Raw genomic sequence first — 57671 nt, 5'->3', positions numbered from 1 at the left:
GACACGCGCGGGCTGTCCTCGACGCTGCGCGCGAAGAAGTCGTGGTTCTTCCTGGACGACGCGGTGGTGTGCCTGGGCGCGGGCATCACGAGCACGGACGGCGCCGGTGTGGAGAGCGTCGTCGACAACCGCAACCTGGGATCATCCGGCACGGCCCGCCTCACCGTCGACGGGGTACCGCAGCCGACCGGCCACCCGTGGAACTCGACTTTCCAGCAGGCCCGTTGGGCGCACGTGGCCGGTCACGGCGGTTACGTCTTCCCCGGCGGCGCGGCGGTCACGGCGCTGCGTGAGGAGCGTACGGGGACGTGGAAGAGCATCAACGGCGGCGGTGCGACGGATCCCGTGACGCGCCGGTACGTGACCCTGCTCGCCGATCACGGCACGGACCCGACGAACGCCTCGTACGCGTACGCGCTGCTGCCCGGAGCGAGTGAACTGCGCACCCGGGAGCGAGCCTTGGACGCCGACTGGCTGGAGGTCACCGCCAACTCCGCGACCGCGCAAGGGGTTCGGGTGCCGTCGCTCGGCTTCACCGGCGTGACGTTCTGGGAGCCGGGCGCGGTCGGCAAGGTGACGGTGGACGCGCCGTTGATCGTGCAGATCAGGGAACGGCGGGACGGGACGGCGACGGTGTGCGTGGCCGACCCGAACCGGACGGTGAAGGCGGCCACGCTGACCTGGCGGCGACCGGTCAAGGGCGTCGTCACGAAGCCGGGCACGGTGACGGGCGTCGAGGTGGGCCGGGAACTGCGCCTGACGTTCGGCGATCTGAGCGCGACCGGCGGTGTCACGCAGAAGGCGACCGTGCGTCTCGCGTGACGGCCGCGCCGCACGAGGCGCGCACCCTCAACTCGGGCAGGACGTCCAGGTGTTGTCCCGGCCCCGTGGGCTCGGTGATCCGGGACAGGAGGAGTTCGGCGGCGCGCCGGCCCACGGTGCGCTTGGCCGGGGCCACGGCCGTCAGCGGCAGGTCGGCGAGGTCGGCGATCTCGTCGTCGTACGTGATGACGGCCAGGTCGTCGGGGACGCGCACGCCGCACGCCCGAAGGCGGGGCACCAGGACGATGGCGTCGGCGTCGCTGTGCAGGATCGCGGCGCTCACCCCGTGCTCCTCGACGACCTCGCGCAGATACGCGAAGGTCCGCTCGAACCGCTCGGCCTCGGTGGCGGCGGGCTCCTGCACCAGGCCGGGCGCCGGGGTCAGCCCGAGCGCGGACACGGCCGCCTCGTACCCGAGCCGCAACCGGCCGCTGGTGGGTGACTCCTGCGCCGCTAGGGCCACCCCGCGGTGGCCGAGGGCAGCGAGATGGCCGACGGCCGTGGCGGCGCCGTGGGCGTGGTCGGAGCGGACCCGGTCGAGCGCGGCGACCGGGTGGCCGTGCGGCGCCGACCGCTCCACGAGCACCGTCGGCACGGGCAGTTCGGTGATCCACCGCCCCTCCCCGGCGCGGGCTCTCCGCGCTCCCAGCTCGGCGTCAGGAGCAGCCCGTCCGCCCCCGCGTCGAGCAGCCGCCCGACCTGCGCCGCGTCCTCGCCCGGGAGATAGCGCGAGAGCCCGACGACGAGCCGCGCCCCGCACGCCTCCACGGCGTCCCGGGCCCCGCGCACGACCTCGGCGTAGTAGTACTCGGTGGTCGGCACGACCATCCCGACGACGGTTCCGGCACCGGGCGCCGCGGCCTGCTCGTCCGCGGCGCTCTCCCTCGGCCAGACCACGGAGCCGTGCAGTCGCCGGAGCCGGCCCTGAGCGGCGAGGGTCTCGACGTCGCGGCGCAGGGTGACCGGCGAGACGCCGAGTTCGCGTGCCAGGTCGGCGACGCGCGACGTGCCGCGCTCCCGCAGCAGTTCGAGCACCCGCGCATGACGCCGGTCGACGTGCAGCCGCATGATCCGGCCCTCCCCTGTTCCCGGGCCTGCGGCCCGTCCCTCGCCCCTGAGTCACTCATCGTATCGATCACTTCCGATCGAGACGATCCCTTCGCTCGGCACCGCTTTCCCGGGCGCGAGGAGGGCGCCGTCCGTGCGTTCACCCGTATTCACCCGGCCGTCACCGGGTGTTCGGCGTCGGGGTCGACCGTGTGCGCAGTTCGTTGTTCACGCGCCTCAGGAGGCTCCATGTCCCCGTACGTTCCCGGCACGCGCCGCGTCGTCCGCCGTTCCGTCGCCGCGGGGGTGCCGCTCGCCGTGCTGGCGGCGATCGCCGTGGCCGGGACCGCGACGGGCGCCGCCCCGGCCGGATCCGGCACGGCCGCGGTCACCGGGAGCGCGACCCTCGGCGACCTGCCGCTCGGCGAGTTCAGCAACGCCCTGCTGCCCGGCACGGTGGCCGACGACCGCGGGGTCGACCTCGGCGGCATCGGCTCCGACATCTACCCGGCGGGCCGCGCGGGCGAGTACTGGACGGTGACCGACCGCGGCCCGAACGGCCAGATCAAGGTCGACGGGACCAAGCGGCGCACCTTCCCCGTGCCCGGCTTCGACCCGGCGATCGTGAAGATCCGCGTCACCGGCGGCCAGGTGAAGGTCCTTCGGTCCCTCCCGCTGACGACGCGGTCCGGCAAGCCCGTCACCGGTCTGCCGAACCAGGAGGGCCGGGACGAGAAGCCGTACTCGTACGACGCGTCGACCCCTCTCGGCTACGACCCGAACGGTCTCGACACCGAGGGCATCGTGCGGGCGGCCGACGGATCGTTCTGGCTGGTCGACGAGTACGGTCCTTCGCTCGTGCACGTCTCCGCGCGGGGCACGGTGCTCGCGCGGCACGTGCCGAAGGGGCTGGCGCTGAAGGGTGCCGGCTACCCGGTCGTCGAGTCGCTCCCGTCGGTCCTGCTGCACCGCAAGGTCAACCGCGGCTTCGAGGGCCTCGCCCAGCTGCCGGGCGGTGACCTGGTGCTGGCCGTGCAGAGCCCGCTCTCCCTGCCGGACGGCGCGGCCGGAGAGGCGTCGCGGACCGCGCGGCTGCTGCGGTTCTCGCCGAAGAAGCAGGCGGTGACGGCCGAGTACGCGTACCGCTTCGATCCGGTGGGCGTCGTCGACCCGGGCGAGGACGACACCTCCGAGCTGAAGATCTCGTCGGTCGTCGCGATCGGCCGCGACCGCCTCCTCGTCGAGGAGCGCACCGACAAGGCGGCCCGCCTCCAGGAGGTGCGGCTCACGCGCGGCGCGAACATCCTCGGCGAACGGTGGGACGACGACACCACGTCCCCGTCGCTGGAACAGCTCGACGACCCGGCCGCCTCGGGTGTGCCGGTCCTCGCGAAGCGGCTCGTGGTGGACCTCGACGCGCTCGACGGGGTGCCGGACAAGATCGAGGGCGTCGCCGTCACCGGCCACGGCACGCTCGCGCTGATCAACGACAACGACTTCGGGATGACCGACGGAACGGGCGCGTTCGACGCGGACGGACGCCTCGTGGACAGCGGCATCAAGACGAAGGTGACGTACGTGAAGCTGCCGAAGGGCGCGCTCTAGCTGTATTGACCCGCAGGGTTGTTGACGCGGGTGATGGGTGGCTGGCCGCCGAGTGCGGTGTGGCTGCGGTGGTGGTTGTAGGTGTGCAGGAAGTCTGCCAGGGCCGCGGTGCGTTCGTCGTTTGAGGTGTAGAGCCGCAGGTAGGCCCATTCCTCGAGCAGGGTGCGGTTGAAGCGTTCGACCTTGCTGTTGGTCTGGGGCCGGTAGGCGCGGGTGAGCTTGCCACTCGCGCCGAGTTCGGCCAGGACGTTCTTCCAGGCCAGGCCCTTGCGGTAGGCCCAGGCGTTGTCCGTCAGCACGCGTTCGATGCGGGTGATGCCCATCTCGGCGAAGAACGCGGCCGCGCGGGTGAGGAAGGCCGCGCAGGTCGCGGCCTTCTCGTCCGGGTGGATCTCGCTGTAGGCGAGGCGGGAGTGGTCGTCGACGGCGGAGTGGATGTAGTCGTAACCCATGTTGTTGCGGGTGACGCGGCCGGCCTGGCGGCCCAGGGCCTTGTGGCCGCCGCCGTCGGGAATCCGGCCGAGTTTCTTCACGTCGATGTGGATCAGTTCGCCGGGCCGGTCGCGTTCGTAACGGCGGATCACGGTGCCGGTCGGCCGGTCGATCCAGGACAGCCGGTTCAGCCGGTGGCGGGTCAGAACGCGGTGCACGGTCGAGGCGGGCAGTCCCAGGATCGGGCCGATCCGGGCCGGCCCGAGCTTGCGGTCGGTCCGCAGCCGGCAGACGTCGGCCTCGATACTCGCCGGGGTCCGATGCGGTGTCGTCAAAGGCCTGCTGGAGCGGTCGGCCAGGCCCGCCCCGCCCTCGGCTCGCCACCGCCGGAGCCATTTATGGGCGGTCGCCCGCGAGATGCCCATCTCGGCGGCGACATGGGCGACGGGACGGCCGGACGCGACACGTTCGACCAGCAGGCGCCTGCCGTGCACGGTCAGCCGGGCATTACGGTGGGACACGAAGACCTCCGTGTGGTGCAGTCCTAGACAGCTCCACCACACCGGAGGTCTTCGCCATGATCAAGACCCGCCAGTGTCAACAACGCTCGTGATCAATACATCTAGCGCCCGCGCGGTGCTCGGGAGATCCTCCCCCGGCGCCCGAGGCCGGGCTCCGCGCCCATCGCCGGTCTCCCCGGGAATCAGGGGAGCAGGCTCTCCACGTCGCTCGGCAGCAGTCCGCTGGGGATCTCGCTGGGCAGGGAACTGGGCAGCGAGCTGGGCAGCTCGCTCGGGATCTTCGACGGGAGTTCGCTGGGGATCTCGCTCGGGATGCTCAGGGACGGGGAGGGCGTGCCCCGCCGGCTGCTCTTGCCGGGCGACGGCTTGTCGTCGTCGTCCGAGGAGCGGGTCATCACGAGGAGCACGGCGCCGACGATCACCACGAGGGCGACGAGCACCGCGATCAGCAGGTACGGGCGCTTGCCGGGGCCCCGCGGCCCGTCGGGCGGCGGCGCCCCGAAGGACCCGTCGGGCGGCGGGCCGTACCCGCCGCCCGGGGGCGGCAGGTCACTCGGCGGCGGAGGCGGCTGCGACGGGGGCGGGGAACGGCCATGCCCCCAGGGTCGCCGCCCCGGGGCCCCACGCGCGACCCCCGGACGGAAGTTGGCGCCGAACCGCCCACTCGGACGCCGAACCGCTCAGGGCGGAACGCCCCACCGGAACGCCGAACCACCCCACCGCCGCTCCGGAACGCCGCGCAGCCCTCCCGGAGCGCGGCGCCGACCCGGCGTGAGCGTCAGCCGCGGGCGCCCAGCAGGTGGTCCATCGCCAGCTGGTCGAGGCGCTCGAACGCCATCCCGCGCTCCGCGGCGGCGGTCACGTCGAACTCCTCGAACGCCCCCTTGTCCGCGAGGAGTTCGGCCAGCCCCTCGGCCGCCGTCGGCTGAGCGAGCTGGTCGAGCCGCGACGCGCGCAGCGCCTCCTGGACCTCGGGGTCGGCGCGGAACGCGGCCGCGCGGTCCTTGAGGATCAGGTAGTTGCGCATGCAGCCGGCGGCCGACTCCCACACGCCGTCGAAGTCCTCGGTCCGCGGCGGCTTGAAGTCGAAGACCTTCGGGCCGCTGTAGCCGGCCGACTCCAGCAGGTCCACGAGCCAGAACGCGGCGCGCGTGTCACCGACGCCGAAGCGCAGGTCCTGGTCGTACTTGATGCCGTTCTGGCCGTTCAGGTCGATGTGGTAGAGCTTGCCGGCCCACAGGGCCTGGGCGATGCCGTGCGGGAAGTTCAGGCCCGCCATCTGCTCGTGGCCCACCTCGGGGTTGACGCCGAACAGCTCGGGGCGCTCCAGGCGCTCGATGAACGCGAGCGCGTGGCCGACGGTGGGAAGGAGGATGTCGCCGCGCGGCTCGTTCGGCTTGGGCTCGATGGCGAAGCGCAGGTCGTAGCCCTGTTCGGTGATGTACTCGCCGAGCAGGTCGAAGGCCTCCTTCATGCGGTCGAGGGCGTCGCGCACGTCCTTCGCGCCGCCCGATTCGGCGCCCTCGCGGCCGCCCCAGGCGACGTAGGTCTGCGCGCCCAGCTCGACGGCGAGGTCGATGTTGCGGATGACCTTGCGGAGGGCGTAGCGACGGATGTCACGGTCGTTGGCGGTGAAGGCGCCGTCCTTGAAGACCGGGTGCGTGAACAGGTTCGTGGTGGCCGCGGGCACCTTCATGCCCGTGGCGTCGAGAGCCTGCCGGAAGCGCTTGATGTGGGACTCGCGCTCCGTGTCGGAGGAGCCGAACGGGATCAGGTCGTCGTCGTGGAACGAGACACCGTACGCACCGAGCTCGGACAGGCGCTGGACGGTCTCGACCGGGTCGAGCGCCGGGCGCGTCGCGTCACCGAACGGGTCGCGGCCCTGCCAGCCGACCGTCCACAGGCCGAAACTGAACTTGTCTTCGGGGGTGGGCTGAAAGTTCATATCGCGGCTCCCTCGCCGTCGCCGGGCACACAGGGGCATCGTGCGCCCGCCTATTTCGTCATGGCACTTTACAAATTAGTATGCGAGCACGCCGCTGGGAAGAGCCACCCCCGGACCTACGGACGCGCGGTCCGCCGCGCGCCCGTATTCGTACTCGTTCCACCCGTACTCACTCGTACTCAGGAGAGCCGCATGTCAGCTGCCGATGGTGCCGATGGGCCCCTCGTCGTCGGGATCGACAGTTCCACGCAGTCCACGAAGGCCCTGGTCGTCGACGTCGCGACGGGTTCCGTCGTGGCGAGCGGCCAGGCGCCGCACACGGTGACCTCCGGCGCGGGCCGCGAGAGCGATCCGGAGGAGTGGTACCGGGCGCTGCGCGCGGCGCTCGCCGCCTGCGGTGACGCGGCGCGGCGCGCCTCCGCGGTGTCGGTGGGCGGGCAGCAGCACGGCCTGGTCACCCTGGACGCGCAGGGGCGCCCGGTGCGTCCGGCGCTGCTGTGGAACGACGTGCGCTCCGCACCGCAGGCCCGCCGCCTGGTGGACGAGCTGGGCGGCGGGAAGGCGTGGGCGGAGCGGTTCGGCAGTGTGCCGGGCGCCTCGTTCACCGTGTCGAAGTGGGCCTGGCTCGCCGAGCACGAGCCGGATGCGGTGGCCGCGACGGCCGCGGTGCGGCTGCCGCACGACTATCTCATCGGGCGCATGACGGGTCTCGGCACTACGGACCGGGGCGACGCGTCCGGTACGGGGTGGTGGGCGTCGGCGACGGAGGCGTACGACGAGGACGTGCTCGGCCGGGTCGGCCTCGACCCCGCGCTGCTCCCCCGGGTCGTCGGGCCCGGCGAGGTCGCGGGCACGGTGCACGCCGGGGACGGTGAACTCCCCTTCGCCAAGGGCACGTTGGTGGCCGCCGGTACCGGCGACAACGCCGCCGCCGCACTCGGTCTCGGCCTGCGGCCCGGCACACCCGTACTGAGCCTCGGCACCTCGGGAACCGTGTACGCGGTATCGCGGCGCCGGCCCACGGACCCGAGCGGCACCGTCGCCGGGTTCGCGGACGCGCGCGGCGACTGGCTGCCGCTGGCCTGCACGCTGAACTGCACCCTCGCCGTCGACCGGATCGCGGCCCTGCTCGGCCTGGACCGGGAGGCCGTGGAGGCGGGCGGCGCGGCGACGATCCTGCCGTACCTCGACGGCGAGCGCACCCCCGACCTCCCCACGCCTCCGGGCTGCTGACCGGGCTGCGGCACGACACGACGGGCGGTCAGCTGCTCCAGGCCGCGTACGACGGTGCGGTGCACGCGCTGCTCGGCGCGCTCGACCGGGTCCTGGAGAACGACGCCGCCGACGCCGACCCGGCCGCTCCGCTGCTGCTCATCGGCGGCGGAGCGCGCGGCACCGCGTGGCAGCGGACGGTGCGGCGCCTGTCGGGCCGTCCCGTGCAGGTTCCCGAGGCCCGCGAACTCGTCGCCCTCGGCGCCGCCGCCCAGGCCGCGGCCCTGCTCACCGGCGAGGACCCGGCGGCCGTCGCCCGGCGCTGGGACACCGCCCGCGGCCCCGTGCTCGACCCGGTGGAGCGGGACGAGGCGACGCTGGAGCGGATCTCGGCGGTCCTCTCGGAGGCCGGGCCGCTGCTGGAGCGGGAGTGACGGCGGCCAGCGGCCGGGGCGCCCCGCGATCACCCCGCCCGGAACGCCCTGGGACCATGTCCGCATGACCGCACCAGTGCACCGGCCCCGGGAGGGCACGCCCGACACCCAGCACGGCATGCGCCGGCGCAACCTGTCCCGTGTGATGCACGCGGTCGCCGCCGGGGTCCGCTGTCGCGGGCCGCGGTGGCGCAGCACATCGGGCTGACCCGGGCGGCCGTCTCCACACTGGTCGACGAGCTGATCCGGGCCGGGCTCCTGGAGGAGCTGGGCCCGCAGCGGCCGGGCGGCGTCGGGCGTCCGGGTTCGGCGCTCGCGGTCAGCGGCAGCGGCCCTGCGGGGCTCGGCGCCGAGGTGGGCGTCGACCATCTCGCGGTGTGCGCCGTGGACCTGCGCGGCACCGTACGGGCACGGGCCGAGCGCCGGGTGAGCAATCGAGGGCGCGCGCCGGGGCCGGTACTGCGTGAACTCGCCGTGCTGGTACGGGAGGTGAGCGCGCGGGCCGAGGCGGAGAGGCTGCGCCCGGCGGGCCTCGCGGTCGCCGTCCCCGGACTCGTCGCGCGGGACACCCACACCGTCGTACGGGCTCCGAACCTGAACTGGCACGACACGGACGTCGCCGCGCTGCTGCCTCACGAGGTGCCGCTGGCCGTCGACAACGAGGCGAACTTCGGCGCGCTCGCCGAGCTGTGGCTCGCCGAGGACTGCCCCGCGGACTTCCTGCACGTGTCGGCCGAGATCGGCATCGGCGCCGCACTGGTCGTCGACGGTCAACTGCTGCGCGGAACACGGGGGTTCGCGGGCGAACTGGGGCATGTACCGGTGCGGCCCGAGGGCCCCGGATGCCCGTGCGGCGGGCGCGGCTGCCTGGAGCAGTACGCGGGCGAGGAGGCGGTGCTGCGTGCGGCGGGTGTCGAGCCGGGCCCCGACCGGGTGTCGCTGCTCGCCGAGCGGGCCGCCGCGGGCGACACCGCCACGCGGCGTGCGCTGCGCGGCGCGGGCGCCGCGCTCGGCATCGCCCTGACCGGCGCGGTGAATCTGCTCGACCCGCGCGCGGTGGTGCTCGGCGGTGCGCTGTCCCGCCTCGCGCCGTGGCTTCTGCCCGCCCTGGAGAGGGAGTTGACGCGCCGCACGGCGACACCGGCCGACGGCGTAGTCGTCTCGCGGCTCGCGTCCCAGGGCCCGCTGCTCGGCGCGGCGCACTCGGTGGTGCGCGGGGTGCTCGACGATCCGATGGGCGCGGTCTGAGGAACGCCGGGGTCCATGGGCGCGACCCGAGCCACTCCCGCCTCCCCGTGGGTGCGGCCTGAGCCACTCCCGCCGCCCCATGGGCACGACCCGAGCCATCCCGCGGCCCCGCGGGTGCCGCCTGAGCCACTCCCACCGCCCCGCGCGTGCGACCCGACGCCCCCCAGATCCCTCCGCCGGCGCGACCCGACGCCCCCCTGGTCCCGCCCCGCCCGGAGGGCCCCGGTGCCAGTGGTTCGGACCTCTGACGTGCGGTTGTGCACATTCTGCGAGATATCCACAGGCGCGCCCGCGCCCTCTTCCGCCTCAACCTGCGGGCCCCGTACCGTACTTCAGGCACGACCCCGGAACCGGTTCCCCCCACCGTCCGCACCTTACGAGCCAGCCAGCCGAAAGGCAGGATCGTCATGGACCGAGCAAGACACCTCCCTGGCCGCCCGAGCCGCCGCCGCCTCCTTCAAGCCGGGGCGGCGGTCGCGCTGCCGGGCGTGCTGCTGCCCGCGGGCCGCGCCGACGCGCAGGCCCTCGCGGTCGACTACCCGCCCGCCGAGTCCGTCCCCGCCAGCACCTCCAACTACACGGTGTCCAGCCGCCCGTCGTCGTATCCGATCGACTACGTGATCATCCATGTCACGCAGGAGACGTACGCCAACACGCTCGCGATCTTCCAGAACCCGGCGAAGAAGGTCTCCGCGCACTACGTGGTCCGTTCCGCCGACGGGCACGTCGCACAGATGGTGCGGGAGAAGAACATCGCCTGGCACGCGGGCAATTGGGACTACAACACGCGCAGCATCGGCATCGAGCACGAGGGGTGGATCGACCAGCCGCAGTACTTCACCAACGCGATGTACGAGCAGTCGGCGGCGCTGACCGCGTCGATCTGCGCGCGCTACGGCATCCCCATGGACCGCGAGCACATCCTCGGCCACGTCGAGGTTCCCGGCACCGATCACACCGACCCCGGCCCGTACTGGGACTGGACGCGCTATCTGCGCCTGGTGAACTTCGCCTGACCTCCACACGCGTGTGCGGCATGTGCCATCTCAGGCCCGTCCCGCCCGGCTCCTTGTCGACCCGCGCCCCTGGAGCGACGATGGCACCACCGCCGTCGGGCACTGCGCAGGGAGGCCGAATTGACCGATCCGTGGGTCGCCCTGGAACCGGGTGCCGATCCGTCCGAGCGGATGCGGGCCCTGCGCCGCGCCCACGAACGGTTCACCGCGGCGGGCACCGTCGCCCGCCCGGTGCGCCCCGTGGTCGCCGCGTCGTGGCGCCGCTCGGCGGGCGCTCACGTCAGCCCGGACGCGTCGGCCGCGGTGGAGTTGTCCGACGGCGACCTCGGGACGTACCGGGCCGAGCACCCGCTGACCCGGGTGATGCCGCTGTTCCGCGAGCTGATGGGCACGTTCGCGACCGACGGCGAGCACCTCCTCGCGGTCTGCGACGCGCAGGGCAGACTCCTGTACGTGGAGGGACACGCCGGGACGCGGCGGCGGGCGGGCCGGATGAACTTCGTGCCGGGGGCCCGCTGGTCGGAGTCGGCGATGGGGACGAACGCGCCGGGCACGGCCGTGGCCGTGGACCGTCCTGTGCAGGTGTTCGCGACCGAGCACTTCATCCGCGAGGTACAGCCCTGGACGTGCGCCGCGGCCCCGGTGCACGACCCGCGCTCGGGCCGGCTGCTCGGCGCGGTCGACATCACCGGCGGGAACGGGCTCGCGCATCCGCACAGCCTGGCGTTCGTACAGGCGGTGGCGCGCGCCGCCGAGTCCCAACTCGCCCTGCTCGCACCGCCGTCCACGACCGATCGGGGACTGCGTCTGAACGTCCTGGGCCGCGACGAGGCCCTCCTGCTCACCCCCTCCGGCCACAAGGTCCGCCTCAGCCGCCGCCACAGCGAACTCCTCGTCCTCCTCGCCCGCCACCCGGAGGGCCTGACCGGCGACGAACTCCTCTGCTTCCTGTACGAGGACGAGTCGGTGACGCCGGTGACGCTGCGGGCCGAACTGGCGCGCCTGCGAAGGGTGTTGGGTCCCGATGTCCTGACCTCGCGGCCCTACCGTCTCGCACAGCCCGTCGACTCGGACCTGGCCACGGTCGAGCGGCGCCTCGCCTCCGGGGCGGTGACGGCGGCGGCGTCCGCGTACACCGGTCCGCTGCTGCCCACGTCGCAGGCCCCGGCGGTCGCCCGGGTACGGCGCAGGCTCGCCGACGAGCTGCGCGCGGCGCTCATCGCGCGCGGCGACCCGGACCTGCTCTCGGACTGGGCGCACGCGCCGTGGGGCGAGGACGATCTGGCCGTGTGGCGGGCGCTGGCCGCGACCCGCCCGACGGCCGCGGTCCTGGCGCGCCTCGCGGCACTCGACGAGGAGCAGGGCGCCCCGTCCCCGTACGCGACGTAGTACGCAACGTGGCTGCAACGTCATGATTCCTAGCCTCGTCGCGAAAGCTGCCCAACGGCGGGCAGCCGGCACCGGAGGCCTCTCACCATGACCCGTTACGCAGCGCCCGGCACGCAGGGCTCCGTCGTCTCCTACCAGGCCCGCTACGACCACTTCATCGGCGGCGCGTACGTGCCGCCCGCCCGTGGCCAGTACTTCGAGAACCCGAGCCCGGTCAACGGGCAGCCGTTTACCGAGATCGCGCGGGGCACGGCGGAGGACGTGGAGCGCGCGCTGGACGCGGCGCACGCGGCGGCGCCCGCGTGGGGGCGTACCTCCCCCGGTACCCGGGGCGACATCCTCCTGAAGATCGCCGACCGGATGGAGCAGAACCTCGAACTGCTCGCCGTCGCCGAGAGCTGGGAGAACGGCAAGCCGGTCCGGGAGACCCTGGCCGCCGACCTTCCCCTGGCCATCGACCACTTCCGCTACTTCGCGGGCGCGGTCCGGGCGCAGGAGGGCAGCCTCTCCGAGATCGACGACGACACGGTCGCGTACCACTTCCACGAGCCGCTGGGCGTGGTCGCGCAGATCATCCCGTGGAACTTCCCGATCCTGATGGCCACATGGAAGCTGGCTCCGGCTCTCGCGGCGGGCAACGCGGTGGTCATCAAGCCGGCCGAGCAGACCCCGGCGTCGATCCACGTCCTGATGGACCTGATCGCGGACCTGATCCCGCCGGGCGTCGTCAACATCGTCAACGGCTTCGGCGTGGAGGCGGGCAAGCCCCTCGCCTCGTCGTCGCGCGTCGCGAAGGTCGCCTTCACGGGTGAGACGACGACAGGCCGGCTGATCATGCAGTACGCGTCCGAGAACATCAAGCCGGTCACTCTCGAACTCGGCGGCAAGAGCCCGAACATCTTCTTCGACGACGTCTGGGCGAAGGACGACGACTTCCGCGACAAGGCCCTCGAGGGATTCACGATGTTCGCCCTCAACCAGGGCGAGGTCTGCACCTGCCCCTCCCGCGCGCTCATCCAGCAGGGCCACTACAGCGAGTTCCTCGACGCGGCGATCGCCCGCACCGAGGCCATCAAGCCGGGACACCCCCTGGACACCGACACGATGATCGGCGCCCAGGCCTCCAACGACCAGCTCCAGAAGATCCTCTCGTACCTCGACATCGGCCAGCAGGAGGGCGCGAAGGTCCTCACGGGCGGACAACGCATCGAGTACGACGGCGAGTTGGCGGGTGGCTACTACGTCCAGCCCACCATCTTCGAGGGCTCCAACCGCATGCGCATCTTCCAGGAGGAGATCTTCGGCCCCGTCGTCTCGGTCGCCTCGTTCACCGACTACGACGACGCCATCAAGATCGCCAACGACACGCTGTACGGCCTCGGCGCGGGCGTGTGGACCCGCGACATCAACACGGCGTACCGCGCGGGCCGTGCGATCCAGGCGGGCCGCGTCTGGACGAACTGCTACCACGCGTACCCCGCACACGCCGCGTTCGGCGGCTACAAGCAGTCCGGCATCGGCCGCGAGAACCACAAGATGATGCTGGACCACTACCAGCAGACGAAGAACCTCCTGGTGTCGTACTCGGCCCAGAAGCTCGGCTTCTTCTAAGGGCACAGAAGAGGGCGCCTGACCTGGGTTTCTACCCGTCAGGCGCCCTCCGTAGGGCCCGTTCGGAGCAGGTCAGCGAACCTGGACGGATGCGACCAGGGTGTTCAGGTCCGGCCAGAGCTTCTTGTTCGTCTCCGGCAGTACCACCCACAGCACCGAGGGGCGGACCCGCCCGGTGTCGACCACGAGGACCGCGTTCAGGTCCATCGTGGACGGCACCCCGCGTTTGTGGAAGTGGATCTCGCTGACCAGCAGCCAGGCGTCATGTCCGTCGACCTTCAAAGGCTGCGAGGCGACGTCGACCAGGATCGCCTCGTCGCGCGGGTACTCGTAGCGCCGCCGCTCGTCCATCACCGCACCCGCCACGCCCCGCAGCTCCCCGGTGCCGCCGGCCGCGGCCATGATGTCCTCGTCGACCTGCGTGGACTTCACGAGTGCGCGCTGGCGCCCCTCCTGCTTGCGGGTGAAGCCGTCGAAGACCGGATCCTGCGTCTTGCTCCGGTCCCACGTGCCGCCCAGCTCCGCGTACTCCAGGGAGGAGTCCGTGACGGTGCCGATGACCGGCGAGCCCTTGCCCGGGTAGTGCGGCACCTTGACGGTCCCGGTGAGCCGCCGCTCCTCGGGCAGCGGGGAGACGCCGGGGGTGAGAGTGGGCACGGGGATCCCCCGCCGCGGGGCGTCCGCGGTGCTGCCCGCGCAGGTGGCGGCCGAGGAGTCAGGTGTGTTCCGCGCCTGCTGGACCACCTTGCCGCCGACCAGCACGGTGCACGTGAGAGTGCCCCCTTCCTGGTCCTCGCGGCTTCTGACGTCCAGATAGAAGTCGGCGCCCCTCGCCAGCTCCACGGTCTTGCGGTACGGCAGGATGACGACCGTGTGGGGCTCCTGGTTGCCGTTCGCCTCCCCGACGGTGAGGTTGACCGAGGGATGGTCGCCGGTCGCGATGTAGGTGACCTCGACCTTCCGGGATTTTTTGTCCGGGGACGCCCCGTCGTCGCTCGGGCCGCCGACGGCCAGGGCCAGGCCCACCATGCCGAGCGTGACCACCTCGAAGAGGATCACCAGGGCGCCGATCAGGTAGAACCCGCTCGGGATGCGGTCGAAGACCTTCTTGCCGCGGCCGGAGTGGAACTCGCGTCTCGGCTGGGATGTCTGCGTCATGTCGTCCTCCCCCTCACGCCCGGCCGCTGTCGCCGGACCGGCGGTCGGCCGGCTCGTCGGCGAACCGCGTGGCCAGCAGCCCCGCCTCCCGCGCCTCGTCCAGGATCCGGTGCAGATCCTGGAGCCGGGACCGGTCGGCGAGCCCTTCGATCTCGGCGACGGCCAGCTCGTCCCGCACCGTGTTCACCACCAGCTCGTGCAGGTCCTCACCGAGTTGCTCCAGCTCTCGTACGGCCTCCCACTCGCGGTACGCCGCGTCCGCCGCGCGGGTGTTCTCTGCGTACCGCTCCAGCGCCTCCACCCGCTCCTCCAGCGCGCTCGACGACAGCCGCAGCGCCTGCCGCTGAGTCCGCAGCACCTCCTCCACCCGCGAGCCGGAGGCGTCCCCGGCAGCGGTGCGCACCTTCCGCGCCAGCCGGGTCAGCTCGGCCAGGCGCTGGGCGATCTCGTACTGCTGGGCCGGCAGCGTCACGTCGTTGGCGATGTCGTCCAGCAGCCCGTCGCGGTCGACCTGTGACTGGAGCACCGCCGTCACGGCGGTCTGGGCGCGCTCCATTCGCCGCAGCGGCGAGTGGTCCAGCAGCTCGCGCAGGGAGTCGTCGCCGAAGTCCTCGGCCAGGTAGTAGCGGCCGTGGCGCAGCCGGGCCAGCCGCTGCCGCTCGTCGGTCCCGCAGCCGAGGACGAGGATCAGCAGCCAGGCCAGCAGGTGGACGCCCACGACGGTCAGGATGAACGCCTCGATCCCGAACCGGACCCCGACCCAGACCAACCCCGCCTGCGCCGCGAGCCCGACGGCCAGACCGGGCCACACGCCGATCAGCGCCCACAGGATCGTCACCGGCAGTAGCGCGCACACCGCGGAGACCCCCAGGGCCGCCCGGATGTCCGCCTTCGTACGGCCGCCCAGCCCCGGCTCCTCGGGCAGCGGCAGCGTGGCGGGGAAGAGCCCGTCGGCGGACTCCTCCAGCAGCGCGCGCTCCGCGTCCTCGAGGGCCGGATCCACCACCGGCCGCAGCGCAATGTCCTGCGCCATTCAGCAACACCCCCCACAGGTTGGGGAGATCGTGACACACGCCGGAGGGGCTGCCCACGCCACCCCTGTTCCCGGCCGCCGACCGGGACGGCGCGACCCCGAAGACGAACTGGCCTCCCTCCTTGGCCTGTTGCCGCTGAGGCCGACAGGGTGCGACGCGCAGCAAGAGGCGCGAGAGGCGGCCCTGTCCGGTAGCCGACGCCGCTCACGGTCCTGCGCCGGGTGACCCCTCTACGGGCGCCGGCCATGGCCACTTCACGCGTTTCTGCGTAGTCCCTCACCTCGGGGATGGCGATCGGGAGCGCTGTCGTGAATCCGCGTCGATCGTTTCGGACACGATGCGTCCTTGGATGCATGGCCGGAATCAGGGAGACGTTGAGTGGCGCTCCGGCTCCGGGTCAGGTGCCTTTTCCTGTGGAACCCCGTCGCCGCTCGGCCAGGTGTTCAGGACGGGGAGCCCCACGCCCCCTGAACGCGCCGCTGAACGGACCGCTGAACGCCCCACCCCGAGCGCACCACCCCGACCCGGCTACAGTGCGCGGAAGAGCAGTTGGGTCGAGGAGGGGAAGCGTGACGGAGACCAGTAGGACACGCCCCGACGACAGTGACGCGCGCGCGGCGGCGCGGCCGAGTCGGTTGCATCGGCTGATGCGCTTCATCCCTCTCATCGCCCCCGTCCTGTTGTGGGCCGTGCCCTGCGGGGTGCTGTTGTACGCCGGGCAGCACTGGCCCGTGCCCGTCCGGCTGGTCGGTACCGTTCTGTTCGGGGTCGGCCTCGTCGGCATGCCGTTCGCGATGGTGCGCGGCCACGGCCGACGCCAGCGGGACCGGGCCGCGATCGTCGGGGACATCCTGCTGGGCGCCAGTTGGGTGCTGTTCACCTGGTCCGTGCTGCTCGGGGTTCTGCTGCGGCTCGCCCTGGCCGTGGCCGGTGTCGGCGAGAGCCAGGACCGGGCCCGCATCGTCACATGGGCCGTGCTCGGCGTCACCGTCGTGCTCCTCGGCTGGGGGTACGCCGAGGCCCGCCGGGTGCCGCGGGTGCGTCGGCTCGATGTCGAACTCCCGCGCCTGGGAGCCGGGTTGGACGGGACGCGGGTCGCGCTCATCACCGACACCCATTACGGCCCGCTCGACCGCGCCCGCTGGTCCGCACGGGTCTGCGAGACGGTGAACACGCTGGAGGCCGACCTCGTCTGCCACACCGGCGACATCGCGGACGGCACGGCCGAACGCCGCCGCGCGCAGGCCGCCCCGCTGGGTACGGTGCGGGCCACGCGGGCCCGCGTCTACGTCACCGGCAACCACGAGTACTACAGCGAGGCCCAGGGCTGGGTCGATCTGATGGACGAGTTGGGCTGGGAGCCGCTGCGCAATCGGCATCTGCTGCTCGAACGCGGCGGTGACACCCTGGTGGTCGCCGGTGTGGACGACGTCACCGCCGAGTCCTCCGGTCTCGCCGGGCACCGCGCCCACCTCGACGGAGCGTTGCGGGGCGCCGACCCCGATCTGCCGGTCCTGCTCCTGGCCCATCAGCCCAAGTTCGTCGACCGGGCGGCGGCCGGCGGCGTCGACCTCCAGCTCTCCGGGCACACGCACGGCGGCCAGATCTGGCCCTTCCACCATCTCGTGCGCATCGACCAGCCCGCCGTCGCCGGCCTGAGCCGGCACGGCGCCCGTACCCTCCTCTACACCAGTCGCGGCACCGGCTTCTGGGGCCCGCCGTTCCGCGTCTTCGCCCCCAGCGAGATCACCCTGCTCGTGCTGCGCTCCCCGCAGCGGCCCGCCTAGCCGAGCGGGAGCGGCGGCCGGAGCGCGGGCGTGCCGTCCTCGATGGCCTGCGCCGCGTCGAGGACGCGGTCCTCCGCGAAGCGTCCGCCGATGAGTTGGACGCTGACCGGCACTCCGTCCACCAGCGCGGACGGCACGGTGACGGCCGGGAAGCCCAGGACGGGGACGGCCGCCATCGGCCACTGGGCGGCGATGAGTTGGGCGGCCCGCTCGGGGCTCGCGATGTCGGCGTCCTGCTCGAACGGCAACTCCGCGGAGACCGGGGTGAGCAGGATCCTGTCGGTGCCCAGGAGTTGCTGGAGCTGGGTGACCAGGGTGGCGCGACGGGCCCAGCCCTGGATGTACGTCTCCAGCGCGGGGCGCTCTCCCCACTCGGCGGCCGCCGCGGCGAAGGAGTACGCGAGGGAGGTGCGGATGTCCGCGTCCCCGACCTTCTCCACCAGGGGGAGCATGGGGCGGAAGTCCTCGTAGATCAGGAGCGACCAGATCCGCGCGGCCTCCGCGAGCAGGGGCAGGCCGTCGAGCTCCTCGACCTCGTGACCGGCGTCGGTCAGCCGGGCGACGGCCTCGTCCAGGGCCCGTTCGACGGCCGGGTGGTTCCGCACGGTGCCGATCCCGCGGACCACGCTGACGGCGGCCTTCACTCCGGCCGGGAGGCGGGCGGGCGCGACGGGAATGCCGTACGGATCCCGCAGGTCCGGCGTCGTCATGACCTCCAGCGCGAGCCTGGCGTCGGCGACGGTCCTGGCCAACGGCCCCTCCACCGCGCACGCCTGGACCGTGGGCAGGACGTCGATCCGTACTCGGCCGGCCGGGGTGTCGGCGTACGCGGGCGGCGTCCATCCGGAGATCCGGCCGACCGTGGGCCGGATGCCGACGACACCGCAGCACGCGGCGGGGTAGCGGATCGAGCCCCCGATGTCGTTGCCCTGCGCGATCGGCGTCATGCCCGCGGCGAGGCTGCTGGACGCGCCGCCGCTGGAGCCGCCCGGAGTGCGCCCGGGATCCCAGGGGTTGAGGGTGCGGCCGTGCACCTCGTTGGTGGAGAACCAGCGGTAGGAGAAGGCGGGCGCGTTGCTCCGTCCGAGCAGGACGGCGCCGGCGTCGCGCAGGGCCGCGACGCACGCCGCGTCGTCCTCGGCCGGAGGTCCCGCGAGGGCGGCCACTCCGTGGCTGGTGACGCGGCCCCGCTGATCGGTGTTGATCTTGGTGGAGACCGGTACGCCGTGCAGCGCGCCGAGTTCGGCCCCTGCGGCCACCGCCTGGTCGGCCCGGCGGGCGTCGGCCAGCGCTTCCTCGGGGCGCAGGTCGACCAGTGCCCCGAGCCGGGGGTTGGTCTCCTCGATGCGGTCCAGGCAGGACCGCACGACGTCGACGGAAGAGACTTCGCGTGCGCGGATCGCCGCCGCCAGGTCGGTAGCGGTGCGCTGCCACAGCTGGGCAGTTGGATGCTGGGTTTCCATGATCGCCTCTCACCTCTGACAAGGGGGTGCCCGCGCCTCACCCAAAGGACCGGCCGCGCGCAAGGGGCGTCGGAGGACCACTCCGACCAGAAATACAACAGCGTCATACAACGGCGTTGCATCGAGTGCTCAGACTCATCCGCCCCCCGCGGGTTGTCAAGGCCCTGACGGGCCCGTCAGGCGCCTCCGGCCCTGGTCACTTACCCGATCGGAGAAGTTCCACGGCCGCCAGGACGGTGCGCGTACCCCGCTCGGCCGACCAGCCGTCGGGGTCTTCGAGGGTGGACAGCCAGTAGCCACGGAAGAGCAGATGCAGCAGGTCGGCGGCGAGTTCGGGGGCGGGAGTCCCGGCCTCGGTCACCACCTCGACCAGTTCGGCGTGCTGGGCGCGGGCCACCGTCCGGACCTGCCGCATCTCGCTGCCCGAGCCGGATCCCGCGCCGACGATCTCCATCAGGAGCCGGCGCATCACCTCGTCGTCGTCCGCGGTCGTGCACATCCAGCGCGCCAGCGCCGGCAGCCGCTCCGGCGCGGGCACCCCGTCGAGCATCCGCTCCACCTCGCGGCCCCACTCCCGTTCCGCGCGGCGCAGCGCGTTGACCATGAGGTCGGCCCGGCTGCGGACGTAGTTGGTGACCATCGCCGTCGATCCGCCGAGCTTCTCGGCGACGGCCCGGATCGTCACGGCGCGCACGCCCCGCTCGCGGGCCACATCGATGGTGGCGGCGGCGATCTCGTCGAGCCGCTGCGCTGCGTCTACTTCGATCGGCATGTCATCGACCTCACGGGGGTGTTGGGGGTACGGGCGGGTGCTGACGGGTGTTGACGGGGTGAAGAACAGCTGCAATGTTGTCATACAACAGCGTTGCACAACGCTGTTGTATTTCATTTGGCTGGAGATGCCCCATGCCTTTCCCCTTCGAGCGGATCAGTGCGGCACCGGTCCCCGAGGACGCCCGTCAGTACATGACCCGTATGCGCGACGGCGTACGGCTCGCCACCGACGTCTACCTGCCCGCGCGGCAGACCGACACGGCCGACGACCACGCCGGGACGTTCCCGACGGTCCTGGTCCGGCTGCCCTACGACAAGAACAGCCGGTACGTGTATCTCGACCGGGTGGCCCGCCTGTTCACCGCCCGCGGTTACGCCGTGGTGGTGCAGGACGTCCGTGGCAAGTTCCGCTCCGGCGGCACCACGGTGCCCTTCCTGCGCGAACCGCAGGACGGCTACGACACCATCGACTGGATCGTGCACCAGACGTGGTCGAACGGCCGCGTCGGCATGTTCGGCGACTCCTACTACGGGTTCACCCAGTGGGCCGCCGTCGCGGCGCAGCACCCGGCGCTGCGCGCCATCGTGCCGCGCGTGACCGCCGCGGACTTCAACGCGATCTGGCAACCCGAGGGACAGCGCGCACCGGTCTGGCTGGAGGGCATCGAGTACTTCGCCCACCACTGGGTGGACAACGCGTCCTACACGTACACGATCGACCGCTCCCGACGGCCCGTCATCGACCAGTACGAGGAGGCCTTCCGGGCGATCGGCGCCCGCTCGTTCTGGTTCGATCTGCTGGCGCCCCGGCAGGCGGGCCTCTCCACCCAGCCGGGTCTGCATCCGTTCGACGCCCGGCCGGTGCCGGTGCTGCACTGCGTCGGCTGGTTCGACAACATCGTCGGCGCGCACATGCGGGACTACATGGAACTGGCCTCCAGGCCCGGCTGGGACGCGGTCCAGTACCTGTGGGCCGGAGCGGTCGACCACGAGAACTACCGCCTGGCGCAGGCCCCGGTCTCCGCCGCGAACGACCACAACACCAACGAGGCCGCGCTGGCCCGCATGCTGCCGGACTACGCGAACCCGGCGATCGAGTTCTTCGACGTCTTCCTCAAGGAGGTGCGGCCCCTCTCCTCGCTGTCCAAGGTGAGATGGGAGCTCGGGCACTCCGGCTGGCGGACCTCGTCCGTGTGGCCCCCGGCCGACAGCGCCGTACGCACCTTCTGGCTCGGTGAGCCCGCCGACGCGCTCGGCCCGCTGCCGGCGGGCTCCCTCAGTGACCGACCCGGCGACGAGGACGGGGCCGTGCGGTGGACGCACGATCCCGACGCCCCGGTCCCCTCGCTGGTCGACGACTCGTTCGCCTATCTGCACGACCACCCCGATCTGGCGCCCGTGGCCGCGCGGGAGGACGTGCTCGCCTTCTCGGGGCCCGTGCTGTCGGAGCCCCTCGACCTGGCCGGTCCGGTCGCGGTCGGGCTGCACGTCACCAGTACCGCCGAGGTGTTCGACGTCTTCGCCAAGGTCGTCGACCTCGGCCCCGACGGCCGGGCCCACCTCGTCGCCCGCGGCCAGACCACCGTGCACGCGGGCGAGACCGCGGACGAGATCCGGGTCGAACTCGGCCACACCGGCTACCGGTTGCGCCCCGGCCACCGGATCGCGCTGCTCCTCGCGAGCAGCGACCATCCGCTCTTCCTGCCGGCGCCGGGCACCGGCGAGAACCCGTGGACCGCGCTCACCGCGAAGCCGAGCACCCAGACCCTGCGCACCGGCGGAGTGCGCGCCTCGCACCTCGCCGTCACGGTCGTGCCGCAGGCCGCTCCCTGAGCCGACCGCCCGCCCGACGGATCACCCGCACCACCGCACCACCCCGCCCCAAGGAATCCACCACCTCGACCCACCTCCCCGAGGAGCTCCCTCATGCAGGCTCCCAGAACCATTCCCTCGCTCGCCGGCGCGCTGTGCGTCCTGCTGACGGCGACCGCCTGTACCTCGGGCTCCGGCGCCCAACCGGCGCCGCACGCCCCGAAGCTCACCCTCACCACGCCCGCCGCCGGCCGGCCCCTCGACAGCGTCACCTGGAACCTCCCCATGGGCGAGCCCAGGACGCTGGACTCGGCGAAGATCGCCGACTACTCGCCGAGCACCGTGAAGGCCAACCTCTGCGACTCCCTGCTCCGGTTGCGGCCTGACTACACGACGGCTCCCGGACTGGCCGCGTCCTGGAAGCGGCCCGACGACACCACGCTCGTCCTCGATCTGCGCAAGGACGTCAGGTTCTGGGACGGGCGCCCCATGACCGCGGACGATGTCGTCGCCAGCCTCCTGCGGCAGCAGGACCCGGCGACGCAAGGCGTCAACACCGCGCTCCTGGCCACCGTGAAGACGATCACCGCGACCGGGACCCACCAGGTGACGGTCCGGTTCAAGGTCCCGGACGAGATGTTCCTCAAGTCGCTGGCGACGAGCTTCGGCACGGTCAACGAAGCCGCGTACATGAAGCGCGCGGGCCGCTCCTACGGAACCGCCAAGGGGGGCCTGATGTGCACGGGCCCCTTCGAGCTGGACGCGTGGAAGCCGGGCGAGTCGATCACCGCGACCCGTAACGCGGACTACTGGGACGCGTCCCTGAAGCCCAAGGTCAGGAAGCTCACCTTCAAGTTCATCACCGACGGCTCGACCCTCACCAGCGCGCTGCTGTCCGGGCAGGTCGACGGCAGCTACGAGATCAGCTCCTCCGGGGCCCGTGCCCTGTCCGCCTCCTCCGTGGGCACGCTGCACCACGGCCCCTCTGCGCAGACCGTCTTCATCGCCGCCATCGGGCCCGGCTCACCACTCGCCGATCACCGTGTGGCCCAGGCACTGTCCCTCGTCCTCGACCGCAAGGCCCTCGTCACGAACGTGTACGCCGGTGCGGCACGACAGCTCAAGACGTTCAACCCACCGCTGGTGTGGGAGCACGGCGACGCCGCCGACACCTACGCGAAGGGCTACGACGCCCTCCCCGATGTGCCCGAGGTCGACGTCGAGCGGGCCAAGAAGCTGGTCACACAGGCGGATCCGGCCCGGCGCACCCTGAATGTCGCCGTCGCCGCGGGCGACCAGCAGTCGCAGCAGACGCTCACCTTCCTCCAGGCGGGAGCCGAGAAGATCAGCCTCAAGCTGGTCATCAAGCAGCTCCAGCCCACGCAGATGTCGGGCCTGTTCTTCGACCCGTCGCTGCGCGAGGGCCTGGACGCGACGATGGTCCTCGGCTACGTCGAGATCCCCGACCCGCTCTCGTACGCGCAGCTCATGACGTCACCCACGTCACCGTTCAACTGGACCGACTACCGCAACACGAAGGTGACTTCGCTCCTCGGGAGGGCCCAGGCCACCTTGCGGGCCACCGACTCGGCAGCCCTGTTCAACCAGGCGCAGGCGCTGTACACCAAGGATCTTCCGGTGGTGCCGCTCGCGTCCCCGTACGAGCGGCTGTTCCTCAACAAGCGCCTGAGCGGCGCGCCCGCCTCCTTCGCGTACCTCAACATGCCCTGGGCCGCCTACCTCGGCGGTACCGGGAAGGGCACCTCGTGATCGCCCGCTTCGTCGCCCGGCGCGCGGCCGCCCTGGCGGTGACCCTGCTCGTCGCGAGCGTCGCCGTCTACGGCGCGCTGTTCCTCTCCCCCGGCGACCCGGCCACCCTGCTGGTCGGCGGTGGCAAGGAGCCGAGTCCCGGGCTGCTCAAGGAGATCCACCGGCAGTACCACCTGGACGACCCGTTCCTGGAGAGCTACTGGCGCTGGCTGAGCGGCATCGTGCGCGGGGACGCCGGAGAGTCCCTCAGCTATCAGGACTCCGTCACCCATCTGCTGGCCGACCGGGCCGGGAACACGCTGTTCCTCATCGGGTACGCGGCCCTGCTCATCGTCGTCCTCGGTGTCACCGCGGGCACGGTGGCCGCGCTGCGCGGCCGTCTGGCCGACACCACCGTGACGGTGGTCGCCACCACGCTCATGGCCGTCCCCGTGTTCGTCATGGCCACGCTCCTGATCTGGCTCTTCGCCGTACGGCTGGCGTGGCTCCCGGCGTACGGCAGCGGGTCCGGGTTCACCGGGCGGCTCGAACACCTCACGCTGCCGGCCGTCGCGCTCGCCGCCTCCTGGCTCGCGTACGTGGCCCAGGTGACGCGGTCGGCGGTCCGGGCCGAACTCGTCTCCGAGCACGTGCAGACGGCCCGGAGCCGGGGCATCGGGGAACGTCTCGTCATCCGCAAGCACATCCTGCGCAACGCCTCCGCGCCGATCGCCTCGGTCGCCGGAGTGGCCGTCGCGGGGCTGATCGCCGGGAGCGCCATCGTGGAACAGGCCTTCGGTCTCAACGGTGTCGGCGCCCTGCTGGTCCAGAGCGCCGCCCAGCAGGACCTGGCCGTGGTGCAGGCGGTGGCGCTGCTCACGGTGGTGGCGTTCGCCGTGATCAACACCGTGGTGGACGTCGTCACCGCCGCGCTGGACCACCGCGTCCCGTGGGGAGGCGGCCGGTGAGCACCTACCGACTGGCGTCCCTGTCCGGCGGGCGGCTCTCCGCGGGCCGGGTCCGCGCTCTCGCCCGGGGCCGGGGCGTGCTGATCGCCTCCGGGTCCGTCGTCGCCCTCGTGATCCTGGCGGCCGTGTGCGCGCCGCTCCTCGCTCCGTACGATCCGAACGCCGTGGATCCCCTCGCCGTGTCCCAGGGCGGTTCGGCGGCGCACTGGCTCGGCACCGACGACACCGGTCGCGACCTGCTGTCCCGGCTGCTGTACGGGGCGCGGCCGAGCCTCCTGGCGCCCGCCCTCATCACGCTCATCGCGGGCGTCGTCGGCACCGGTCTCGCGGTGTCCGCCGCGTGGCTCGGCGGCTGGTACGACCGGCTCGTGTCCGGCTTCCTCGACCTGGTCTTCGGCTTTCCGGGGCTGGTCCTCGCCGTGGTCGGCGCGGCGGTCTTCGGCGCGGGCCTGGACATCGCCGTGGCCACCCTGTCGCTCGCGTATCTCCCGTATGTCGCCCGCGTCGTGCGCAGTTCCGCGCTGCGCGAGCGGTCCCTCCCCTACGTCTCCGCCCTCGGCATGCTCGGCATGTCGGGACCGCGGATCTGTCTGCGCCATCTGCTGCCCAATCTGCTGCCGCTGGTACTGGTGCAGGCGACCACCTCCTTCGGCTACACGATGCTCGACGTGGCGGCCTTCTCGTTCATCGGCCTCGGCAGCCAACCACCCACCGCCGAATGGGGGTTGACGGTGGCCTCCGGCGCGCCGGGCATCCTCGCCGGACAGCCCGGACAGGCTCTGTACGCGGGTCTGGTCATCGTCGTCTTCGTCATCGCCTGCAATCTGCTCGGCGGCGCACTGTCCCGCCGACTGTTGGGAGAGGACCGATGAACAAGCCGCTGCTGGAGTTCGACGGGCTGCGCGTCACCCTGCCGGTCGACGGTGAACAGCGCGCCGTCATCCACCGCGTGGACCTGTCCGTGCCGACGGGGGGCGCCGTGGGGCTGGTCGGTGAGTCCGGCTCGGGGAAGTCGCTCACCGCGCGGTCGGTGCTGCGCCTGCTGCCGCCCGGCGCCCGGGTCGGGGGCGAGGTCCGCTTCGACGGGGCGTCGGTCACCGCGATGGGCCCGACGGCGCTGCGCGCACTGCGCAGCCGGGAGATCGCGATGATCTTCCAGGACCCCCGGGCGCACATCAATCCCCTGCGTACCGTCGGTGACTTCCTCACCGAGGGGCTGGTCGCCACCCGCGCGGAGCGGCGCGGGAGTGCCGAGGCCAAGGCCGTGGACCTGCTGCGCGAGGTGGGGATCGCGGACGCGTCGCGCCGCCTTCGCCAGCGTCCGGCCGAGCTGTCCGGCGGGCTCCTGCAACGCGTGATGATCGCGGCGGCGCTGCTCGGTGAGCCGCGGCTGCTGCTGGCCGACGAACCGACGACGGCCCTGGACGTCACCACGCAGTCCGAGGTGATGGCGATCATCGACGAGGCGCGCGTGCGGCGGGGCCTGGCCCTGCTGTTCATCACCCACGACCTGGCCCTGGCCACGGCCGTCTGCGACAGCATCGCCGTCATGTACGCGGGCTCGGTGGTCGAACAGGTCCCGGCGGCGCGTCTGCACGACGGCTCCGCACACCCCTACACGCGCGCCCTGCTCGCGTCACGGCCCGATCCCGGGGCGGGCGCGCAGCCGTTGCGGACCATCGGCGGCAGGCCGCTGTCGGGGTTCGAGGTCGGAGCGGGATGCGCCTTCGCGCCCCGCTGCCCGGCCGCGCAGGACGTCTGCGCGAGCGAGCGCCCGCAGTCGCGGCCGGTCGCCTCCGGTTCGGCCGCCTGCCATTTCCCCTCCGTCGCCACGCCACCCGGCAAGGACAGGAGCGCACGCCATGACTGACGACGCCGCACCGCCCGCCCTGGAGGCGGTCGGTCTGCGCAAGACCTTCGGCGACCTCGTCGCGGTCGACGACATCACCGTGACGCTGGCTCGCGGGGCCTCGCTGGCCGTGGTCGGCGAGTCGGGTTCGGGCAAGACCACCACGGCGCGCATGATCGCCGGCCTCGAACCGCTCACCGCGGGCACGCTCCGCCTGGACGGCAGGGTGCCGCCCGGACGCGGGGCCAAGTCGGCCGAGCGCAGACGGTTCGCCCGGTGCGTCCAGATGGTCTTCCAGGACCCGTACGCGTCGCTGGACCGGCATCAGCGGGTGGCGGACAGCATCGGTGAAGTCCTGTCGCTGCACACCGAGTTGAGGGGCGAGGCGCTGCGGCGCCGTACGGCGGAACTGCTCGACCAGGTGGGGCTCGGCGCGCGGCAGGCGCGGTCGCTGCCGCGTTCCCTGTCCGGAGGTCAGCGGCAGCGGGTGGCCATCGCACGTGCCGTGGCGGTCGAGCCGCGGCTGTTGATTCTCGACGAGGCGGTCGCCGCGCTGGACGTGTCCGTGCAGGCGCAGATCATCGCGCTGCTGCGGGAGATCCGCGAACGCTCGGACATCGCCTACCTGTTCATCACCCACGATCTGGGCATCGTCCAGCACCTGTGCGACGACATCGTCGTCATGCACCGGGGCCGCGTCGTCGAGAGCGGCCGCACGCTGTCCGTGCTGGACGCGCCGCGCGATCCGTACACCCGCGCGCTGCTGGACTCGGTGCCCCGCCGGGGCTGGAAGCCCAGCCGCCGTCTCGGTTCCGATACACCGTCCACCACACCGACACCCCTTCTCGACAACGGAGTCACATCATGTCCTTCTCCCCGGCCCTGACCTTTGCGTTCGAGATCCGCGCGCACCTCGAACCGTCCCTGCACATCGGCCATGGCGACGGGGAGGTCACCGAGTTCACGCCGATCGTCGGCGGCACCGTCGACGGTCCGCTGCTGCGCGGCACGGTGCTCGCGGGCGGCGGCGACTGGAGCAGCACGCGCGGCGAGGTCTGCGAGCTCGATGCCCGGTATCTCCTCCGGGCCGAGGACGGAGCCGTGATAGACGTGGTCAACCGCGGCTACTACCGTCCCGCGCCGGACGTGCCGGACCAGTTCGACGGCGACCTCCAGGTCACGCACGCGGGCCACTACTACCGCACGCACCCCGTCTTCCGCACCGACGCTCGCGCCCATCGCTGGCTCGCCGAGACGGTCTTCGTGGGCCTGGCGCGGCCCGAGGGCGACGACGTGGTGGCCATCCGCATGTACGCGCTGCGGTAGCCCAAAGCGGTCGCGCGATCCGTCACGGTAGGACGATCGGGAAGGCGGCGCCCGGCTGTTCGAGGAGCGACTGGAAGGTCGCCAGCACACCGGTGTCGCCGTCCGCCCGGATCGCTCCGCTGTGCACGGCGTCGGTGAAGGACGAATGTCCGGCGAGGATCCGGTCGAGTGTGCCGCGGGCCAGACGGAGGGTGGCCTGCGGCTTCTCGGCGCCGGGCGCGTCCCCCGGCAGTGGGGTGAGCACGCCGTTGCCGAGCAGCAGCGTCCAGGTCTCATCGATGTCCGTGAACTCCCAGCGCAGCAGCAGCCGGTGGGCCACGGCGCGGGGACCGTCCACGCAGACGGTGAGGCTCTCGAAGGCCTGGCGCGCGGAGAGGGCAGCGATCATGTCGACGCTGCCGAGGGAGAACCCGGGGCGCGCCGGTCGCCGTTCGCCGTGCGGGGCGCGCAGTTCCTGGGCGCCGGTGAGGTAGAAGTTGCGCCAGGTGCCGTTCTCCTGGGCGTGCGCGAGCCGCTCGTACGTGGTGGCGAGGAGTTCACGGGCCGCCGCGTTCGTCGGGTCGGCGAAGACCACGTGGTTGACGACCTCGGCGACCCAGCGCAGGTCGCCTTCCTCGTACGAGGTCCTCGCCCGGGTGAGGACGGCGTCGGCGCCGCCCATGTACGCCACGTACCGCTCGGCCTGCTGGACCGGCGGGTGCTGCCAGAGGTGGGCGGGGTTGCCGTCGAACCAGCCCATGTAGCGCTGGTAGACGGCCTTGACGTTGTGGCTCAGCGAGCCGTAGTAGCCGCGCACGCTCCAGGCGCGGCCCAACTCGCCCGGGAAAGCGGTCAGTTCCTCGGCGATCTCCGGGCCGGTCAGGCCGCGGTTCATCAGCCGGACGGTCTGGTCGTGGAGGTACGCGTAGGCGTCGCGCTGCTCGGTGAGGACGCGGTGGACGCGGTCGCGTCCCCAGGTGGGCCAGTGGTGGGAGCCGATGAGGACCTCGGCGTCCTCGAAGAGGCGCATCGACTCGGTGAGGGAGGCTGCCCAGGCGTGGGCGTCGCGGACGAGCGCTCCGCGGAGGGTGAGCACGTTGTGCAGGGTGTGGGTGGCGTTCTCCGCGATCAGCAGGACCTCGTGGTCGGGGAGCGCCAGGTTCATCTCGCTCGGTGCCTCGGTGTCGGGGGTGAGCTGGAAGACGAACCGCACGCCGTCGAGCGTCTCCTCCTGTCCGGTGGCCGACACGGTGAGGGTGGGCGGGATCAGTCCGAAGGTGCCGTGGGACATGCCCTGGGCCAGTCCGAAACCGACCATGCCCTCGGGTCCCGCGGGCAGTCGGGCGCCGTACATGTAGGAGGCGCGGCGGCGCATGGCCGGGCCGGCGAAGACGTTCTCGCTGACCGCGTGCTCCATGAAGCCCTCGGGCGCGACCACGGGGCACTCCCCCGCTGCGACCGTCCGGGGGTCGGTGACGCCGTGCACGCCTCCGAAGTGGTCGCCATGGCTGTGGGTGTAGATCACGGCTCTGACGGGGCGGTCGCCTCGGTTGCGCCGGTAGAGCTCCATGGCGGTCTCGGCCGGCTCCCGTGAGCAGAGCGGATCGATCACCACCACTCCGGTGTCGCCCTCGATCAGGGTCATGTTGGAGCCGTCCAGGCCACGGACCTGGTAGACGCCGGGAACGACCTCGAAGAGGCCCTGCTCGCTGTTGAGTCGTCCGATCCGCCAGAGGCTCGGGTGGACGGTGTCCGGGCAGTCCTGTGCCAGGAAGGCCCAGCGGTCGTTGTCCCAGACGGTACGGCCGCGGCTGTCTCGGATCACGCAGGGTTCGAGCCGGTCGACCAGGCCGCGTGTCGCGTCGGCGAAGTCGGTGCGGTCGTGCGGGTCGGGCCCCGTCGGATCCAGGTCCGCCGTGTTCATGGATGTCCTTCCGCCGGGGCCGCGACCGGGGTCGCGGCCGCCTGTGCGTCGTGGGTCAGCGGAGTGCGGCCGTACCTCGGTCGGCCGGGCGGGCGTAGAGGGCCTCGATCTCCTTGGCGTACTTCTCGGTGACGACCTTGCGCCGCACCTTCATCGTGGCCGTCAGCTCATCTCCGTTGGCCTCCCAGAAGACGGGGAGGACGGTGAAGCCGCGGACCTGCTCGACGCGGGCGAGCCGGGCGTTGCCCTTGGTGACGCCCTCCTCCACGGCGGCCAGGATCTCCGGGTGCGAGGCGAGGGCGTCCGGGCCGGTGTCGCCGAGGCCGAGTGCGGCGGCGAAGGCGCGCGCCTCGTCGGGGTCGAGGGTGATCAGGGCGGTCACGTGCGGGCGGGTGTCGCCGATGGCGACGATGGAGCCGATCAGCGGGCACTCCAACTTGACGGAGTTCTCGATGTGGGACGGCGCCATGTTCTTGCCGGACGAGTTGATGATCACGTCCTTCTTGCGGTCGACGATGCGGACGTAGCCGTCGGCGTCGATGGTGGCGACGTCTCCGGTGTGCAGCCAGCCGTCGGCGTCGACGGCCTCGGCCGTCTTCTCCGGTTCGCCCCGGTAGCCGCGCATCACGCCGGGGCTGCGCAGCAGCAGTTCGCCGTCGGCGGCGAGGGTGACCTCGACGCCGTGCCGGGCCTGGCCGACGGTTCCGGGGCGCCGCCTGCCGGGCATGTTGGCCAGTCCCGCCGCCGCGGTCTCGGTCATGCCCCACACCTCGCAGAGCGGCACGCCGAGGGCCATGAAGAACTCCAGGGCCTCGGGGGCGATCGGCGCTCCGCCGGACGTGGTCACCCACATCCGGTCGAGGCCGAACTCCTCGCGCAGCGGCCGGAGCACCTGCTCGTCGGCGAGCGCGAGCTGCTTCGTCTCGGCCGGGGACAGGGTGGTGCCGGCCACCTCGGCGCGGGCGGCGGCGGTGCCGAGGCGGAAGGCGTCCTCGAACGCGGTCCTGGCCTGTCCGGCACGGGCCGCGAGGGCCTGCTCGATCTGGGCCTTGATCTTGTACCAGATCATGGGCACGCCCATGAAGCCGGTGGGGTGCACGTCCCGCAGGACCTGGATCACGGTCTTGCCGTCGCGGACGGTCGTGGTGGTGGACCCCGTCGCGATGGGGCCGTAGTGGGCCGACCAGCGGTTGGCGAGGTTGGCGTCCGGCAGGTACGAGACCATGTGGCCGCGCAGGTCGGCGCCGCCCGTGATCTCGGTCTGCGAGGTCATGTTGCTGCCCAGCGAGAAGAGCACGTTGCCGTGGGTCAGCTCGACGCCCTTGGGGGCGCCGGTGGTGCCCGAGGTGAAGATGAGGGTGAGCAGGTCGTCGCGGGTGACCGCACGCCAGGTTATGTCGAAGTCGAAGCCCGCCGGTTCCCGCGCTTCGAGGGCGGCGAGGCCGATGACACCGTCCGCCTCGGCGTCGACGCAGACGACGGTGGCGGTCCCGGCCTGCCGGCCGGCCTCGCGGACCCGGTCGAGGAATTGCTCCTCGCAGACGACCACGTCGTTCTCCGCCACGGAGAACAGGTACGCGATCTGGTCGGCCGGGTAGGTGTTGTAGACCGAGTACGACGCGGCGCCGAGGTGCATCACGGCGGCGTCGACGAGGTGGAACTCGGGGCGGTTGGTGAGCATGAGCGCGACGGTGCTGCCGCGGCCCACGCCGAGCGAGGCGAGACCGGCCGCGATGCGGCGGACCCGCTGTTCGTACTGGTGCCAGGTGAGGGTCACCGTGCCGTCCGACGAGCGCAGGGCGATCTCGTCGGGGACGGCGGCGGCGGTGGCCTGGAAGACATGGCAGAGGCTCGCGGCCTCTGCCACCTGTCCGGGCGACATCATGTCGGACACGTTCGGCCTTTCTTGCGTTTCTCCGGGAGCCTGACGCCGGCTCAGGCGGTGGCTTCCGTCAGCGCCTTGGCCGCTTTGGCTGCCTTGGCCTCCGCGTGGGCCGCGCGGAAGACGTCGACCGCGCGCTGGTGGTCGCCCGAGGCGAAGCACTCCTTCTCGGTGGCGAGGGCCGCGTCAAGGGTGAGGTGGGCGGTGTCGAGCCAGATGCGGTTCAGAGCCTGCTTGGTGCCCTGGATGGCGCGCACCGTGCCGCCGGCCAGGCGGGCGGCGAGGGCCTGCGCCTCGTCGAGGAGCTGCTCGGGCTCGACGACGCGGTTGACGAGTCCGATCCGCTCCGCCTCGGCGGCGCCGAGCTTGTCGCCGGTGAGCAGGTACTCCTTGGCGCGCGCCATGCCGACCAGCCAGGGCCAGGCGATCAGGCCGCCGTCGCCGGCGACGACGCCGACCGTCACGTGCGGGTCGGAGATCACCGCGGTGCGCGACATGAGCGTGATGTCGCAGAGCAGCGCGAGGGTGGCACCGAGGCCGACGGCGGGCCCGTTGATGGCCGCGATGACCGGCTGAGGGACCTCCAGCAGATCAGTGATGATCTTGCGGGCGTCCTTGAAGAAGGCGTCGAGCACCGGACCGGCGCCGGGGCGGGGGCCCTTGAGGACGTTGCCGCCCGCGGAGAACGCCTTGCCCCGGCCGGTCAGCACCACGGCCCGGACCTCGTCGTCCTTGCGGATCTCCGCGAAGACCCGGGCCAGTTCGCTGTGCAGGGGAATGTGGATCGCGTTGTAGTCGTCGGGGCGGTTGAGTTCCACCGTGAGCACGTGTCCGTCACGGTGGAAGGCCAGGTGCTCGTAGTCGGAGTAGCGCTCGGTGCTGTTCATGCGTCCTCTTCCAGGGAACCGAGCCAAGCCGCGCCCTCACGGAACGAGATCGAATCCAGAATGTTTACTATCGAATCTCGGTGAACTTAAGCGGCATCACGGCTTGACTGAGCGTGCTTCAGCTTCACCTTAGACCCTAATCACCGTTAACCTAGGCGTCAACGGCCGACGGGGAGGCGGCAGCGAAGGACACGACGTCACGCTCCGGCCGCACCAGCCGCACCGCGATCAGCCCCGCGACCAGCAGGAGGAGCCCGAGACCGGCGAAGCCCAGCCGGTAGCCGTCGAACGGATTCGCCGCGCTGTTCACCAGGTCACCGAGGACCAGGGGCGCCAGGACACCGCCCATGCTGTAGCAGCTGACCATCACGCCGATGACCGTGCCGCGCTGGCGGGCCGGGGTGACGTCCGAGACGAGCGCCCAGGCCACACCCTGCGCGCCCACGCACAGGGACGTGCCGACGACGAGGAAGAAGATCTGCACCGGACCGCGGCCGAGCGACGGCCAGAACATCGTGCACAACCCGGCCGTCGCGACGAGGACGCAGGACAGCACGCCGCGCGAGGCCCTGACGCCCGCTCCCCGCTTGGTCAGGGCGCGGGAGACGGCCCCGAAGAGGATCATCAGGACGCCGCCGCTGCCGTAGGTCAGCGCCACCAGCCACCCGGTGGTCGTCGCGTCGTACCCCAGGCCCTGGCGCAGGACCAGCGGCAGCCAGCTGATCTTGACCGCGACGCTCGCGTAGGTGGCGAAGAAGAGGACGGTGAGCCCGATGACGGTGCCGGAGGTGAGCAGACGGCGGTAGGGGACGTGCTCCGGCAGTTCGGCGAAGGTCGATCCCGAGTGCCCGACCCGCTCGGGACCGTCGCGGCCGACGAGCAACCAGACGACGACCCAGACCAGGCCCGCGGCGGCCGTGACGGCGAACGCCGCGTGCCAGTCGAAGCGCGCGACCACGGCGGTGATCACCGGGGCGGCGACGAGGGGGCCGAACGAGGCGCCCGCGACGACGAAGGAGGTGGGCAGCGTGCGCCGTTCGGCGGGGAACCAGCTGTGCGCGACACCGAGGGCTATGGCGGCCGAGGGGCCTTCGGCGAACCCGAGGAGCATCCGGCTGACCAGCAGCACGGTAAAGCTTGCGCTCCAGACCATCGGGAGCAGGCAGAGCACCCAGAGCAGTGCGACGCCGCCCAGCAGCCAGCGGGCGGGGACCCGGCCGATGAGGAAGCTGCCCGCGACGGCGCCCACCGCGTAGAGCCAGAAGAACCCGCTCTGCACGACGCCGAACTCGCCCGCGTCGATGTGGAGATCGTGGAGCAGGTCGACGCCGACGAGACCGACGACGGCCTTGTCGGCGTAGTTGAGAAGCATGAAGGCGAGGAGCGCCGCCACCATGAGCCAGGCCCGGCGGCGGGGCCGCGCGGGCGCGGTGCCGGTGGGGGCGGGCGGGGACAGGGGCAGGGAGTCGGCAGCCATGAGCGACCTTCTTCACAGGAGGGATGCGTGGGCCGGACGCGCCCACACGGGATCCGCGGCCGCGGTCCTCGCTGAGACGCGCGTCACAGACCCGGCCGCCGCACACGCAGTGAACCACCGCACGCACGGCGAGACAAGACCTCTGCCTACCGACCACTAACTTGTGAAGGGCTGGGCTGATGAAAGACGTCGAAAGCATCCGATCAGCCGGTCACTTGACGGTTCATCCGGTACATACGGCGACGGGCCCGGCCTTCGTGAGAAGGCCGGGCCCGTCGCACATTCGTCGAGGTGTCAGTCCTCGGCAGGGACATCCGCCGGGAGGCCGAGCACGGTGCGCCCCAGGGCGACGATCTCCCGGCGGAGTGCCCGACGCGTCCAGAGCTCGTCACCCTGGCTGAGCGTGGTGACGACGGTGTGCGCCGTGTGAGTCAGCAACTCGGCTTCCGCGGAGGACAGTTCGGGCCGGTGGCCGGAGACGAGCGCCGTCCATTCGGTGACGTAGTCGTGCTGCATCCGACGGACGGACTGCCGTTCCTCGGCCGGTACGTTGACGATCTCGTGGAGCAGCGCCCGCATGGCGTCGCCGTGCTGGATGCTGATCCGCACGAAGGAGTGCAGGGCTCCGTCGAGCGCCTGGCCGGGCTCCTCGGCGTACTCGAGGGCCGCCGAGAGGTCGAAGAGCATCGCCTCCAGGCAGCGGGTCAGTGCCGCGACGAGGATCGCGGACTTCCCGGCGAAGTGGTGGTACAGGCTGGGGCCCGCCATACCGCCCGCGGCGGCGGCGATGTCCTCCATGCCGACCGCCTCGTAACCCCGTTCGGCGAAGAGCCGGGTGGCGACGGCGAGGACCGCCTCGCGGCGCGAGACCGGCAGCAGCCGGCCGCGCGGCACGGACCGTCTGCGGGCCTCGGCGGCATCGGCGTCCGCGTCGGCGGTGAGCCCGCGGAACTCGCTCAGGACCACCGCGAGATCCGTCATCAGCCGCCGGGCGCGGGCCGGTTCGACCTTCCCCGCGTGCTGGCTCATGGTGGCGAAGACGGCGATGACCGCGCGCAGCAGCAGCTCGACGCCGCCGGCCGTCAGGTCGGGGCGGGCGGCGGCCATCGCGGTGCGCAGGGGCTCTATGGTCGCGATGTAGCGGGTGCGCAGCTCCTGGCGCTGCTCCGGCGGCAGGTGCGCCAGTTCCCGCTCCCAGAGCACGCCGGTGTGCCGGCGCTCCAGCATCGCCCCGGCGACCGCGTCGAGCATCTCGCGCAGATCGCCGTACTCGCCCTGGAAGGGCTGGGTGTTCTTGTCGATCGCGTCGACCAGCGTGGCGTGCAGCAGTTCCTGCTTGCCCCGGAAGTGCCGGTACACGGCGGGGCCGGAGATGCCGACCGCCTCGGCGATGTCGGAGATGCCGACGTTGTGGAATCCGGACGCGCGGAACTGCTCGGAGGCGGCAGCGACGATCTGCTGCTTCCGGTCCCGGGGGCGTGTGCTCCTCGGCCGGGCTTCGGTCATCAGGCTGGCATCTCCACTGTTCAGTTCCCGGATCGGCAGCTCGATGGTAACGGCCCGGCCTGACACCGGGTCCGTCGGCCGGGCCGCGACCCCGGCCATGTCAGCGGTACAGCGGCAGGATGTGTCCGGACATGAACTGCGACTCCGGGGTGGCCAGGTAGCGGACGGCGCGGGCCACGTCCGCCTCGGTGCCGACGCTCGCCATCAGCTGCTCGGCGCGCTGGGCGTCGCGCTCCCCGATCTCGCGGGCCCGCATCCGCAGCCGGCCCGTCGCGATGGGGCCGGGCGCGACGCAGTTGGCGCGGACCCCGCGCGGGGCGAGGTCGGCGGCCAGGTAGCGGGTGTAGTGCATGACGGCCGCCTTGCTGACGCCGTAGTGCGTGTACGTGCCCGTGTCGTTGGGCTTGACCCCGGTCACGGAGCCCATGGTGACGATGGCGGGCCGGTCGGCGTCGAGCAGGGCGGGCAGCGCGGCCTGCACCGTGGTGATGGTGCCGAAGAGGTTGCGGCGCATGACCTCGTCGAGCTGCTCCAGATCGACGGCCGAACCGCGGTTCCCGTCCAGCGGTCCCGAGCCGCCGCCCGCGTTGCAGACGACGGCGTTCAGCCCGCCCCACTCCTCGGTGACGCGTGCCACGACCTCCTCCATGGCAGCCGCGTCCGTGGTCGACGCCTCCGTGGACAGGACCCGGGCGCCCGCCGCCTCCAGTTCGCTCATGACCGTCCGCGTCTGGTCGTCGTCGTAGGCGCGGAAGCCGTCGAAGTCGACGTCGACGACGGCCACGTCGTGCCCGGCGTGCGCAAGTTCCAGGGCGACGGCCCGGCCGATGCCGCGTGCGGCACCGGTCACGAGGGCCGTCCGCCTGCTGCTGTGCGATTCCTGCATGGTGGTCTCCCGAAGCGTGGTGGGTCTCGGAGTTCATGGGATGGCGGGGGCCGGTCCGCGGGCCGGAGCCGCCGGGGGTGCGTCAGCGCACGACGCCGTCCTCGCGCAGGCGGGCGACGGCCTCCGGTGCGTAGCCGGCCTGGGCGAGCACCTCGTCGGTGTGCGCGCCGACGACGGGTGCGGGTTCCGGACGGGCGGCGGGCGTGCCCGAGAAGCGGGGTACGGGGGCGGGTTCGACTCCGCCGTCCGCACCCGCGAGGAAGGTCCCCCGGGCGGCGTTGTGGGGGTGGTCCGGTGCCTCGGTCAGGGACAGGACCGGGCTCACGCAGGCGCCGCGGCCTTCGAAGGTCCGCGCCCACGCGTCGCGGTCCCGGCCCGCGAACACGGCGGTGAGCCTCTCGCGCATGGCGGGCCAGGCGGCCCGGTCGTACTGGTGGGTGAAGGCGGGCTCGTCCTGGAGTCCGAGGGTGTCCACCAGCGCGGCGTAGGAGCGCCGGTCGCCGATGCCGAGGGCGACATGGCGATCGTCCGCGCAGCGGTAGACCCCGTACCAGGGGCAGCCGCCGTCGATGGTGTTGGACGCCCGCTCGTCCTTCCAGCGGCCCTGGGCGAGGAAGCCGTGGACCATGGCGAGGAGGGAGGCGGAGCCGTCGGACATGGCGGTGTCGACCACCTGGCCGCGGCCGGTGACGCCCGCGCTGACCAGCGCGCTCACGACGCCGAAGGCCAGGAGCAGGCCCCCGCCGCCCATGTCGCCGAGGAGGTTCAGCGGGATCACCGGTTCCTCGCGCGTCCCGATCGCGTGCAGCGCGCCGGTGAGGGCGATGAAGTTGATGTCGTGTCCGGGCTCCTGGGCCAGCGGCCCGTCCTGGCCCCAGCCGGTCATCCGGCCGTAGACCAGCGCCGGATTGCGGGCGAGGAGCGCCTCGGGCCCCACGCCGAGCCGTTCGGCCACGCCGGGGCGGAAGCCCTCGATCACGATGTCCGTGTCGGCGGCCAGCGCCAGCACGATGGCCGTGCTCTCCGGGTGCTTGAGGTCGAGGGTGAGGGAGCGCCGGCCGCGGTGCAGGACCGGCGCGGGGTTGGCGATCCCGGCCTCCTCGGGCCGGTCGACGCGGATGACGTCCGCGCCGAGGTCGCCGAGGAGCATGCCCGCGTACGGGGCGGGGCCGATGCCGCCGAGTTCCAGCACGCGGATTCCGGCCAGCGGGCCGTTGGTGTCGAGCCCCGACGGGGGCAGGGAGTTCATTGCGGCGATTCCTCGTTCCATGGGGTCCGGCCCCGCGCCCGGCCGTCGCGGCCGTCGGCGGGGCCGGTGGTCAGGCGTCCGTGCCGAAGCGGGGCGCGCGCTTCTCGACGAACGCGAGACGTGCCTCCTCGGCGTCGGGCGACGCGGCGCACCAGGCGTACGTCTCGGCCTCCAGCGGCAGGTAGTCGCCGAGCGAGAGGGTCTGGGCGGCCAGCAGGTTGCGGCGGGTGCGGGCGACGGCGTGCGGCGAGAAGGACGCGAGCTGCTCGGCGGTCTCCCTGACCTTCGCGGAGAGCTCCTCCGGGGGCAGCACCGCGTTGACCAGCCCCCGGTCGGCGATCTCCTGGCCGCGCAACTTCGGTGAGAGCAGCATCAGTTCCCTGGCCTTCGTCGGGCCGACCAGGCGGGTGAGGTGCCAGGACGCCCCGAGGTCGCCGGCGAAGGCGACCTTGACGAACGCGGTGCTGAGCACGGCGGTCGTGTCGGCGTACCGGAAGTCGCAGCCGAGCGCGAAGGACAGGTGGGCGCCGGCGATGCCGCCGCGCATCTCCGCGATGGTCGGCGTGTTCATGTCGTACATGAAGTGGACGAGGCGGGTGTAGTGCAGCAGCGAGGTGCGGCCCTGGAGGTGGTCGCCCGGCGGGTACGGGGGCGGCGCGGTGTCGGAGTTGTCCCGGCCGACGCCCCAGTGGGCGCCGGTGCTCGTGAGAACGACGGCGCGCACGGCCGGGTCGTTCTCGGCGCGTTCGAGGCCGTCGAGCAGGCCGTCGGCCATCTCGATGGTGAAGGAGTTGCGGCGCTCGGGACGGTTCATCGCGAGGGTGGCGACGCCGTCGGCGACCGTGAAAATGACGGTGTCCGTCATGACGTGTCTCTCTGCTCGGAAGGCAAGACAGGCAGGGCAGGCGAGGGCGGAGAAGGAAGGCCCTGGTCAGCCGTGCGCGGTGGCGGCCTCGACGGGCCACGGGGCGCGCTCGACGACCTGAGCGCGCAGGGTGCGGGCCTCGCGCGGCATGTTCCAGGTCACGGCGGCGGTGATCCGGCCGTGCCGGCCGTAGACGGCGGCGAAGGGGCCCTCGTCCGGGTCGCCCGCGACCACGGTGAAGTCGGCGTCCGCGGAAGGGTGGCCGTAGGCCTGGATCTTGACGTCGTACTGGTCGGTCCAGAAGTACGGCACGGGGGCGAACGGCTGCCCTTGGCCGAGCAGGGTGCGGGCGGCCGCCATGCCCTGCTCGGTGGCGTTCATACGGTGCTCCACGCGCATCCGGCCGTGGTCGGGGTGGAGCCAGGAGGCGACGTCGCCGGCCGCGACGACACCGGGCGCGGCTTCGCAGAACGCGTCGCAGAGCAGTCCGTCGCCGACCGGCAGACCGCTGTCGCGCAGCCAGTCGACGGCGGGCAGCGATCCGATCGCGACGAGGACGACCTGGGCCGGGACCTCGGTGCCGTCGTCCAGGCGTACCCCGGCGACGCGGCCGCCCTCCTCGGTGAAGCCAACGACGCCGGTGGCGCAGCGCACCCGGACGCCGCGGGCGGTGTGCAGGGCGGCCACCCGGGCGGCGACCGCGCTGCCCAGCTGCCGCACCATCGGCGCGCTGAGCGGGTCCACGAGCGTGACGGAGCAGCCGAGTTCACGGGCGACGGCGGCGGCCTCGGCGCCGAGGAACCCGGCGCCGACCACGACCACCGAGGGGCGGGGCGCAGGGCGTCGCGGAGCGCCAGGGCGTCCTCCACGTCGCGCAGGACGTGGACGCCTTCGAGTCCGTCGCCGAAGGGCAGGCGGCGCGGTCGGACGCCGGTGGCGACGACCAGACCGTCGTACGGGATCCGGTCACCGCCGTCCAGCGTGACGGTGCGTGCGGCGACGTCGACGCCGGTGGCCCTGCGGCCGAGCAGCCACTCGGCGTCGAGTCCGTCGAGCGTCCGCGCGGGGCGCAGCGCGAGCCGCTCGGGCTCCCACTCCCCCTTGAGGACCTGCTTGGACAGCGGCGGCCGGTCGTACGGCGCGTGCGGTTCCTCGCCGACGACGGTGAGGTGGCCGGTGTAGCCCTCGCGGCGCAGCGTCTCCGCGGCGGTCAGTCCGGCGGCGGAGGCGCCGACCACGACGACCCGCGAGAGGGTCATCGCTCGTCCACCTCGATGGCGAGGGCGGGGCAGAGCAGCGCCGCTTCGCGGACGGACGCGTGCAGGTCGGGGCCGGGGTTCTCGACGAGCAGGAAGGCGACGCCGTCCTCGTCACGCTGGTCGAAGACGTCGGGCGAGGCGACCACGCACTGCCCGCCGCCCACGCATTTGGCCTCGTCGATGTGGATCTTCATGGATCGGGGTCCTCTCGGTGTTACCAGGTCACCAGGAGCGAATGGGCTCCGTAGATCGACATGTCGTTCTTGAAATCGATGTCGCCGAGCGGCTGGGCGAGGGCCAGCGTGGGGATGCGGCGGAAGAGGGTGCTGAAGACGACCTGGAGCTCCACGCGGGCCAGTTGCTGTCCCAGGCACTGGTGGACGCCGAAGCTGAAGGCGAGGTGGTGGCGGGCGGGGCGGGTGACGTCCAGGTCGTCCGCGGGGAGCGTCGTCCCGGTCTCGAACGCCCGCGGGTCGCGGTTGCCGGTGTCGATCGCGCAGACGATGCCCTCGCCCTTGCGGATGAGCTGCCCGCCGATCTCCATGTCCTCGCCGGCGACCCGGCGCAGGCCGCTGTGGACGACGGTGAGGTAGCGCAGGAGTTCCTCGACGGTGCTCGCGATCAGCGCCGGGTCGTCGGCGTGGGTCCGTACCTTCTCCAACTGGTCCGGGTGGCTGAGGAGGGCCGCCGTGCCCAGGGCGATCATGTTCGCCGAGGTCTCGTGGCCCGCGGTGAGGAGCAGCAGCGCCATCTTCGCGAGCTCGTCACGGGTGCGGACACCGGTCTTGAGCTGTTCCTGGGCCAGTCGGCTGAGCAGGTCGTCGGCGGGGTCGGTGACCTTCTCGTCGAGCAGGCCGCCCAGCAGGTCGAGCAGCCGGTCGGTGGCGGCGACGGTGTCCTGCGGGGTCGAGGCCCGGTCGACGAACGCCTTGGTGAGGTGGTGGAAGTCGTCCTGCGCGCTGAACGGGACGCCGAGCAGCTCGCAGATCATCAGGGAGGGCACGGGCAGGGCGAACGCCTCGACCAGGTCGACCGGATTCGGCCCGGCCAGCATCGAGTCGATCAGCTGGTCGGTGATCTCCTGGATGTGGTCGCGCAGCGCCTGCATCCGGCGGGCGGTGAAGTCGCGGGCGAGGACCCGGCGGGGCTCGTCGTGCTCGACCGGGCCGTCGCTGGTGAAGAAGGACTTGGCGCGCTTCCTGCGGGCCTGGATCGCCGCGGACTGGTGCGGGTAGGCCGGGTTGTCCGTGTCCGAGCTGATCGCCGGGTGGCTGAGCACGGCACGGATGTCCTCGTGCCGGGTGACCAGCCAGGGCTCGCTGCCGTCCCAGATACGGACCCGGGTGACCGGCGCGGCGGCCTGCAGGTCGAGGAGCGGGGGCGGGGGGTCGAAGGGGCAGCGGGCCGCTCGTTCCATCGGGAACGCGGGGGCTGCGGGGGTATCGGCCATGGGATCTCCCTGGAGTAACGAGCGGAGCGGCTCTGCCCCCTCGATCACTGCTTCGACTCAAACCATAGTTAACTTAGAGACGCCAATGTCAAGCCCTACCGCATCACATGAAGTGGCAACTGTTCGCTGATCCCTAATCGCGGATCACATGAAATCGGCCGCCGAACGCGCCCCGATCGCCGCGAAGCCTTGACGCGACTCGGACCAAGGGTCGAAAGTTAACGGTGATTAGACAATCATAGGGAGGTCTCATGGGCCGCAGAGTGCTGGTGGCGGGCGTCGGCATGGTGCCGTTCGCCAAGCCCAGTGCCGCCAAGACGTACGACGACATGGGGGCAGGGGCCGTCAAGGCGGCCCTCGACGACGCCGCCCTGCCGTACGCCGGGATCCAACAGGTGTACGCCGGCTATGTGTATGGCGATTCGACCTGTGGGCAGCGCGTGGTCTACCGGTTCGGGCAGACCCGGGTCCCGGTGCTGAACGTCAACAACAACTGCGCCTCGGGCTCCTCCGCGCTGTGGCTCGCCCGCCAGGCGGTCGAGAGCGGCGCCGTGGAGTGCGCGCTCGCGGTCGGCTTCGAGCAGATGCCGCCGGGCGCGCTGGGCGCCAAGTGGGCCGACCGCCCGACCCCGTTGACCGACTTCGCCGCCGCCCTCCACGACATCTACGCCGTCGATCCCGACCTGCCGATGACCCCGCAGTACTTCGCCGCCGCCGGTGTCGAGTACATGGAGAAGTACGGCATGGCACCGGAGACCTTCGCGAAGGTGTCGGTGAAGGCGCGCACGCACGCGGCGAACAACCCGTACGCGGTCTTCCGCGACCCGATCACCCTCGACGACGTGCTCGGCTCGCCGAGGGTCGCCGGTCCGCTGACCCGGTTGCAGTGCTGCCCACCCACCTGCGGCGCCGCCGCGGCGATCGTCTGCTCGGAGGAGTTCGCCCGCGCCCACGGCCTGAACCCCAAGGTCGCCATCGCCGCCCAGACCCTCCAGTCGGACGCGGAGGGACTCTTCGACCGGCGCAGCGCGATGTCGCTGGTCGGTTCGGACGTGACCCGGGCGGCGGCGACGGAGGTCTACGAGAAGGCCGGCGTCGACCCGCGCGACATCAAGGTCGTCGAACTGCACGACTGCTTCACCGTCAACGAGGTCCTCACCTACGAGGGCCTGGGCCTGTGCGAGGAGGGCGGCGCCGAGAAGTTCATCCTCGACGGCGACCACACGTACGGCGGGCGCGTCGTCACCAATCCCTCGGGCGGGCTGCTCTCCAAGGGCCATCCGCTCGGCGCCACCGGCCTCGCGCAGACCGCCGAGATCACCTGGCAGCTGCGCGGCGAGGCCGGTGCCCGTCAGGTCGAGAACGTCACCCTCGGCCTCCAGCACAACCTCGGCCTCGGCACCGCCGGCGTCGTCACCCTCTTCGAGAAGGTCTCCTGACCCATGCCCATCGACCCCGCCGTCATCGGCACCAGGACCCCGGCGTTCTCCACCGTCGCCGAACGCGGCAGGCTCCGCTTCTTCGCCGACGCCACCGGGCAGCACGACCCGGTCTACAGCGACGTGGCCGCGGCCGAGGCGGCCGGCCACCGCGACCTGCCGATACCGCCGACCTTCCTCTTCTGCCTGGAGATGGACGACCCCGACCGGGGCTCCTTCCTCACCGGGCTGGGCATCGACGTACGCACGATCCTGCACGGGGGCCAGCGGTTCGACTTCCACGCGCAGGCGTACGCCGGGGACACCCTGACCTTCACCACCGAGGTCAAGGACGTGTACGCGAAGAAGGGCGGCGCGCTGGAGTTCATCGTCCGCGCCACCCACGTCACCCGGGGCGACACGCCGATCGCGACCCTGACCAGCACCATCGTCGTGCGCGACCCGAAGGCGGGCCAGTGATGACCACCCTGACGCAGGGCGACAGGCTCACCCTCGAATGCCCGCGGATCACCCGTACCGCGCTCGCGCTGTACGCGGGCGCCTCGGGCGACCACAACCCCGTGCACATCGATCTCGACGCCTGCCGGGCCGTCGGCATCGACGACGTCTTCGCCCACGGCATGCTCTCGATGGCGTACCTGGGCCGCCTGTTGACCGACGCGGTGCCGCAGGAGCGGATCGCCTCGTACGAGGTGCGCTTCACATCGATCACCCCGGTCAACTCCACCCCCACCTGCACCGGCACGGTCACCCGGGTCGAGGACGGCCTCGCCCACCTCGACCTCATCGTGTCCCTGCCCGACGGCACCGTGACCCTCCGGGGCTCCGCCGTCCTCACCACCGACTGAGAAGGAACCACCAGCATGGGAACCCTGGACGGCAAGGTCGCCCTCGTCTCCGGATCCGGCCGCGGCATCGGCCGCGAAGTCGCCCTCAAGCTCGCCTCCGAAGGCGCGGCGGTCGTCATCAACGACCTCGACAAGGAGCCCGCCGAGGAGACCGTCGCGGACATCGTCGCCGCCGGCGGCAAGGCCGTCGCGTGCGTCGGCTCGGTCGTCGACGAGGACTTCGCCGAGCGGTTCGTGCACACCGCCGTCGACTCCTTCGGCGGGCTCGACATCATCGTCAACAACGCCGGATACACCTGGGACACCGTCATCCAGAAGATGTCGGACGAGCAGTGGGACGCGATCCTCGACGTGCACCTCAAGGCGCCGTTCCGGATCCTGCGCGCCGCGCAGCCGTACATCAAGGCGAACCCGACCGACCACCACCGCAAGGTCGTCAACATCTCGTCGGTCTCGGGCGTCTACGGCAACCCGGGGCAGATCAACTACGCCTCGGCCAAGGCGGGCGTCATCGGTCTGACCAAGACCATGGCCAAGGAGTGGGGCCGCTACAAGGTCAACGTCAACGCGGTGGCCTTCGGCTTCATCCTGACCCGGATGACCGAGGCCGTCGCGACGGACGGGGACACCACGGTCGAGATCGAGGGCCGCCGCATCAAGGTGGGCGTCAGCCAGGCGGTGATGGACTCGGTCAAGCGCACCAACCCGCTGGGCCGGCCGGGCACCCCGTCCGAGGCGGCCGGCGCGGTCTACCTGTTCTGCACCCAGGACTCGAACTACGTCTCCGGACAGGTGCTGACGGTCGACGCGGGCAGCCGCTGACACCGGGACCCCCGAACCCCGAAGGCCCGCCCCCTCGTCGAGGGGGCGGGCCTTCGGTATGTGTACGTGTACGCGTCTGTCAGCGTGGGCCCGGTCGCGGGGCGAGACCGATCCGGTCGCGGAAGACGGACCGCGGCCCGGTGTAACGGCCGAGGACCTCCCGGGTCGCCCCGTCCATGGGCCACGGCCGGCCGGTGTCGGACGCCAGCAGGACGGCGCCGGACTCCGCGACGACGGCGGGATCGTCGTGCCCGTCCTCATGGACCGCGGCGGCCAGTGCCAGGCTGCTGCTGCCCAGCACGGGGATCCACAGCCGCACCCGGAGCGACCGGACCGGGGGCCGGACCTCCCGGCGGTACTCGACCAGGTGCTGGCCGATGACCAGCCGGGCACGGCCGCCGAGCACCTCCAGAATGCCGCCCCCGTGCCCCGAGGGGCCGGGTCCGAGCAACCGGCTGCGCGCCTCGTCGAGCAGGCGCAGGTGGGCGACGTTGTTCACGTGTCCGTCGGGGCCGAGGTCGCAGACCCGGACGTCCAGACGGACGACGAGTTCGGTGGGCGCCGGCCCGCTCACCGGTGGGCGGACGCCTGGGCCGGCACGGTCCTCGCCGTCCGGCAGGTCGTCGGAAACCAGCGGGTCGGTGACGTTCGGTACGGGCATGACACCACCTCGTTCCGTGGAGAGGGTCCTGGACCTACAGGCCCATGTCCTTGGCGATGATCGTCTTCATGACCTCGCTGGTGCCGCCATAGATGCGGGACACCCGGGTGTCCGCGTAGTGGCGGGCGATGGGGTATTCGGTCATGTAGCCGTATCCGCCGTGCAGTTGGAGGCACTTGTCGATGACCCGGCCGGCGACCTCGGTGCAGAACAGTTTGATCCGCGCGGCGTCGGCGGGCGTCAGTTCGCGGGCGTCCTCCAGGTCCATGCCCCGGTCGGCCATGGCCTGAGCGGCGGAGACCTCGGCCTCGCACTCGGCGAGGACGAACTTGGTGTTCTGGAAGTCGGCCACCGGCTTGCCGAAGACGGTGCGGTCACCGGTGTACCGGAGGGCGCACTGGATCGCCGCCGCGGCGGCGGCGACCGCGTTGACCGCGATGGAGAGGCGTTCCCTGGGGAGGTTCTGGCCCAGGTAGGAGAAGCCCTTGCCGACCTCGCCGAGGACGTTCTCCACCGGGACCCGGACGTCGGTGAAGTGCAGTTCGGAGGTGTCGCGGGCGTGCAGCCCGAGCTTCTCCAACTGCTTGCCGTAGCCGAAGCCCGCGCTGTCGGTCGGGACGACCAGGAGGGTCAGGCCGGCCCGGCGGTCCTCGGGGGTGGCGGGCGAGGTACGGGCGGCGACGATGCACAGCTCGGAGTTGAGCGCTCCGGTGATGAACGTCTTGGCCCCGTTGAGCACGTAGTGCGTGCCGTCCGGTGACAGTTCTGCCCTGGTGCGGATGCCCGCCACGTCGGAGCCCGTGCCCGGCTCGGTCATGGCGAGGCACAGGCAGATCTCCCCCGCGGCCACGCCCGGGAGCCAGCGCTTCTTCTGCTCCTCGGTGGCCAGACCCAGCAGGTACGGCAGGGAGATGCTGGTGTTGATCGTGTAGTGGGCGAAGGAGACACCGTCGGCAGCCGCGGTCTCCTCGGCGAGGATCGCCTCGTACTTGAAACTGGTCACGCCGGGGCCGCCGTACTCCTCCGGGATGCCGAAGCCCAGGACGCCCAGGTCGCCGAGCTTGTGCAGCAGCTCCCTCGGGGTGCGCCGGGCGGCTTCCCACTCGGCGAAATACGGAGTGACCTCCTTGGCGACGAAGTCCCGGACCACGGTGCGGAAGGCCTCGTGCTCCTCGGTGTAGACGGTGCGCTTCATCGGGTGTGGCTCCTCGGGGCTACAGCAGTTCCAGGATGGTGGCGTTGGCCATACCGCCGCCCTCGCACATGGACTGGAGGCCGTAGCGGATGCCGTGGTCGCGCATGTGGTGGACGAGGGTGGTCATGATGCGGGCGCCGGAGCCGCCGATGGGGTGGCCGATGGCCATCGCGCCGCCGTCGGGGTTCATGCGCGCGTAGTCGGCGCCGGTCTCGCGCAGCCAGGCGAGCGTGACGGAGGCGAACGCCTCGTTGATCTCGTAGACGCCGATGTCGTCCAGGGTCAGGCCGGCCTTCTTGAGAGCCTTGGCGGTCGCCGGGATCGGGCCCTTGAGCATGGTGACGGGGTCGGTGCCGGTGACCACGGCGGTGTGGATACGGGCCATCGGGGTCCAGCCCTGCGACCGGGCGAACTCACTGGTGGTGATGAGCAGGGCGCCGGTGCCGTCGGAGATCTGCGAGGCGTTGCCCGCGGTGATGGAGCCGTGCTCCGCGTAGGCGGGCTTGAGGGAGGCCAGCTTCTCCAGGGTGGAGCCGCGGCGCACGCCCTCGTCGGTGTCGAAGACGCGCTCCGTGCCGTCCTCGTCGGTGACGGTGATCGGGGCGATCTGGCCCTTGAAGCGGCCCTCGTCGATGGCGCGGGCGGCGCGGGCGTGCGAGTCGAGTCCGTGCTGGTCGAGCTCGGTCCGGGTGATGCCGTACTCGTCGGCGATCAGCTGGGCGCCGACGCCCTGGTGGAAGCGGACGCCGTCGTAGCGGTCCCAGACGTCCGGGCCGTGCGGCTCGCCGTACCTGCCGTCGAGGGCGGTCAGGCTCGGCGGGACGGCGCTCATCATCTCCACGCCACCGGCGACGGCCACGTCGTACTGGCCGGACACCACCCCCATGGCCGCGAAGTGGACGGCCTGCTGGGAGGAGCCGCACTGCCGGTCGATCGTGACTCCGGGCACGGTCTCCGGCCAGCCCGCCGCCAGGACGGCGGACCGGCCGATGCAGCCGGTCTGCATGCCGACCGGGGCGGCGCAGCCCCAGATGACGTCGTCGACGAGGGCGGGATCGAGGCCGGTACGGTCCGCGAGGGCCTTGAGGACGTGGGCGGAGAGCGAGGCCGAGTGCAGCCTCGCCAGCGAGCCGTTGCGCTTTCCGACGGCGGTTCGGACGGCGTCGACGATCACTGCGTCACGCATGGTTGCTCCTTGCTGAGGGGGCGGGGGCCTCGACGGGCCGGGCCTCGGCGACGGCCGTCCACGGAACTCCGGCGCCACCGGACCACCTCAAGTTAATTCCAATTAGTCCCACTGTCCACGGGCTCTTCCGTCATCGCTGCACGAGCGAGACCCCCGAACCGACGGATCGCACCGGACTTCGGACCCTGCCGCGCGAACCACCACGGCGGCGCCACGCTCGCCCGAGAGCGTCACCCACCTGCACATACGTGAGTCGCGGAAGCGTACACACCCATGAGCGTCACGGGCCGGAGGCGCCGCGCAACCGAAGCGCCCGCCCGTCGATTCCGCGAAAGAAGGGATGGACATCGCCCCTATTGGCGATTAACTTGGCGGCGTCCGGGTGACGCTCTGCCCGGCGAACGAAGGGTCTGTGAACCGTGTACCGAACCGGGTCCCCATCAGTCGAAGGCGCGTCCTCCGTCTCCCCGTCCCCGTACGCCGCATGCGATCTCGTCGACTTCCTCCACCTGGAGCCGACGGACGAGCCGGACGGCTTCCGCGGCCGCTGCCACGCGGGGATTCCCGGGCAGGCCTTCGGTGGGCAGGTCGTCGCGCAGGCGCTGGCCGCGGCGGGACGCGCGGTCGAGCCGGACCGGCCCGCCCACTCCCTGCACGGCTACTTCCTGCGGGCGGTGACGCCCGAGAAGCCCGTCGTGTACCGCGTCGAACGGCTGCGGGACGGGCGGCGCTACAGCTCCCGGCGCGTCACCGCCTACCAGGACGGCGCGATCGTCTTCACCCTCTCCGCCTCCTTCAAGGTCCCCGAGCAGGGCGAGCCGGAGCGCCGGCCGGTCATGCCCGTCGTGCCGCCGCCCGAGGACGTGCCGGACGCCTTCGCGCTCTGGGCGCTCAGCGACCCCCAGCGGCACCGGGAGGCGGGACACGCCCAGGTGGCCTCGATGCGCGTCGTCCCCGCGACACCCGGCGCGCACGGCGGGGAGTCCCCGGCGAACGGGCAGGACGTGTGGTTCCGTACGCACCAGCCGCTGCCCGACGACCCGCTGCTGCACCTGTGCGCCCTCACCTATCTGTCGGACCTCACCCTGGGCTCGACCGCGGCCCTGGACTTCGAAGCCCTCTACCCCCTGCGTCAGGGCCCGCCCGAGGCGATGCTCGCGTCCCTCGACCACGCGATCTGGTTCCACCGCCCGTTCCGCGCGGACGACTGGCTGCTGTTCACCCAGCGCAGCGCCTCCGCCGGTGACGGCCGCGGTCTCAACACCGGCGACTTCTGGACCAGGGACGGCACGCTGATCGCCTCCGTGGCGCAGGAGACGGTCCTGCGCCGCCGCGCGCCGCGCTGACCCCCGCCGATCCGGGCCCAGGGGCCTGGACCCCACCCCCTCAAGCACCCCCTTCCGTACGAAAGTGAGCACCTCATGGGACAGCTGGACGGCCGCGTCGCGGTGATCACCGGCGCCGGCGGCGGCCTCGGCCGCGAACACGCTCTGCTCCTCGCCTCCGAGGGCGCCAAGGTCGTCGTGAACGATCTGCGCGGCGCCGACGCGGTGGTCGCGGAGATCGCGGCGGCGGGCGGCGAGGCCGTGGCCGTCGAGGGCAGCGTCGCCGACCTGGCCGTCGGCGAGCGGCTGGTGACCGCCGCGGTGGAGTCCTTCGGCGATCTGCACGTCGTCGTGAACAACGCGGGCGTGGTCCGCGACGCCATGGTGTGGAACATGACCGAGGAACAGTTCGACCTGGTCCTCGACGTGCACCTCAAGGGCGCCTTCGCGGCCACCCGCGCCGCCGCCCGCCACTGGCGCGCACGGGCCAAGGCCGGGGCGACCGCCGACCGGTCGATCGTCAGCACCACCTCCTCCGCCGGGCTCCACGGCAACGTCGGCCAGTGGAACTACGCGGCGGCGAAGGCCGGACTCGTCGCCCAGACCCTCACCGCCGCCCTCGAACTGGGGCGCTACGGCGTACGGGCCAACGCCATCGCGCCGATGGCCCGCACCGCCATGCTCGCGGGCAACCCGGGCTTCAGCGCCGCCGTCGCCGCGCCGGAGGAGGAGGGCGTGCTCGACCGCTACCACCCGAAGCACGTCTCCCCGCTGGTCGGCTATCTCGCCACCGCCGACTGCCCCTTCACCGGACAGGTCTTCTCGGTGACCGGCGGCCACGTCGGCCTGTACGCCGGCTGGTCGCTGAGCCACCAGATCGACGCCGACCGGCAGTGGTCGGTGAAGGAACTGGCCGACGAGCTCGGTTGCGACGACTTCCCGAAGTCGATCCCGGTGAACCGCCAGCGGCTCGTGTGATCCGCCGGTCCGCTCCGTGACATCGCCGGGTCCGCCACGCCCGGCCGTGCTTCCCGCACCACCCCCCTCCCCCCTTTCCCTCTGTGGCCCGCCGATGCCGTCGGGCCGTCCCTTGGAGGCTGTCGTGCACCTCACCCAGTCCCTGCACCGTGCGCTCCAGCAGGCACCGGACCGACCCATGACGATCTGCGGCGACCGGGTCCGTACCACCCGCGAGGTGGTCGACCGGGTGTCCCGGCTGGCCGCCGCGCTCCAGGGCCTCGGCGTCCGCGAGGACGACCGGGTGGGCCTGCTGGCGCTGAACTCCGACCACCACCAGGAGTTCTTCTTCGCGAACTGGTGGATGGGCGCCGTCGCGCACCCCCTCAACACCCGCTGGTCGCCCGCGGAGATCGCGTACGCCCTGACCGACTCCGGCACCGGAGTGCTGCTGGTCGACGACTCCTTCGCGGCGCTCGGCCCCGAGCTGCGCGAACGGGCGCCCGGACTGCACACCCTCATCCACTGCGGCGGCGGGCCGACCCCCGAGGGCATGCTCGACTACGAGGAACTCATCGCCGCATTCGAGCCGGTGCCCGACATCCGCCGGGGCGGCGACAAAGTGGCCTTCCTGCTCTACACGGGAGGCACCACCGGCACCCCGAAGGGGGTGATGGTGACCGACCGGGGCATCCAGACCTCCATGATGGGCTCCCTGATCATGACGCGGGCCGCGCTCCCGGGCGGCGTGAACCTGATGACGGCGCCGCTCTTCCACATCGGCGCGCTGACCGGCTGGTACGCCCAGAACCTGGTCGGCGGCACCCTGGTCTTCCTGCCGAACTTCACGCCCGTGGAGGTCCTCGAAGCCGTCGAGAAGCACGGGGTCACCTCGACCACCTTCGTGCCGGTCATGGTCCAGACGGTGTGCAACCACCCGGACTTCGGCTCGTACGACACCAGCAGCGTGCGGCGGATCACCTACGGCGGCGCGGGCAGCCCCGAGAGCCTGCTGAGACTGGCGATGGAGTGCTTCCCCCAGGCCCGCTTCACCCAGGGCTACGGCATGACAGAGACGAGCGTGCTGACCGTGCTCACGCACGAGGACCACGTGCGGGGCGGATCGCGGCTGCGTTCGGCGGGCCGCGCCACCCCCGGCAGGGAGATCGCGGTCTTCGGGCCCGACGGCACGCCCGTCGCGACGGGCGAGGTCGGCGAGGTCGTCACCCGGGGCGAGCACGTGATGGCCGGCTACTGGGGCAAGCCGGAGCTGACCGCCGAGGCGCTGCGCGGCGGCTGGATGCACACCGGCGACGGCGGCTTCCTCGACGAGGACGGCTACCTGCACATCGTCGACCGCCTCAAGGACATGATCATCACCGGCGGGGAGAACGTGTACTCGGCCGAGGTCGAGAACGCCCTCGCCTCCCACCCCGCGGTGGCCTCCTGCGCCGTGATCGGTGTGCCCGACACGCACTGGGGCGAGCGCGTGCACGCCGTGGTCGTGCTGCGGCCCGGGACGACCGCGACGGCGGAGGAGATCCGCGCCCACGCCAAGACCCTGATCGCCGGCTACAAGGCGCCGCGCAGCGTCGAGTTCGTCGAGACGCTGCCCCTGTCCCCCGCCGGAAAGATCCTCAAGCGGGAGCTGCGGAACGCGCACGCCGCCGACTGACCCGCCCACCCGGCTCCCCCGTTCCCCGCAGAAACGAGAACCCATCATGAAGCGCACTGTCTACGACGAGGACCACGAGGCGTTCCGGTCGATGATCCGGGAGTTCGTCGCCAAGGAGGTCGTCCCCCACTACGAGGAGTGGGAGGAGCGGGGCATCGTCCCGCGCGAGCTGTTCCACAAGCTCGGCGACCTCGGAGTGACCGGCTTCGGCATCCCCGAGGAGTACGGCGGCCCCGGCGAGACGGGCTACAAGTACCAGGCGATCATCACCGAGGAGAGCGCACGGGCCGCCATCATGCTCGGCCACTACGGGCTGAGCACCGGCATGGTGCTTCCCTACCTCCTGACCCTGGCCACCGAGGAGCAGAAGCGGCGCTGGTTCCCCGGCATCGTCAGCGGCGACCTCATGCTGTGCATCGCCATGACCGAGCCCGGAGCCGGATCGGACCTCGCGGGGATCCGCACCAAGGCCGAGCTCTCCGCCGACGGACGGCACTACGTCCTCAACGGCGCCAAGACCTTCATCTCCGGAGCCCGCAACTCCGAACTGTGCGTGGTCGTCGCCCGCACCGCGCCCGCGGACCCCGAGGACCGGCGCGGGGGCCTGAGCCTGCTCGTCGTACCGACCGACAGCGAGGGCTTCGGCTACGGCCGGAAGCTCCAGAAGATCGGCCTGCGGTCGTCCGACACCAACGAGCTCTCCTTCACGAACGTGAAGGTCCCGGTCGAGAACCTCCTGGGCGAGGAGGGCAACGCCTTCGCCTATCTGGGCCGCAACCTCGTCAGGGAGCGGCTGGCCGTCGGCGTCGACGCCACGGCGCGGGCCGCCGCCGCCATCGAGTTCACCAAGGCGTACGTCAGGGAGCGCACCGTCTTCGGCAAGCCGGTGACCGCCTTCCAGAACACCAAGTTCGTCCTGGCCGAGTGCTCGACCGAGGTCGAGGCGGCGCAGTCCCTGGTGGACCGCGGCATCGAGCTGGAGGAGACCGGGGAGCTCACCCCGGCGGACGCCGCCCGGATCAAGCTGTTCGGCACCGAGGTGTGCGGCCGCGTCATCGACAAGTGCCTTCAGCTGCACGGCGGTTACGGCTACATGCTGGAGTACCCGATCGCCCGTCTGTACGCCGACGTCCGCGTCAACCGCATCTACGGCGGATCCAGCGAGGTGATGAAGACCATCATCGCCAAGGACCTCGGCCTGTAGCGGTCACCCTGCCCGGTCCGGTCGGCGCGAGGCGGTGGAGGTGTCCCGCACCTCCACCGCCTTGTCGTCACACCGGTGGATCAGGCCGCGCCCGCGGTGGTGTCAGGTGCGGGTCCAGCGCTGGTTGCCGCCGTTGGAGCAGGCGTACAGCTGGATCAGGGTGCCGTTGGCGGTGCCGGCCCCGACGGCGTCGAGGCACAGGCCCGACTGGACGCCGACGATGGATCCGTCGGAGTTGAGGCGCCACTTCTGGTTGTCGGCGCCCCAGCAGCTGTAGATCTGGACCTTGGCGCCGTTGCCGGTGCCGCCCGCGTCCAGGCACTTGTTGCCGTAGACCCTGAGTTCACCCGCGGCGGTGTACGTCCACTGCTGGTTGGTGCCGGTCGAGCAGTCCCACAGCTGGACCTGGGTGCCGTCGGTGGTGCTGGAGCCGGGCACGTCCAGGCAGCGGCCCGAGCCGACGCCCTTGATCTGCCCGGATCCCGAAGGGGGCGTGGTGGTACCGCCGTTGAGCGCGTTGAGGACGGCGGTGTAGGCGGGCTTCTTGCTGCCGTCGCCGTTGAACAGCAGCGGGGTGTCGCCCGAGCGCCAGGAGTCGGTGTCACGCACCCCCCAGACGGTGATGCCGAGGCAGCGCGCGACGGCCAGGCAGTCGTTGGTCACGGCGGCGTAGGTGGTGGACGACGCGCCCTGGATGTCGAGTTCGGTGACGGCCACGTCGACGCCGAGCGCGGCGAAGCTCGACAGCGTGGTGCGGAAGTTGCTGTTGTAGGGGCTGCCGCTGTTGAAGTGCGACTGGAAGCCGACGCAGTCGATCGGGACGCCGCGCTGCTTGAAGTCCTTGACCATGTTGTACACGGCCTGCGTCTTGGCCCAGGTCCAGTCCTCGACGTTGTAGTCGTTGTAGCAGAGCTTGGCGGCCGGGTCGGCGGCGCGCGCGGTACGGAAGGCGACCTCGATCCAGTCGTTGCCGGTGCGCTGGAGGTTGGAGTCGCGCCGGGCTCCCGAACTGCCGTCGGCGAAGGCCTCGTTCACGACGTCCCACTGGGCGATCTTGCCCTTGTAGTGGCCCATCACGCCGTTGATGTGGTTGATCATCGCCTGGCGCAGCGCGCTGCCGCTGAGGTTCTGCATCCAGGTCGGCTGCTGGGAGTGCCACGCCAGGGTGTGGCCGCGCACCTGCTTGCCGTTCTGCACGGCCCAGTTGTAGACGCGGTCACCTGCGGTGAAGTTGAACTGCCCCTGCTGCGGTTCGGTGGCGTCGATCTTCATCTCGTTCTCGGGCGTGACCGAGTTGAACTCGCGGTTCGCGATCGTCGTGTACGCCGAATCGCTCAACTTGCCCGAGGCGATGGCGGTTCCGAAGTAACGGCCGCTCTGTGCCGCCGCGGCGCCGAGCGTGCTCTCGGCGGCGTGCGCCGGCGGCGGCGCGACCAGTGCGACGGCCGCGCCGAGGACGCCGACGACCAACGCCAACAGCAGACCGCGGATCTTCCGGCGGACAACGGGTCTGGACAGGGCGTACGAGCCCATGGCTGTGCCTCCAAGGTGACCGGTACGGAACGGGGTGACGCGAGTGCCGTGGTGCGCGGATCGCTCGGACCCCACCCAGGTTCGGAATATCGAACTCGGGTCGGTGTCTCGACACGGATGATTGAGGCGTTGACGGTGGATCGTCAATACTCCCCGCAGAAGAAGTTTCCGTTTCTGATCCGAAAATTTCCGGAACCTCTGCGAGCGGGACAACGCACTTCCGGCGCCGTCATCCGGAACCCACCCAGGTCGCTGAACTTGGGTTTTCCGGGCACCACGACGGCTCGACGAGCCCGAAACGGAGGCGCTGTTTGTGGACAGATCGGCAACAAGCCTTGACCGGAGCACTCCGCATTCCTAGCTTGTGGCGGCAACCGATCCGAGAATTCTTCGAAACATTTTCGGAACACCCTCTGCCCTCACCCCCCTCCCTGGAGGTCCTCTGATGTGGTGTCGCCGCCCGTCCCCCGCCTGCGCAAGACGCTTGACCAGACGCCTGCTCGCCGTCCTCGCACCGCTGCTGCTCCTGGCCACCTTCCTCGCCGCCCAGCCCGCCGCCGCGGCGACCGTCGACCCCAACGCCTCGTACGTGCTGGTCAATCGCAACAGCGGCAAGGCCCTCGACGTCTACAACATGGCGACCGGCGACGGCGCCCGCATCACCCAGTGGTCCAGGAACGACCAGAGCCAGCAGCAGTGGCAGTTCGTGGACTCCGGGGACGGCTCCTACCGCATCAAGTCCCGTCTGTCGGGCAAGGTGCTCGACGTCTACAACTGGTCCACCGCCAACGGCGGCTCGATCGTCCAGTGGACCGACCTGAACGCCACCAACCAGCAGTGGCGGCTGGCCGACAGCTCCGACGGCTACGTCCGCCTCATCTCGCGCCACAGCAACAAGGCCCTCGAAGTGCAGGGCGCCTCCACCGCCGACAACGCGAACGTCGTCCAGTACGACGACTGGGGCGGCACCAACCAGCAGTGGAAACTCGTCAAGGTCGGTGACAGCGGCACCCCCGGGACGTGCGACCTGCCGTCGAGCTACCGGTGGTCGTCGACGGGCGCGCTGGCGCAGCCCAAGGCGGGCTGGGCCTCGCTCAAGGACTTCACCGTCGTCCCGTACAACGGCAAGCAGCTCGTCTACGCGACGACGCACGACACCGGATCGAGCTGGGGTTCGATGAACTTCGGCCTGTTCACCAACTGGTCGGACATGGCCTCGGCCGGCCAGAACGCGATGTCGTCGTCCACCGTCGCCCCGACGCTGTTCTACTTCGCGCCGAAGAACATCTGGGTGCTCACCTACCAGTGGGGCGCGACCGCCTTCTCGTACCGGACGTCGACCGACCCGACCGACCCGAACGGCTGGTCGGCCGCGCAGCCGCTCTTCTCCGGCAGCATCACCGGCTCCGGAACAGGACCCATCGACCAGACGCTCATCAGCGACGGAACGAACATGTACCTGTTCTTCGCCGGTGACAACGGGAAGATCTACCGGGCCGGCATGCCGATCGGGAACTTCCCGGGCAGCTTCGGCACGTCCTCGACCGTGGTCATGAGCGATACGACGAACAACCTGTTCGAAGCCCCGCAGGTCTACAAGCTCCAGGGCCAGAACCGCTACCTCATGCTCGTCGAGGCGATCGGCTCGCAGGGCCGCTACTTCCGGTCGTTCACGGCCACCAGTCTGAACGGCTCGTGGACACCCCAGGCCGCGACCGAGAGCAGCCCCTTCGCGGGGAAGGCGAACAGCGGCGCCACCTGGACCAACGACATCAGCCACGGTGAACTCATCCGCACCGGCCCCGACCAGACCATGACCGTCGACCCCTGCCACCTCCAGCTGCTCTACCAGGGCCGCAGCCCCGACTCCGGCGGCGACTACGGCCTCCTGCCCTACCGTCCGGGTCTGCTGACCCTGCAACGCTGACGGCACCACAACTCCGTTGCCCGGAGGGGGTTTTGCCCCTCCGGGCGACCGAGGGATGGGTAGGGTGACAAGGAGGGACGATCCCGACACCGCAGGGGTCGGACACGACGGGGGGACAGCGTTGGACGGCCTGCGAGCGGCGGACCCGGAAGTGACCGACCGGCCGGCTCCCCCGGTCCTGCCCCTGTCGCTGCGCGCACCGCTCGGGCTGTTCGCCGCCCTCGCCGCGCTGATCGTCGTCGTGCTCGGCGTCCTGTACGCCGGTCACACCCGACCCGGCACGGTGGACCGGTGGTTCGTCGAGCCGACGGCGGACAGTGTGCGGGGGCCGTGGCGTGATGTCGCGCTGGCCACGGACTTCTGGGGTGAGCCCGCGGGCTCGGCGGTGCTGATCGTCGCCGCCGTCGCGGGCTGTCTGCTGTTACGGAGGCCACGCGCGGCGGTCCTGGTCGTCGCCGGTACCGCCGTGGCCGTGGTGACGACGACGCTGCTCAAGTACGTGGTGGGGCGCACCATCCACGGCCCCGACAACCTGTCCTATCCGAGCGGGCACACCGCCTTCGCCACCGCGCTCGCCCTCGTGGTGGCCTTGATCGTCACCGGGCGGCTCGGCCTCGGCCGGACGGCGGGCACTGTGCTGGTGCTCGCCGCCGCGCTGTTGGCCGGCTCCGCCATGGGCTGGGCGCAGGTCGCCCTGGGCGCGCACTACCCGACCGACGTCCTCGGCGGGTGGTGCACGGCGATGGCGGTGGTTCCGGCGACCGCGTGGTGCGTCGACCGGGTGGCCGACTCCGGTCGCCGGAAGCGCCGCTGACGTCAGGCCAGACGCCGGAAGACCGGCTTCACCGGCCGCCCGCCCTGCCACGGGCCCGGGTCGCCGGCGTCCAGCGCCTTGCGGTACACCGCGCACGCCTGGCCCACGACATCGACGGTCCGGTCGACGTCGGCTGCGGTGAGCGCGCTGCTCACCACGAACGAGGGGGCGAGCACCCCGCCGGCGAGGAGCCGGCGCAGGAACAGGGTGCGGTACTCCTGGGACGGCCGGCCGTGCTCGTCGAGGGTGGCGAAGACCAGGTTGCTCGGCCGGCCCCGGACGACGACGTGCTCGCCGACCCCCATGCTCGCCGCGACGTCGCGGACACCGGCGGCCAACCGCTCGCCGAGGACGTGCAGCCGATCCGTGATGCCCTCCTCCGCGTACGTGGTCTGCACGGCCATCGCGGCCGCCAGGGAGTGTGTCTCGGCGCCGTGCGTCGTGGACAGCAGGAACACCCGCTCGCGGGGGTCGCGCAGTCCGCCCCGCTCCATCAGTTCGCGGCGCCCGGCGAGGGCGGAGACGGCGAAACCGTTGCCCAGCGCCTTGCCGAACGTGGAGAGGTCGGGGACGACGCCGTACAAACCCTGGGCGCCCGCCTCCGACCAGCGGAAGCCGGTGATCATCTCGTCGAAGATCAGGACGCAGCCGTGCCGGTCGGCCAGGGCGCGCAGGCCCTCCAGGTAGCCGGGCGGCGGCTCGGCATGACCGGCCGGTTCGAGGATCAGGCAGGCCACCTCGTCCTGGTACCGGGTGAGCAACTCCTCCGTGGCCGCGAGGTCCCCGTACGGGAACGCGACGGTGAGCTCGGTGGTCGCCGCCGGGATCCCGGCGGACATCGGTGTCGTCCCGATGAACCAGTCGTCGGTGGAGAAGAACGGGTGATCGCCGCAGAGGGCCACCCGGGGGCGGCCGGTGACGGCGCGCGCGAGGCGCACCGCCGCGGTCGTGACGTCGGAGCCGTTCTTCGCGAACTTCACCATCTCGGCGGTCGGCACCGTGGCCAGGAAGCGCTCCGCCGCGTCGACCTCGACGATCGAGGGCCGGGCGAAATTGCTGCCCCGGTCGAGTTCGCGCCGCACCGCCTCGGTGACGCGCGGATGGGCGTGGCCGAGGCTGACGGACCGCAGGCCCGAGCCGTACTCGAGGTAGCGGTTGCCGTCGATGTCCCACACGTGGGCGCCGCGGCCGTGGCTGATCACCGGCGCCAGGTGCTCGGGGTACTGGTCGTCGCCCTTGGCGTAGGTGTGCGCGCCACCGGGGATCAGGGCGTGCAGCCGCTCGTTCGCCGCGCGCGACAGGGGAAGGTCGAATTCTTCGGTGTCCGCGCCCACGTCACGCCTCCTGCTGCTTCAGTGCCTCGGCGAGGCTCGGTGCCTCCCGGTCCCGCCGGGACATCAGAGTGGCCGGCAGCGGCCAGGGGATGGCGAGTTCCGGGTCGTCGAAGGCGATCGTGACGTCCTCGGCGGGGTCGTGCGGACGGTCGATCCGGTACGAGGTGTCGGCCGTCTCCGTCAGC

Annotated in this window: 46 protein-coding genes and 4 pseudogenes (2 of these 50 only partly in view); 25 read left to right on the top strand and 25 right to left on the bottom strand. The window is 71.7% G+C overall.

Annotation, left to right across the window (positions count from 1 at the left end; all coding sequences use genetic code 11):
* Nucleotides 1-822, top strand: partial view of a polysaccharide lyase 8 family protein gene (locus V2W30_RS37385; protein WP_338703041.1) — the final stretch only. Its footprint begins 1635 nt before the window's first position; the window shows 822 of its 2457 coding nt (coding positions 1636-2457); the start codon falls outside the window, past its left edge; its stop codon occupies nt 820-822.
* On the opposite strand, the pseudogene V2W30_RS37380 reads toward V2W30_RS37385, so the two are convergent.
* Nucleotides 791-1890: pseudogene (locus V2W30_RS37380) on the bottom strand (substrate-binding domain-containing protein). The gene V2W30_RS37385 and the pseudogene V2W30_RS37380 sit on opposite strands and share 32 nt — an antisense overlap.
* A gap of 228 nt (nt 1891-2118) precedes the next feature.
* Here V2W30_RS37380 and V2W30_RS37375 point away from each other — a divergent pair.
* Entirely contained in the window at nt 2119-3474 is a 1356-nt protein-coding gene (locus V2W30_RS37375) for an esterase-like activity of phytase family protein (protein WP_338703040.1), read from the top strand.
* Here V2W30_RS37375 and V2W30_RS37370 read toward each other — a convergent pair.
* From V2W30_RS37370 to xylA, 3 genes are all read right to left on the bottom strand, one after another.
* Nucleotides 3471-4427: an IS481 family transposase gene (locus tag V2W30_RS37370; protein ID WP_338703039.1), complete on the bottom strand. Its 957-nt coding sequence runs from the start codon at nt 4425-4427 to the stop codon at nt 3471-3473. The genes V2W30_RS37375 and V2W30_RS37370 overlap by 4 nt on opposite strands.
* A gap of 182 nt (nt 4428-4609) precedes the next feature.
* A complete protein-coding gene (locus tag V2W30_RS37365) occupies nt 4610-4867 on the bottom strand; it encodes a hypothetical protein (protein WP_338703038.1) in 258 nt (85 codons plus the stop codon).
* A gap of 338 nt (nt 4868-5205) precedes the next feature.
* Entirely contained in the window at nt 5206-6372 is a 1167-nt protein-coding gene (xylA, locus tag V2W30_RS37360; RefSeq protein WP_338703037.1) for a xylose isomerase, read from the bottom strand.
* 192 nt (nt 6373-6564) lie between these two features.
* Between xylA and xylB the strand changes: the two are divergent.
* The 5 genes and pseudogenes from xylB to exaC all read left to right on the top strand — a co-directional run bounded on the left by xylB (nt 6565) and on the right by exaC (nt 13282).
* Nucleotides 6565-8018, top strand: a pseudogene (gene xylB, locus V2W30_RS37355) (xylulokinase).
* 64 nt (nt 8019-8082) lie between these two features.
* Nucleotides 8083-9266: pseudogene (locus V2W30_RS37350) on the top strand (ROK family transcriptional regulator).
* Between the two features lie 407 nt (nt 9267-9673).
* Nucleotides 9674-10282, top strand: coding sequence for a peptidoglycan recognition family protein (locus V2W30_RS37345; protein ID WP_338703036.1), 609 nt, complete (start codon nt 9674-9676; stop codon nt 10280-10282).
* A 120-nt stretch (nt 10283-10402) separates the two neighbouring features.
* On the top strand, nt 10403-11671 hold the full coding sequence (locus V2W30_RS37340; protein ID WP_338703035.1) for a GAF domain-containing protein: 1269 nt from the start codon (nt 10403-10405) through the stop codon (nt 11669-11671).
* Nucleotides 11672-11758: 87 nt separating this feature from the next.
* A complete protein-coding gene (exaC, locus tag V2W30_RS37335) occupies nt 11759-13282 on the top strand; it encodes an acetaldehyde dehydrogenase ExaC (RefSeq protein WP_338703034.1) in 1524 nt (507 codons plus the stop codon).
* Between the two features lie 72 nt (nt 13283-13354).
* Here exaC and V2W30_RS37330 read toward each other — a convergent pair whose 3' ends face one another.
* Together V2W30_RS37330 and V2W30_RS37325 are read right to left on the bottom strand one after the other, a co-directional pair.
* On the bottom strand, nt 13355-14440 hold the full coding sequence (locus V2W30_RS37330; RefSeq protein ID WP_338703033.1) for a hypothetical protein: 1086 nt from the start codon (nt 14438-14440) through the stop codon (nt 13355-13357).
* A gap of 13 nt (nt 14441-14453) precedes the next feature.
* Nucleotides 14454-15473: a hypothetical protein gene (locus tag V2W30_RS37325; protein ID WP_338703032.1), complete on the bottom strand. Its 1020-nt coding sequence runs from the start codon at nt 15471-15473 to the stop codon at nt 14454-14456.
* 570 nt (nt 15474-16043) lie between these two features.
* Here V2W30_RS37325 and V2W30_RS37320 point away from each other — a divergent pair.
* A complete protein-coding gene (locus V2W30_RS37320) occupies nt 16044-17261 on the top strand; it encodes a metallophosphoesterase (RefSeq protein ID WP_338703031.1) in 1218 nt (405 codons plus the stop codon).
* Here V2W30_RS37320 and V2W30_RS37315 read toward each other — a convergent pair.
* Nucleotides 17258-18724 carry an amidase gene (locus tag V2W30_RS37315; protein ID WP_338703030.1) on the bottom strand — a complete coding sequence of 489 codons (1467 nt, stop codon included), beginning with the start codon at nt 18722-18724 and terminating at the stop codon, nt 17258-17260. The genes V2W30_RS37320 and V2W30_RS37315 overlap by 4 nt on opposite strands.
* Before the next feature lie 196 nt (nt 18725-18920).
* Entirely contained in the window at nt 18921-19496 is a 576-nt protein-coding gene (locus tag V2W30_RS37310; RefSeq protein ID WP_338703029.1) for a TetR/AcrR family transcriptional regulator, read from the bottom strand.
* A 134-nt stretch (nt 19497-19630) separates the two neighbouring features.
* On the opposite strand from V2W30_RS37310, the gene V2W30_RS37305 reads away from it, so the two are divergent.
* From V2W30_RS37305 to V2W30_RS37275, 7 genes are all read left to right on the top strand, one after another.
* Complete coding sequence (locus V2W30_RS37305) at nt 19631-21331, top strand: CocE/NonD family hydrolase (protein ID WP_338703028.1); 1701 nt, start codon at nt 19631-19633, stop codon at nt 21329-21331.
* Between the two features lie 93 nt (nt 21332-21424).
* Nucleotides 21425-23080 carry an ABC transporter substrate-binding protein gene (locus tag V2W30_RS37300; protein WP_338703027.1) on the top strand — a complete coding sequence of 552 codons (1656 nt, stop codon included), beginning with the start codon at nt 21425-21427 and terminating at the stop codon, nt 23078-23080.
* Entirely contained in the window at nt 23077-24027 is a 951-nt protein-coding gene (locus tag V2W30_RS37295; RefSeq protein ID WP_338703026.1) for an ABC transporter permease, read from the top strand. Before V2W30_RS37300 ends, V2W30_RS37295 begins: the two co-directional genes overlap by 4 nt.
* On the top strand, nt 24024-24899 hold the full coding sequence (locus tag V2W30_RS37290) for an ABC transporter permease (protein ID WP_338703025.1): 876 nt from the start codon (nt 24024-24026) through the stop codon (nt 24897-24899). Before V2W30_RS37295 ends, V2W30_RS37290 begins: the two co-directional genes overlap by 4 nt.
* Nucleotides 24896-25897: an ABC transporter ATP-binding protein gene (locus V2W30_RS37285; protein ID WP_338703024.1), complete on the top strand. Its 1002-nt coding sequence runs from the start codon at nt 24896-24898 to the stop codon at nt 25895-25897. Before V2W30_RS37290 ends, V2W30_RS37285 begins: the two co-directional genes overlap by 4 nt.
* Nucleotides 25890-26762 carry an ABC transporter ATP-binding protein gene (locus V2W30_RS37280; RefSeq protein ID WP_338703023.1) on the top strand — a complete coding sequence of 291 codons (873 nt, stop codon included), beginning with the start codon at nt 25890-25892 and terminating at the stop codon, nt 26760-26762. The genes V2W30_RS37285 and V2W30_RS37280 overlap by 8 nt, the downstream gene beginning before the upstream one ends.
* Nucleotides 26741-27202 (top strand): DUF3237 domain-containing protein, encoded by a 462-nt coding sequence (locus tag V2W30_RS37275; RefSeq protein ID WP_338703022.1) that lies wholly within the window; start codon nt 26741-26743, stop codon nt 27200-27202. Before V2W30_RS37280 ends, V2W30_RS37275 begins: the two co-directional genes overlap by 22 nt.
* Nucleotides 27203-27224: 22 nt before the next feature.
* Here the strand turns inward: V2W30_RS37275 and V2W30_RS37270 are convergent, their stop codons facing one another.
* From V2W30_RS37270 to V2W30_RS37215, 11 genes and pseudogenes are all read right to left on the bottom strand, one after another.
* A complete protein-coding gene (locus V2W30_RS37270; RefSeq protein ID WP_338703021.1) occupies nt 27225-29105 on the bottom strand; it encodes an alkyl/aryl-sulfatase in 1881 nt (626 codons plus the stop codon).
* Nucleotides 29106-29160: 55 nt separating this feature from the next.
* Entirely contained in the window at nt 29161-30990 is a 1830-nt protein-coding gene (locus tag V2W30_RS37265) for a long-chain fatty acid--CoA ligase (protein ID WP_338703907.1), read from the bottom strand.
* Nucleotides 30991-31040: 50 nt separating this feature from the next.
* Nucleotides 31041-31874 carry an enoyl-CoA hydratase/isomerase family protein gene (locus tag V2W30_RS37260; protein WP_338703020.1) on the bottom strand — a complete coding sequence of 278 codons (834 nt, stop codon included), beginning with the start codon at nt 31872-31874 and terminating at the stop codon, nt 31041-31043.
* Nucleotides 31875-32025: 151 nt separating this feature from the next.
* Nucleotides 32026-33351 carry an MFS transporter gene (locus tag V2W30_RS37255; protein WP_338703019.1) on the bottom strand — a complete coding sequence of 442 codons (1326 nt, stop codon included), beginning with the start codon at nt 33349-33351 and terminating at the stop codon, nt 32026-32028.
* 294 nt (nt 33352-33645) lie between these two features.
* Nucleotides 33646-34857, bottom strand: a complete 1212-nt coding sequence (locus V2W30_RS37250; protein WP_338703018.1) for a TetR/AcrR family transcriptional regulator — start codon at nt 34855-34857, stop codon at nt 33646-33648.
* 100 nt (nt 34858-34957) lie between these two features.
* The gene (locus tag V2W30_RS37245) at nt 34958-35743 is read right to left on the bottom strand and encodes an SDR family oxidoreductase (RefSeq protein WP_338703017.1); all 786 of its coding nucleotides are present in this window, start codon (nt 35741-35743) and stop codon (nt 34958-34960) included.
* An 82-nt stretch (nt 35744-35825) separates the two neighbouring features.
* Entirely contained in the window at nt 35826-36992 is a 1167-nt protein-coding gene (locus V2W30_RS37240; protein WP_338703016.1) for a CaiB/BaiF CoA-transferase family protein, read from the bottom strand.
* Nucleotides 36993-37062: 70 nt separating this feature from the next.
* The gene (locus tag V2W30_RS37235; protein ID WP_338703015.1) at nt 37063-37857 is read right to left on the bottom strand and encodes an enoyl-CoA hydratase-related protein; all 795 of its coding nucleotides are present in this window, start codon (nt 37855-37857) and stop codon (nt 37063-37065) included.
* 66 nt (nt 37858-37923) lie between these two features.
* Nucleotides 37924-39116 (bottom strand): annotated as a pseudogene (locus V2W30_RS41775) (NAD(P)/FAD-dependent oxidoreductase).
* Nucleotides 39113-39310 (bottom strand): ferredoxin, encoded by a 198-nt coding sequence (locus tag V2W30_RS37220; RefSeq protein ID WP_338703013.1) that lies wholly within the window; start codon nt 39308-39310, stop codon nt 39113-39115. Before V2W30_RS37220 ends, V2W30_RS41775 begins: the two are co-directional and overlap by 4 nt.
* Nucleotides 39311-39330: 20 nt before the next feature.
* Nucleotides 39331-40566, bottom strand: a complete 1236-nt coding sequence (locus tag V2W30_RS37215; RefSeq protein WP_338703012.1) for a cytochrome P450 — start codon at nt 40564-40566, stop codon at nt 39331-39333.
* Between the two features lie 251 nt (nt 40567-40817).
* Between V2W30_RS37215 and V2W30_RS37210 the strand changes: the two genes are divergently transcribed.
* The 4 genes from V2W30_RS37210 to V2W30_RS37195 are packed head-to-tail and all read left to right on the top strand — an operon-like array spanning nt 40818 to nt 43675.
* The gene (locus tag V2W30_RS37210) at nt 40818-42005 is read left to right on the top strand and encodes a lipid-transfer protein (RefSeq protein WP_338703011.1); all 1188 of its coding nucleotides are present in this window, start codon (nt 40818-40820) and stop codon (nt 42003-42005) included.
* 3 nt (nt 42006-42008) lie between these two features.
* Nucleotides 42009-42464, top strand: a complete 456-nt coding sequence (locus V2W30_RS37205; RefSeq protein ID WP_338703010.1) for a MaoC family dehydratase N-terminal domain-containing protein — start codon at nt 42009-42011, stop codon at nt 42462-42464.
* Complete coding sequence (locus V2W30_RS37200; protein WP_338703009.1) at nt 42464-42853, top strand: MaoC/PaaZ C-terminal domain-containing protein; 390 nt, start codon at nt 42464-42466, stop codon at nt 42851-42853. The genes V2W30_RS37205 and V2W30_RS37200 overlap by 1 nt, the downstream gene beginning before the upstream one ends.
* A 15-nt stretch (nt 42854-42868) precedes the next feature.
* Nucleotides 42869-43675: an SDR family NAD(P)-dependent oxidoreductase gene (locus V2W30_RS37195; protein WP_338703008.1), complete on the top strand. Its 807-nt coding sequence runs from the start codon at nt 42869-42871 to the stop codon at nt 43673-43675.
* A 79-nt stretch (nt 43676-43754) separates the two neighbouring features.
* Here V2W30_RS37195 and V2W30_RS37190 read toward each other — a convergent pair whose 3' ends face one another.
* From V2W30_RS37190 to V2W30_RS37180, 3 genes are read right to left on the bottom strand one after another with little or no spacing between them, the layout of a single operon-like run.
* Nucleotides 43755-44336, bottom strand: coding sequence for an acyl-CoA thioesterase (locus V2W30_RS37190; protein ID WP_338703007.1), 582 nt, complete (start codon nt 44334-44336; stop codon nt 43755-43757).
* A gap of 34 nt (nt 44337-44370) precedes the next feature.
* A complete protein-coding gene (locus tag V2W30_RS37185) occupies nt 44371-45531 on the bottom strand; it encodes an acyl-CoA dehydrogenase family protein (protein ID WP_338703006.1) in 1161 nt (386 codons plus the stop codon).
* Between the two features lie 19 nt (nt 45532-45550).
* On the bottom strand, nt 45551-46717 hold the full coding sequence (locus tag V2W30_RS37180; RefSeq protein ID WP_338703005.1) for a thiolase family protein: 1167 nt from the start codon (nt 46715-46717) through the stop codon (nt 45551-45553).
* A gap of 419 nt (nt 46718-47136) precedes the next feature.
* Between V2W30_RS37180 and V2W30_RS37175 the strand changes: the two genes are divergently transcribed.
* The 4 genes from V2W30_RS37175 to V2W30_RS37160 all read left to right on the top strand — a co-directional run bounded on the left by V2W30_RS37175 (nt 47137) and on the right by V2W30_RS37160 (nt 51878).
* Nucleotides 47137-48063, top strand: a complete 927-nt coding sequence (locus V2W30_RS37175; protein WP_338703004.1) for an acyl-CoA thioesterase — start codon at nt 47137-47139, stop codon at nt 48061-48063.
* A gap of 75 nt (nt 48064-48138) precedes the next feature.
* Nucleotides 48139-49020 carry an SDR family NAD(P)-dependent oxidoreductase gene (locus tag V2W30_RS37170; protein ID WP_338703003.1) on the top strand — a complete coding sequence of 294 codons (882 nt, stop codon included), beginning with the start codon at nt 48139-48141 and terminating at the stop codon, nt 49018-49020.
* 124 nt (nt 49021-49144) lie between these two features.
* Complete coding sequence (locus V2W30_RS37165) at nt 49145-50674, top strand: long-chain fatty acid--CoA ligase (protein ID WP_338703002.1); 1530 nt, start codon at nt 49145-49147, stop codon at nt 50672-50674.
* 46 nt (nt 50675-50720) lie between these two features.
* Nucleotides 50721-51878 carry an acyl-CoA dehydrogenase family protein gene (locus tag V2W30_RS37160; RefSeq protein ID WP_338703001.1) on the top strand — a complete coding sequence of 386 codons (1158 nt, stop codon included), beginning with the start codon at nt 50721-50723 and terminating at the stop codon, nt 51876-51878.
* Between the two features lie 102 nt (nt 51879-51980).
* Here the strand turns inward: V2W30_RS37160 and V2W30_RS37155 are convergent, their stop codons facing one another.
* The gene (locus V2W30_RS37155; protein ID WP_338703000.1) at nt 51981-53411 is read right to left on the bottom strand and encodes an endo-1,4-beta-xylanase; all 1431 of its coding nucleotides are present in this window, start codon (nt 53409-53411) and stop codon (nt 51981-51983) included.
* A gap of 445 nt (nt 53412-53856) precedes the next feature.
* On the opposite strand from V2W30_RS37155, the gene V2W30_RS37150 reads away from it, so the two are divergent.
* Together V2W30_RS37150 and V2W30_RS37145 are read left to right on the top strand one after the other, a co-directional pair.
* Nucleotides 53857-55338, top strand: a complete 1482-nt coding sequence (locus V2W30_RS37150) for a non-reducing end alpha-L-arabinofuranosidase family hydrolase (protein WP_338702999.1) — start codon at nt 53857-53859, stop codon at nt 55336-55338.
* Between the two features lie 151 nt (nt 55339-55489).
* A complete protein-coding gene (locus V2W30_RS37145) occupies nt 55490-56152 on the top strand; it encodes a phosphatase PAP2 family protein (protein ID WP_338702998.1) in 663 nt (220 codons plus the stop codon).
* 2 nt (nt 56153-56154) lie between these two features.
* On the opposite strand, the gene V2W30_RS37140 is transcribed toward V2W30_RS37145, so the two are convergent.
* On the bottom strand, nt 56155-57486 hold the full coding sequence (locus tag V2W30_RS37140) for a glutamate-1-semialdehyde 2,1-aminomutase (RefSeq protein ID WP_338702997.1): 1332 nt from the start codon (nt 57484-57486) through the stop codon (nt 56155-56157).
* Between the two features lies 1 nt (nt 57487).
* Nucleotides 57488-57671, bottom strand: the end of a protein-coding gene (gene rfbC, locus V2W30_RS37135) for a dTDP-4-dehydrorhamnose 3,5-epimerase (protein ID WP_338702996.1). It continues 368 nt past the right edge of the window; the window shows 184 of its 552 coding nt (coding positions 369-552); its start codon lies off the right edge, out of view; its stop codon occupies nt 57488-57490.

The sequence above is a fragment of the Streptomyces sp. Q6 genome (genome assembly GCF_036967205.1).
Classification (GTDB): domain Bacteria; phylum Actinomycetota; class Actinomycetes; order Streptomycetales; family Streptomycetaceae; genus Streptomyces; species Streptomyces citrinus.
This window is presented reverse-complemented; position numbering and strand designations above follow the sequence as displayed.

Excerpts from the sequence above, each read along its gene's own strand:
- V2W30_RS37195 (WP_338703008.1), top strand. The coding sequence starts at position 42,869 with ATGGGAACCCTGGACGGCAAGGTCGCCCTCGTCTCCGGATCCGGCCGC.
- V2W30_RS37170 (WP_338703003.1), top strand. The coding sequence starts at position 48,139 with ATGGGACAGCTGGACGGCCGCGTCGCGGTGATCACCGGCGCCGGCGGC.
- exaC (WP_338703034.1), top strand. The coding sequence starts at position 11,759 with ATGACCCGTTACGCAGCGCCCGGCACGCAGGGCTCCGTCGTCTCCTAC.
- V2W30_RS37245 (WP_338703017.1), bottom strand. The coding sequence starts at position 35,743 with ATGCAGGAATCGCACAGCAGCAGGCGGACGGCCCTCGTGACCGGTGCC.
- V2W30_RS37235 (WP_338703015.1), bottom strand. The coding sequence starts at position 37,857 with ATGACGGACACCGTCATTTTCACGGTCGCCGACGGCGTCGCCACCCTC.
- V2W30_RS37260 (WP_338703020.1), bottom strand. The coding sequence starts at position 31,874 with ATGAACAGCACCGAGCGCTACTCCGACTACGAGCACCTGGCCTTCCAC.
- V2W30_RS37210 (WP_338703011.1), top strand. The coding sequence starts at position 40,818 with ATGGGCCGCAGAGTGCTGGTGGCGGGCGTCGGCATGGTGCCGTTCGCC.
- V2W30_RS37325 (WP_338703032.1), bottom strand. The coding sequence starts at position 15,473 with ATGGCGCAGGACATTGCGCTGCGGCCGGTGGTGGATCCGGCCCTCGAG.
- V2W30_RS37240 (WP_338703016.1), bottom strand. The coding sequence starts at position 36,992 with ATGAACTCCCTGCCCCCGTCGGGGCTCGACACCAACGGCCCGCTGGCC.
- V2W30_RS37275 (WP_338703022.1), top strand. The coding sequence starts at position 26,741 with ATGTCCTTCTCCCCGGCCCTGACCTTTGCGTTCGAGATCCGCGCGCAC.
- V2W30_RS37185 (WP_338703006.1), bottom strand. The coding sequence starts at position 45,531 with ATGAAGCGCACCGTCTACACCGAGGAGCACGAGGCCTTCCGCACCGTG.
- V2W30_RS37155 (WP_338703000.1), bottom strand. The coding sequence starts at position 53,411 with ATGGGCTCGTACGCCCTGTCCAGACCCGTTGTCCGCCGGAAGATCCGC.
- V2W30_RS37150 (WP_338702999.1), top strand. The coding sequence starts at position 53,857 with ATGTGGTGTCGCCGCCCGTCCCCCGCCTGCGCAAGACGCTTGACCAGA.
- V2W30_RS37160 (WP_338703001.1), top strand. The coding sequence starts at position 50,721 with ATGAAGCGCACTGTCTACGACGAGGACCACGAGGCGTTCCGGTCGATG.
- V2W30_RS37310 (WP_338703029.1), bottom strand. The coding sequence starts at position 19,496 with ATGCCGATCGAAGTAGACGCAGCGCAGCGGCTCGACGAGATCGCCGCC.
- V2W30_RS37200 (WP_338703009.1), top strand. The coding sequence starts at position 42,464 with ATGACCACCCTGACGCAGGGCGACAGGCTCACCCTCGAATGCCCGCGG.
- V2W30_RS37250 (WP_338703018.1), bottom strand. The coding sequence starts at position 34,857 with ATGACCGAAGCCCGGCCGAGGAGCACACGCCCCCGGGACCGGAAGCAG.
- V2W30_RS37265 (WP_338703907.1), bottom strand. The coding sequence starts at position 30,990 with ATGATGTCGCCCGGACAGGTGGCAGAGGCCGCGAGCCTCTGCCATGTC.
- V2W30_RS37305 (WP_338703028.1), top strand. The coding sequence starts at position 19,631 with ATGCCTTTCCCCTTCGAGCGGATCAGTGCGGCACCGGTCCCCGAGGAC.
- V2W30_RS37270 (WP_338703021.1), bottom strand. The coding sequence starts at position 29,105 with ATGAACACGGCGGACCTGGATCCGACGGGGCCCGACCCGCACGACCGC.
- V2W30_RS37220 (WP_338703013.1), bottom strand. The coding sequence starts at position 39,310 with ATGAAGATCCACATCGACGAGGCCAAATGCGTGGGCGGCGGGCAGTGC.
- V2W30_RS37375 (WP_338703040.1), top strand. The coding sequence starts at position 2,119 with ATGTCCCCGTACGTTCCCGGCACGCGCCGCGTCGTCCGCCGTTCCGTC.
- V2W30_RS37280 (WP_338703023.1), top strand. The coding sequence starts at position 25,890 with ATGACTGACGACGCCGCACCGCCCGCCCTGGAGGCGGTCGGTCTGCGC.
- V2W30_RS37190 (WP_338703007.1), bottom strand. The coding sequence starts at position 44,336 with ATGCCCGTACCGAACGTCACCGACCCGCTGGTTTCCGACGACCTGCCG.
- V2W30_RS37180 (WP_338703005.1), bottom strand. The coding sequence starts at position 46,717 with ATGCGTGACGCAGTGATCGTCGACGCCGTCCGAACCGCCGTCGGAAAG.
- V2W30_RS37345 (WP_338703036.1), top strand. The coding sequence starts at position 9,674 with ATGGACCGAGCAAGACACCTCCCTGGCCGCCCGAGCCGCCGCCGCCTC.
- V2W30_RS37330 (WP_338703033.1), bottom strand. The coding sequence starts at position 14,440 with ATGACGCAGACATCCCAGCCGAGACGCGAGTTCCACTCCGGCCGCGGC.
- V2W30_RS37285 (WP_338703024.1), top strand. The coding sequence starts at position 24,896 with ATGAACAAGCCGCTGCTGGAGTTCGACGGGCTGCGCGTCACCCTGCCG.
- xylA (WP_338703037.1), bottom strand. The coding sequence starts at position 6,372 with ATGAACTTTCAGCCCACCCCCGAAGACAAGTTCAGTTTCGGCCTGTGG.
- V2W30_RS37315 (WP_338703030.1), bottom strand. The coding sequence starts at position 18,724 with ATGGAAACCCAGCATCCAACTGCCCAGCTGTGGCAGCGCACCGCTACC.
- V2W30_RS37215 (WP_338703012.1), bottom strand. The coding sequence starts at position 40,566 with ATGGCCGATACCCCCGCAGCCCCCGCGTTCCCGATGGAACGAGCGGCC.
- V2W30_RS37300 (WP_338703027.1), top strand. The coding sequence starts at position 21,425 with ATGCAGGCTCCCAGAACCATTCCCTCGCTCGCCGGCGCGCTGTGCGTC.
- V2W30_RS37205 (WP_338703010.1), top strand. The coding sequence starts at position 42,009 with ATGCCCATCGACCCCGCCGTCATCGGCACCAGGACCCCGGCGTTCTCC.
- V2W30_RS37255 (WP_338703019.1), bottom strand. The coding sequence starts at position 33,351 with ATGGCTGCCGACTCCCTGCCCCTGTCCCCGCCCGCCCCCACCGGCACC.